The sequence below is a fragment of the Spirochaetota bacterium genome (assembly GCA_017999915.1).
Taxonomy (GTDB): Bacteria; Spirochaetota; UBA4802; order UBA4802; family UBA5550; genus RBG-16-49-21.
Map to the genome: position 1 here is coordinate 1 of JAGNKX010000008.1, position 57,252 is coordinate 57,252.

General features: G+C 56.8%; 56 protein-coding genes (1 of these 56 only partly in view). 43 read left to right on the forward strand and 13 right to left on the reverse strand.

Annotation, left to right across the window (positions count from 1 at the left end):
- Positions 1-257, forward strand: a 257-nt coding sequence (locus tag KA369_12465) for a hypothetical protein (protein ID MBP7736780.1), incomplete at its 5' end; no start/stop codon positions are given.
- A gap of 508 nt (positions 258-765) precedes the next feature.
- Here KA369_12465 and KA369_12470 read toward each other — a convergent pair.
- A complete protein-coding gene (locus tag KA369_12470) occupies positions 766-2,178 on the reverse strand; it encodes an alcohol dehydrogenase catalytic domain-containing protein (GenBank protein ID MBP7736781.1) in 1,413 nt (470 codons plus the stop codon).
- Between the two features lie 3 nt (positions 2,179-2,181).
- Positions 2,182-2,670: a hypothetical protein gene (locus KA369_12475; GenBank protein ID MBP7736782.1), complete on the reverse strand. Its 489-nt coding sequence runs from the start codon at positions 2,668-2,670 to the stop codon at positions 2,182-2,184.
- Positions 2,671-3,321: 651 nt separating this feature from the next.
- Here KA369_12475 and dnaE point away from each other — a divergent pair.
- Both dnaE and KA369_12485 read left to right on the forward strand, forming a co-directional pair.
- A complete protein-coding gene (gene dnaE, locus KA369_12480) occupies positions 3,322-6,765 on the forward strand; it encodes a DNA polymerase III subunit alpha (GenBank protein ID MBP7736783.1) in 3,444 nt (1,147 codons plus the stop codon).
- A 127-nt stretch (positions 6,766-6,892) separates the two neighbouring features.
- The gene (locus KA369_12485; protein MBP7736784.1) at positions 6,893-7,429 is read left to right on the forward strand and encodes a hypothetical protein; all 537 of its coding nucleotides are present in this window, start codon (positions 6,893-6,895) and stop codon (positions 7,427-7,429) included.
- Positions 7,430-7,628: 199 nt separating this feature from the next.
- Here the strand turns inward: KA369_12485 and KA369_12490 are convergent, their stop codons facing one another.
- Positions 7,629-8,069 carry a 3D domain-containing protein gene (locus KA369_12490; protein ID MBP7736785.1) on the reverse strand — a complete coding sequence of 147 codons (441 nt, stop codon included), beginning with the start codon at positions 8,067-8,069 and terminating at the stop codon, positions 7,629-7,631.
- A 340-nt stretch (positions 8,070-8,409) separates the two neighbouring features.
- On the opposite strand from KA369_12490, the gene KA369_12495 reads away from it, so the two are divergent.
- Positions 8,410-9,060, forward strand: a complete 651-nt coding sequence (locus KA369_12495; GenBank protein MBP7736786.1) for a cupin domain-containing protein — start codon at positions 8,410-8,412, stop codon at positions 9,058-9,060.
- A gap of 67 nt (positions 9,061-9,127) precedes the next feature.
- Here the strand turns inward: KA369_12495 and KA369_12500 are convergent, their stop codons facing one another.
- From KA369_12500 to KA369_12510, 3 genes are all read right to left on the reverse strand, one after another.
- On the reverse strand, positions 9,128-9,760 hold the full coding sequence (locus tag KA369_12500) for a class I SAM-dependent methyltransferase (GenBank protein MBP7736787.1): 633 nt from the start codon (positions 9,758-9,760) through the stop codon (positions 9,128-9,130).
- 43 nt (positions 9,761-9,803) lie between these two features.
- Entirely contained in the window at positions 9,804-10,100 is a 297-nt protein-coding gene (locus tag KA369_12505) for a hypothetical protein (protein ID MBP7736788.1), read from the reverse strand.
- 82 nt (positions 10,101-10,182) lie between these two features.
- Positions 10,183-10,365 (reverse strand): hypothetical protein, encoded by a 183-nt coding sequence (locus KA369_12510; GenBank protein MBP7736789.1) that lies wholly within the window; start codon positions 10,363-10,365, stop codon positions 10,183-10,185.
- 310 nt (positions 10,366-10,675) lie between these two features.
- On the opposite strand from KA369_12510, the gene KA369_12515 reads away from it, so the two are divergent.
- The 14 genes from KA369_12515 (at position 10,676) to KA369_12580 (ending at position 23,327) form a co-directional block, all read left to right on the forward strand.
- Positions 10,676-11,521: a class I SAM-dependent methyltransferase gene (locus KA369_12515; GenBank protein ID MBP7736790.1), complete on the forward strand. Its 846-nt coding sequence runs from the start codon at positions 10,676-10,678 to the stop codon at positions 11,519-11,521.
- 192 nt (positions 11,522-11,713) lie between these two features.
- On the forward strand, positions 11,714-12,583 hold the full coding sequence (locus KA369_12520) for a pantoate--beta-alanine ligase (protein MBP7736791.1): 870 nt from the start codon (positions 11,714-11,716) through the stop codon (positions 12,581-12,583).
- Positions 12,571-13,035 carry a hypothetical protein gene (locus KA369_12525; GenBank protein MBP7736792.1) on the forward strand — a complete coding sequence of 155 codons (465 nt, stop codon included), beginning with the start codon at positions 12,571-12,573 and terminating at the stop codon, positions 13,033-13,035. Before KA369_12520 ends, KA369_12525 begins: the two co-directional genes overlap by 13 nt.
- Positions 13,036-13,233: 198 nt before the next feature.
- Entirely contained in the window at positions 13,234-13,755 is a 522-nt protein-coding gene (locus tag KA369_12530) for a 3D domain-containing protein (GenBank protein ID MBP7736793.1), read from the forward strand.
- Positions 13,756-13,853: 98 nt separating this feature from the next.
- Positions 13,854-14,228 (forward strand): hypothetical protein, encoded by a 375-nt coding sequence (locus KA369_12535; GenBank protein MBP7736794.1) that lies wholly within the window; start codon positions 13,854-13,856, stop codon positions 14,226-14,228.
- 212 nt (positions 14,229-14,440) lie between these two features.
- Entirely contained in the window at positions 14,441-16,393 is a 1,953-nt protein-coding gene (locus KA369_12540) for an FAD-dependent oxidoreductase (protein MBP7736795.1), read from the forward strand.
- 269 nt (positions 16,394-16,662) lie between these two features.
- Positions 16,663-18,216 carry a glycosyltransferase family 39 protein gene (locus KA369_12545; protein MBP7736796.1) on the forward strand — a complete coding sequence of 518 codons (1,554 nt, stop codon included), beginning with the start codon at positions 16,663-16,665 and terminating at the stop codon, positions 18,214-18,216.
- Positions 18,217-18,399: 183 nt separating this feature from the next.
- Positions 18,400-19,686 (forward strand): PAS domain-containing protein, encoded by a 1,287-nt coding sequence (locus KA369_12550; GenBank protein ID MBP7736797.1) that lies wholly within the window; start codon positions 18,400-18,402, stop codon positions 19,684-19,686.
- Between the two features lie 246 nt (positions 19,687-19,932).
- Positions 19,933-20,322 carry an RNA-binding protein gene (locus KA369_12555; protein ID MBP7736798.1) on the forward strand — a complete coding sequence of 130 codons (390 nt, stop codon included), beginning with the start codon at positions 19,933-19,935 and terminating at the stop codon, positions 20,320-20,322.
- A 360-nt stretch (positions 20,323-20,682) separates the two neighbouring features.
- The gene (locus tag KA369_12560) at positions 20,683-20,931 is read left to right on the forward strand and encodes a hypothetical protein (protein ID MBP7736799.1); all 249 of its coding nucleotides are present in this window, start codon (positions 20,683-20,685) and stop codon (positions 20,929-20,931) included.
- Positions 20,928-21,686, forward strand: coding sequence for a hypothetical protein (locus KA369_12565; protein MBP7736800.1), 759 nt, complete (start codon positions 20,928-20,930; stop codon positions 21,684-21,686). The genes KA369_12560 and KA369_12565 overlap by 4 nt, the downstream gene beginning before the upstream one ends.
- A 152-nt stretch (positions 21,687-21,838) precedes the next feature.
- The gene (locus KA369_12570) at positions 21,839-22,324 is read left to right on the forward strand and encodes a MarR family transcriptional regulator (GenBank protein MBP7736801.1); all 486 of its coding nucleotides are present in this window, start codon (positions 21,839-21,841) and stop codon (positions 22,322-22,324) included.
- A gap of 88 nt (positions 22,325-22,412) precedes the next feature.
- Complete coding sequence (locus KA369_12575; GenBank protein ID MBP7736802.1) at positions 22,413-22,847, forward strand: PaaI family thioesterase; 435 nt, start codon at positions 22,413-22,415, stop codon at positions 22,845-22,847.
- A 51-nt stretch (positions 22,848-22,898) separates the two neighbouring features.
- The gene (locus KA369_12580; GenBank protein ID MBP7736803.1) at positions 22,899-23,327 is read left to right on the forward strand and encodes a PaaI family thioesterase; all 429 of its coding nucleotides are present in this window, start codon (positions 22,899-22,901) and stop codon (positions 23,325-23,327) included.
- A gap of 119 nt (positions 23,328-23,446) precedes the next feature.
- Here the strand turns inward: KA369_12580 and aroF are convergent, their stop codons facing one another.
- On the reverse strand, positions 23,447-24,403 hold the full coding sequence (gene aroF / locus KA369_12585) for a 3-deoxy-7-phosphoheptulonate synthase (GenBank protein MBP7736804.1): 957 nt from the start codon (positions 24,401-24,403) through the stop codon (positions 23,447-23,449).
- 387 nt (positions 24,404-24,790) lie between these two features.
- Between aroF and KA369_12590 the strand changes: the two genes are divergently transcribed.
- Positions 24,791-25,174 carry an SCP-2 sterol transfer family protein gene (locus tag KA369_12590; GenBank protein ID MBP7736805.1) on the forward strand — a complete coding sequence of 128 codons (384 nt, stop codon included), beginning with the start codon at positions 24,791-24,793 and terminating at the stop codon, positions 25,172-25,174.
- Here KA369_12590 and KA369_12595 read toward each other — a convergent pair whose 3' ends face one another.
- From KA369_12595 to KA369_12610, 4 genes are all read right to left on the reverse strand, one after another.
- Positions 25,175-25,384 (reverse strand): hypothetical protein, encoded by a 210-nt coding sequence (locus KA369_12595; protein ID MBP7736806.1) that lies wholly within the window; start codon positions 25,382-25,384, stop codon positions 25,175-25,177.
- 46 nt (positions 25,385-25,430) lie between these two features.
- Positions 25,431-25,682 (reverse strand): GlsB/YeaQ/YmgE family stress response membrane protein, encoded by a 252-nt coding sequence (locus KA369_12600; protein MBP7736807.1) that lies wholly within the window; start codon positions 25,680-25,682, stop codon positions 25,431-25,433.
- A 415-nt stretch (positions 25,683-26,097) separates the two neighbouring features.
- A complete protein-coding gene (locus KA369_12605; GenBank protein MBP7736808.1) occupies positions 26,098-26,949 on the reverse strand; it encodes a tetratricopeptide repeat protein in 852 nt (283 codons plus the stop codon).
- 94 nt (positions 26,950-27,043) lie between these two features.
- Complete coding sequence (locus tag KA369_12610) at positions 27,044-27,397, reverse strand: hypothetical protein (GenBank protein ID MBP7736809.1); 354 nt, start codon at positions 27,395-27,397, stop codon at positions 27,044-27,046.
- Between the two features lie 39 nt (positions 27,398-27,436).
- On the opposite strand from KA369_12610, the gene KA369_12615 reads away from it, so the two are divergent.
- From KA369_12615 to KA369_12715, 21 genes are all read left to right on the forward strand, one after another.
- Positions 27,437-29,155, forward strand: coding sequence for an adenylate/guanylate cyclase domain-containing protein (locus KA369_12615; GenBank protein MBP7736810.1), 1,719 nt, complete (start codon positions 27,437-27,439; stop codon positions 29,153-29,155).
- Entirely contained in the window at positions 29,134-30,459 is a 1,326-nt protein-coding gene (locus KA369_12620; protein MBP7736811.1) for a hypothetical protein, read from the forward strand. Before KA369_12615 ends, KA369_12620 begins: the two co-directional genes overlap by 22 nt.
- Positions 30,460-30,503: 44 nt before the next feature.
- Positions 30,504-31,277, forward strand: coding sequence for an exodeoxyribonuclease III (gene xth, locus KA369_12625; GenBank protein ID MBP7736812.1), 774 nt, complete (start codon positions 30,504-30,506; stop codon positions 31,275-31,277).
- Positions 31,278-31,291: 14 nt separating this feature from the next.
- Positions 31,292-33,778: a SpoIIE family protein phosphatase gene (locus KA369_12630; protein MBP7736813.1), complete on the forward strand. Its 2,487-nt coding sequence runs from the start codon at positions 31,292-31,294 to the stop codon at positions 33,776-33,778.
- A complete protein-coding gene (locus KA369_12635; GenBank protein ID MBP7736814.1) occupies positions 33,778-34,428 on the forward strand; it encodes a hypothetical protein in 651 nt (216 codons plus the stop codon). Before KA369_12630 ends, KA369_12635 begins: the two co-directional genes overlap by 1 nt.
- 13 nt (positions 34,429-34,441) lie before the next feature.
- Complete coding sequence (locus tag KA369_12640) at positions 34,442-34,789, forward strand: DUF1330 domain-containing protein (GenBank protein MBP7736815.1); 348 nt, start codon at positions 34,442-34,444, stop codon at positions 34,787-34,789.
- A 63-nt stretch (positions 34,790-34,852) separates the two neighbouring features.
- Positions 34,853-35,578 carry a hypothetical protein gene (locus tag KA369_12645; protein ID MBP7736816.1) on the forward strand — a complete coding sequence of 242 codons (726 nt, stop codon included), beginning with the start codon at positions 34,853-34,855 and terminating at the stop codon, positions 35,576-35,578.
- A 75-nt stretch (positions 35,579-35,653) separates the two neighbouring features.
- A complete protein-coding gene (locus tag KA369_12650) occupies positions 35,654-37,441 on the forward strand; it encodes a PAS domain S-box protein (protein MBP7736817.1) in 1,788 nt (595 codons plus the stop codon).
- A complete protein-coding gene (locus KA369_12655; GenBank protein ID MBP7736818.1) occupies positions 37,417-38,076 on the forward strand; it encodes a response regulator transcription factor in 660 nt (219 codons plus the stop codon). Before KA369_12650 ends, KA369_12655 begins: the two co-directional genes overlap by 25 nt.
- A 181-nt stretch (positions 38,077-38,257) precedes the next feature.
- Positions 38,258-38,806, forward strand: a complete 549-nt coding sequence (locus tag KA369_12660; protein ID MBP7736819.1) for a cysteine hydrolase — start codon at positions 38,258-38,260, stop codon at positions 38,804-38,806.
- 171 nt (positions 38,807-38,977) lie between these two features.
- Positions 38,978-40,339, forward strand: coding sequence for a 4-hydroxybutyrate CoA-transferase (locus tag KA369_12665; GenBank protein ID MBP7736820.1), 1,362 nt, complete (start codon positions 38,978-38,980; stop codon positions 40,337-40,339).
- A gap of 428 nt (positions 40,340-40,767) precedes the next feature.
- Positions 40,768-41,004: a hypothetical protein gene (locus KA369_12670; protein ID MBP7736821.1), complete on the forward strand. Its 237-nt coding sequence runs from the start codon at positions 40,768-40,770 to the stop codon at positions 41,002-41,004.
- A 252-nt stretch (positions 41,005-41,256) separates the two neighbouring features.
- Positions 41,257-42,090: a 30S ribosomal protein S2 gene (gene rpsB / locus KA369_12675; GenBank protein MBP7736822.1), complete on the forward strand. Its 834-nt coding sequence runs from the start codon at positions 41,257-41,259 to the stop codon at positions 42,088-42,090.
- A gap of 77 nt (positions 42,091-42,167) precedes the next feature.
- On the forward strand, positions 42,168-42,764 hold the full coding sequence (gene tsf / locus KA369_12680) for a translation elongation factor Ts (GenBank protein ID MBP7736823.1): 597 nt from the start codon (positions 42,168-42,170) through the stop codon (positions 42,762-42,764).
- A 1-nt stretch (position 42,765) separates the two neighbouring features.
- Positions 42,766-43,497, forward strand: coding sequence for a UMP kinase (locus KA369_12685; GenBank protein ID MBP7736824.1), 732 nt, complete (start codon positions 42,766-42,768; stop codon positions 43,495-43,497).
- A gap of 13 nt (positions 43,498-43,510) precedes the next feature.
- Positions 43,511-44,068: a ribosome recycling factor gene (gene frr / locus KA369_12690; protein ID MBP7736825.1), complete on the forward strand. Its 558-nt coding sequence runs from the start codon at positions 43,511-43,513 to the stop codon at positions 44,066-44,068.
- A 101-nt stretch (positions 44,069-44,169) separates the two neighbouring features.
- The gene (uppS, locus tag KA369_12695; protein ID MBP7736826.1) at positions 44,170-44,886 is read left to right on the forward strand and encodes a di-trans,poly-cis-decaprenylcistransferase; all 717 of its coding nucleotides are present in this window, start codon (positions 44,170-44,172) and stop codon (positions 44,884-44,886) included.
- The gene (locus KA369_12700) at positions 44,883-45,770 is read left to right on the forward strand and encodes a phosphatidate cytidylyltransferase (protein MBP7736827.1); all 888 of its coding nucleotides are present in this window, start codon (positions 44,883-44,885) and stop codon (positions 45,768-45,770) included. The genes uppS and KA369_12700 overlap by 4 nt, the downstream gene beginning before the upstream one ends.
- Positions 45,771-45,784: 14 nt before the next feature.
- On the forward strand, positions 45,785-46,963 hold the full coding sequence (locus KA369_12705; GenBank protein ID MBP7736828.1) for a 1-deoxy-D-xylulose-5-phosphate reductoisomerase: 1,179 nt from the start codon (positions 45,785-45,787) through the stop codon (positions 46,961-46,963).
- A 37-nt stretch (positions 46,964-47,000) separates the two neighbouring features.
- Positions 47,001-48,563 carry a site-2 protease family protein gene (locus KA369_12710; protein MBP7736829.1) on the forward strand — a complete coding sequence of 521 codons (1,563 nt, stop codon included), beginning with the start codon at positions 47,001-47,003 and terminating at the stop codon, positions 48,561-48,563.
- Between the two features lie 212 nt (positions 48,564-48,775).
- Positions 48,776-49,807, forward strand: coding sequence for an adenylate/guanylate cyclase domain-containing protein (locus tag KA369_12715; GenBank protein MBP7736830.1), 1,032 nt, complete (start codon positions 48,776-48,778; stop codon positions 49,805-49,807).
- A 30-nt stretch (positions 49,808-49,837) separates the two neighbouring features.
- On the opposite strand, the gene KA369_12720 is transcribed toward KA369_12715, so the two are convergent.
- Positions 49,838-51,820 (reverse strand): SpoIIE family protein phosphatase, encoded by a 1,983-nt coding sequence (locus KA369_12720; GenBank protein MBP7736831.1) that lies wholly within the window; start codon positions 51,818-51,820, stop codon positions 49,838-49,840.
- A 381-nt stretch (positions 51,821-52,201) separates the two neighbouring features.
- Complete coding sequence (locus tag KA369_12725; GenBank protein MBP7736832.1) at positions 52,202-52,588, reverse strand: HU family DNA-binding protein; 387 nt, start codon at positions 52,586-52,588, stop codon at positions 52,202-52,204.
- Positions 52,589-53,005: 417 nt separating this feature from the next.
- Between KA369_12725 and KA369_12730 the strand changes: the two genes are divergently transcribed.
- The 3 genes from KA369_12730 to KA369_12740 form a co-directional block, all read left to right on the forward strand.
- Positions 53,006-53,272 (forward strand): RNA-binding protein, encoded by a 267-nt coding sequence (locus tag KA369_12730; GenBank protein ID MBP7736833.1) that lies wholly within the window; start codon positions 53,006-53,008, stop codon positions 53,270-53,272.
- A gap of 392 nt (positions 53,273-53,664) precedes the next feature.
- Positions 53,665-55,731 (forward strand): HAMP domain-containing protein, encoded by a 2,067-nt coding sequence (locus KA369_12735; GenBank protein MBP7736834.1) that lies wholly within the window; start codon positions 53,665-53,667, stop codon positions 55,729-55,731.
- A 279-nt stretch (positions 55,732-56,010) separates the two neighbouring features.
- Positions 56,011-57,252 carry the 5' portion of a hypothetical protein gene (locus tag KA369_12740; GenBank protein ID MBP7736835.1) on the forward strand. The gene runs 96 nt beyond the window's last position, so only the first 1,242 of its 1,338 coding nucleotides appear in the window; the start codon lies at positions 56,011-56,013; its stop codon lies beyond the right edge, outside the window.

The following is a 57,252-nucleotide window of genomic DNA, read 5'->3' on the forward strand; positions in this document are numbered from 1 at the left end:
CTGTCCACTATTTCTGGAATGTATTTCTTTACACGGCGTATAATCCGGTGCGGAGCAAGTATGTCAGTGATCCCCGGAAGTACGCCTATGGAGGATTCAGGGCCTATGTTGACAGGGAGTATATACCGCCGGTGCCGATAACATATTCCGAGTATTTCCTGAAACTCGGAAACACCTATGAGGAGCGGCTGAAAAAGCTTCTTGAATATGAAGATTTGTATCGGAAAAGAATATTTCCCAGGGAGATATTTGAGTAAAAAATTTTATTTAGTATTATTACATGAAGAATTAGATGTGATATCTGATTAAAATTCATACGAGTCAGAATGAATATGATCAGATTTTATTCGAGGTCGATCTATTATTAATGATAAATCATGTATGTTTAGTTAATATCGCTCATATTGACAGGACTTGACCAGTCGCATTGAGAGCATTTATACCCGCTATACTTCATCGTGCCTGTTTTTTGCTTTTCCAGTTTGGCCATTACTAAAGATTCACACTCTGGACAATGCTTTGCGATAAGTTCGTAATCTTCTCGTAGTTCCTTATTCATTTTATTCCCCTATGATTTCGCTTGAAATGCGAATTAAAATAAAAAGTTAATGCATAATTAACATATCGTCAATAGTGTCAATAAAAAAAGTGAATAATTTCAAAAAATGTCATATTTTATAATTTATTTATGGTGTCAGAGTAGATTATTATAAAAAAAAGGGCAGAGTAATAAATTTAATAATATTGATAAAATAGGGGTCAGAGTCAGGAATCTTTATGATGAATGATCACCTTTATTGCGTCATCACCCCTTGCCGTATCAAAGGCATCGGCAAGTTGTGATACGGGAAATTCATGGGTAATAATATTTTTTTCCATTGATGTAAGGATACCAATGTCTTTCTTTATGCAATTTATTGCCTCCTTGAAATTACCGCATCGACTCGTTCTTATTCGTTTGCCAGAATTGATGAAATTCAGTAGAGGATTAGCTTTCCCGGAGCCCTTAAAAAGAATTGCGCCGCGAGGCTTCACCAAAGATTGTTCGTTATTCGATGACGGTCTTATGCATAGGTCTATTTCTTCCGCAGATGAAGCTATTGCTATATCAAAACGTGGTATGCGGTTGTAAAAATCTTTTCCTTTTAAATATGATTCTGCTGATGATATGACATCATGGTATTGTTTAAAACGATTGGGAATATCCACAGACCCGCAACCTGGTGCAATATATACCCATTTATTGATATTGTCATTTTTTGACCAGAGATAGTCCAGGTTTTCTGTAGAAAAGGTGAGCAGTGAGAGCTCATCAACCACGAGTTCGGTTAAATGCTTTATGCCGTGATATTCCCTCCCGTGGGTTGATTTAAGATGAACTTCCCTGCGAGAGATGGCCAGGGCCAGGTCCAGACCCTCCGGCGTACCTGATGCATCGAAGACAGTGTCAAAATGGCCGCGGAGTTTATGGGGGGTGTCAGAGTAAACAACAATTACATCATCCGCGCCAAGAACACGGGCGCGATCAAGATTTCCGCTGTTAACATCAAGGACGGTGATGGCAAAGTGATACCCGCCGACTTGCCTCTGGGCAGCAAGGGCGGCGACAATAAGCAGTCCCAGCCTTCCGGCTCCTACGACGGCTACTGAGTCGCCGCTGCAAGGAGGGGATACGGTAACTGCATGGAGGGCCGCCGCAAAGGGCTCTATAAGGACCGCTGATCGCGGCGGCAGATCATCGATCGGGATTGCCGCGTACTCTGGCACCAGTATCCACGGGGCGAACCCCCCCGGAAGACGATCTATGCCAAGGACCATCCTTCCGGGGCAGTGAGTGGGAAGGCCGCTTTTACAGAAGATCTCAGGGGAGACGTCACCCCTGGAAACGCAGGTATCGTTTATCTCGACGATGTAATTGCGTCCCTCCTCGTCCCGCGCCACTGCTTCGTGGCCAATTATCTGGGGAAGGGGAAAGGGCATGTATCTTCTGGCAAGATCGGTGGAACAGATACCGCAGTAGAGCGTTCGCAGTAAACGGTATCCCCTGCCCAGAGTAAGATGTGCCCTACCGTTTCGTGTTATCGTCCATCCGCTCTCAGTGCTTCCTGAAAAGCGGTATTCACCTTGAACAAAGGTATCCTCCGAGGTATATTCCAGCGCCTCAAAGATTACCTCCATATATTATTTTTCTCCCTGGTATATATTATCCTTCCAGACGCCTTTTTGCACCCTTCCGTCGGCATAGGTCATCGTTCCCTGGCCGTTTCTCTTATCATCCTTGAACTCGCCGACATACTTGTCGCCCGATTTCCAGGTGTAGGTTCCCTGGCCGTTCATTTTTCCGTCTTTGAATTCCCCTTCATATTTATCGCCTGATAGCCATGTGTAGGTCCCCTTACCGTCTTTAACGCTGCTGCTGTAAATCCCTTTGTAGGTTTCACCGCTGGCCCACGTGTAGAGTCCCTCACCGTGGCGCTTGCCCGCCCTGTAGGGGCCGACATACTTGTCGCCGGATTTCCACTGGTATTCACCTTCACCGTCTCTCACCTTGTCCTTTGCGGCGCCGACATATTTGTCGCCGGAAGGGTAATCTATGGTGGTTTTACAACCCGGTATTGCCGCTACGCAAGCTGCCACAATTACAATTGCGAAAAAATATTTAATGTTCATTATAACCCTCCATTTGATTGATAATAATAAATAACGATTTTTTGTAGATATGTCAAGAGATATTAAGATTTCCCTGCAAAGACAGGGTTATTTGATAGGTGTATAATTGTAAGCTGTTAGATCATATAACATTGTATGACTAGCAGTTTGCTGAAAAACAGCAAACTGCTAAACGATTCATGGATGTATCGCCATTTTTCGAGGCTCTAGCCGAGAAAAATGTGAGGTTTTACGAATTCACTTCGTAAAACCGACATGTGCAGGACAGTATGTCCGAATGCCGACGCAGCGCAGGATGTGCTAAAAAGCGTCGGCAAAAACTCCAAGGAGGGAGTTTTTCAGGAAACTGCCAGTAGATAAATTTCGATTGGGGTATATCCTTCTGGTTCTACGAGTTTATAAATGTAAAAACTTTTTGTGATAATAAAGTTGATCTACATGCGATTTTTTATTTCAAGGATTAACGGTGTCAGAGTAATATAATATTTTACCGATTGTTATCGGTAGATTTGGCACTTTTTGGGAATTGTCCATAAACTATTATATAGAAGAAATAGAAATAATTGTTCCGGTCACTGGAAAATTATCTTTTTGGATAGGCCCGCCAATTAATTGCTTGAAATTATGTCCCATCCTGAAAAGGATAGGGCCATGGATTTTGTGCATCTCCACAATCATACCGACTACTCGATCCTGGACGGCGCCATAACAGTTGACAAGCTGGTAAAAAAAGCGGCAGAGCTGGGCATGAAGGCCGTGGCCCTGACTGATCATGGCAACATGTTCGGCGCCATCGATTTTTACCAGGCGGCGCGCAAGGCCGGCATCAAGCCGATCATCGGCGAGGAGTTCTACATGGCGCCGGGACCGCGCACCGTGAAGGAATCGAGCCGGAACAACGGGGAGGAGAAGGCGTACCACCTCATCCTCCTGGCCCGCAGCGCCAAGGGCTACCGCAACCTCATGAAGCTCTCCTCCATCGGCTACGTCGAGGGCTTCTACTACAAGCCACGTATCGATTTCGAGGTGCTCGAGCGCCACAGCGAGGGCCTGGTCTGCTCGTCGGCGTGCCTGGGGGGGCAGATACCGTCCCTGATCCTCAGGGGAAAGGACCGGGAGGCGCGGGAGCTGGCGGGCCGCTTCAGGGAGATATTCGGGAAGGATAATTTTTACCTGGAGCTGCAGTACCACAACATCGCCGAGCAGGAAACCGTGAACAGGGAGCTGGTGAAGATGGGCGTCGACATGGACATCCCCCTCATCGCCACCAATGATGCCCATTACGTGAACAGGGAGGATGCCCGCTCCCACGAGGTCCTCCTCTGCGTCCAGACCGGGAAGCTCATGAAGGATACTGACCGCATGAAGTTCCCCTCCGACGAATTCTACTTGAAGTCGGCCGATGAAATGCGCTCCCTCTTCCCTGACTATCCCGACGCCATGTTCAACACCCTGAAGATTGCGGAGATGGTCGAGGTGGAGCTGGAGCTGGGCAAGCCGATCCTGCCGCATTTCGAGGTGCCCGACGGCTTCAACCTGGACACCTACCTGAGGCATCTGGTGGAGAAAGGGGCCGCGGTCCGGTACGGCGGCAGTGTTCCCGACGAGGTTCGCAAGCGTATCGATTACGAGCTTTCGGTTATCATTAACATGAAATTCTCCGGCTATTTCCTCGTGGTGTGGGACGTCATTAACTACGCGCGCCAGCAGGGTGTGCCGGTGGGACCGGGACGCGGCTCCGCCGCCGGTTCCATGGTCTCCTACTGCCTGGGCATAACGGCCCTTGACCCGCTCCGGTACGACCTCCTCTTCGAGCGCTTCCTGAACCCGGAGCGGAACGAGATGCCTGATATGGACCTCGACTTCTGCGCGGACCGGCGCGGCGAGGTCATCGATTATGTCCGGGCCAAGTACGGCGACGACCACGTGAGCCAGATCATCACCTTCAATACCATGTCGGCGAAGGCCGTGATCAAGGACGTGGCCCGGGCCATGGACATTCCCTTCACGAAGGCCAACGAGATCAGCAAGCTCATCGAGGAAAAGGAGCTGGCCAAGTCCCTGGCAAAGTCGAAGGAATTCCAGGCCCTGCACAGGGACCGCGAGTACGGCAAGGACCTCATCGACACGTCCCTCAGGCTCGAGGGCCTGGTCAGGTCCGCCGGACGCCACGCCGCCGGCATCGTCATATCTCGGGGGCCCCTCACCGACTACGTGCCGCTCTACATGGACAAGGACGGCGCCATATCCTCGCAATACGAGAAGAACGCCCTGGAAAAAGCGGGCCTGGTGAAGATGGACTTCCTGGGCCTGAAGAACCTCACCATCATCGATAAATGCCTGAAACTCATCAGGGAAACGAAGGGCGAGACCGTGGACATCGACGCGATCCCCCTCGACGATAAAAAGTCGTACGATCTCCTCAAGAAGGCGGACACCAAGGGCGTGTTCCAGCTTGAAAGCGGCGGCATGCAGACCCTGCTCCGCCGCCTGGGGCCCACCTGCTTCGAGGACATCATCGCCATCGTGGCGCTCTACCGCCCCGGCCCCCTGAACTCCGGCATGGCCGACGACTTCATCAAGCGGAAGCGGAACCCGAAGCTCGTCGACTATCCCCACAGGAGCCTGGAGGCGATCCTGAAAGACACCCTCGGCGTGGTCGTCTACCAGGAGCAGGTCATGCGGATCTCCCAGATCATCGCCGGTTTCACCATGCCGGAAGCGGACAAGCTGCGCAAGGCCATGGGTAAAAAGAACATGGACATCATCAACGCCCTGGAGGATAAGTTCCTGAAGGGGGCGCAGAAGAACGGCATCGACAAGAACCTTGCCGAGAATCTCTATAACATGATCAAGAAGTTCGGCGAGTACGGCTTCAACAAGTCCCACTCGGCCGCCTACGCCCTGGTGGCCTACCAGACAGCTTTCCTGAAGGCGCACTATCCCCTGCAGTACATGACCTCCCTCCTGTCGGCCCAGCCGGACCGCCAGGACGACGTGATCCAGTACATCAACGACTGCCGCGCCAACGGCATCGACGTGCTGCCGCCGTCGGTGAACCGGAGCGACTACGACTTCACCATCGAGGGGAAGTCGATCCGCTTCGGCCTCTCCGCGATCAAGGGCGTGGGCTCAAAGGCCATCGAGTCGATCGTGGCTGCCCGGAAGCGGGCGGGGAACTTCGACTCCCTCAAGGACTTCCTCGAGAACATCGACTCCCTCACGGTGAACAAGGGCGTGCTGGAATCCCTCATCAAGGCCGGCGCCATGGACTGTCTCCACGAGAACCGGGCCCAGCTTTTCGCCTCTATCGACATCCTCCTCGAGGCGGGTCGCCGCCTCCAGGAGGACCGGGCCTCCGGCCAGGGTAACCTTTTCGGCGGAGAGCAGGCCGCCGCCGCGGGAGCCGGCGTCCACGTGGATCTCCTCTCCATACCGGAATGGCACGACAACGAGAAGCTCTCCCATGAAAAGGAGGTCCTGGGGCTCTACATATCGAGCCATCCCCTGGCGAAGTTCGAGAAGGAGATACGAATGTTTTCCTCTGTCTCCCTGTCGAATCTCTCCGAGGAGCACAACGGCAGGAGCGTCTCCGTCGTGGGTATCCTCACGAACCTCCAGGTGAAGCGGGCCCAGAAGACCGGGAAGCGCTACGCCCTTGCGGAGCTGGAGGACATGGACAGCTCCGTCGAGGTCATCATCTTCGAGAAGGTGCTCTCCAGGCACGAGCAGCTCGTCATGAGCGGCGCGCCCCTCATGGTCACCGGCACCATCGAGGCGGAGAGCGACACCCTGATGAAGCTCATCGCCACTGCCGTGAAGTCGTTGAAGGAGGTGCGGCAGGAGTCGATATCGGCCCTGCATATTCGCCTCGACGCCATCGGCGTGGACGACGATATTCTCAAGACCATGGAAGCGATCTTCACCCGCCACAAGGGGGACTGCCCCATCTTCTTCCACGTCAACGCCCGGGAAGGGGAGAAGATCATCAAGGCCCATGCGACCTTCAACGTGAAGCCCACGGACGGCCTGGTGAAGGACCTGTCGCAGATCGTCGGTCAGGACTCCCTCGGCTTTTCCATCAGCCACCATTAGGGGGGCCTGACAGTTCGACAGGCTCACTGCAACGCTTCGCTCGATAAACGGGCGGTTCCCGAACGAAACCGGGGGCTGCAACCTCACTTTAATATTTATAATAGCTTTTCAATACCAGGAAGTAAAAATGAAGATAGCACTGTCTTGTATCTGCCTGCTGGCCGCGGCTATCGCCGCGCACTCCATCGAAGAAGTGAAGGGAGCTCTCCCCGTTCCCGACGCCTACATTCAGGCGAGGGAGAGGATTTTCTCGGAGGTTTCCATAACGCTGAGCGATAATATCGAGGATAACGGCCTGGTCCATGTCCTGATGGAGCAATGGCGTGGCGATGCCCTGGTTCTGCTGGTCGTCAAAATGGACGGTACCGCCCGTCTGATCGACAGCGCCGGGAGGAATATCACCCCTTCGGGCAGGAAGGGAAAGCTGAGAGATAAATGCTCCTCGTGCTTTAAAGATGCGGAAAAGGCCATGATCCCTACAATAAAAACCAGCCAGAGACCGATCCCTGGAAAAGGCTGCGCCATGTTCTATTTTTTTACCGTGAACAGGCAGTACCGTTACGGCACTTGTGAAGAATCTCTGCCAATGGGGAAAGAGGGCAAGTCCACGCTGTATAAATCCTCGCAGGAGTGCCTGGCTGAGGTTTTAAAAGCTGAAAAATAGAAGGCTGAGGAAGCCGCCGGCTCCTTAATGAAATACCCCGCAACAAGCTACGGGGTATTGTGTCGCATAATGTTTAGCGCTCTCATCCCCGGAGCAGAGCTTCGGGGATTGGGCGCGCTGCGATCAATTGATTCGTCAGGCGGCGGAATTCTCCCGGTCTGATGCTTATAATAACACGAACGGTAATTCCGCGGTACCGCTACTTTTTATATGATATGGTTTGATTCTCCTTTTTTCCGAAGTCATAGACTTCCCTGTGGGATCCCAGGAGAATATTGATGGTGTTGCCTTTTATATTGCTTCCCGTGTCCGCGACAAGGTAATTCTTCCCGTTGTAGGTCACCGTGGCTCCCATCGGTATCACCTTCGGGTCCGCCGCGCAGATGTTTTTCCCCTCAGCAAGGATCTTCTGCATCGTCTGCCCGGTGGCCACCATGCCCCTCCATGGGCGGGTATTGCATTTTGCGCAGGGGCAATAGGCATAGACCGTGACGGTCAGGGTTCCCTCTGACGGCAGCGACGCGGTATCGGAGGCGCCGTTTTTCCCTCCCTTGGAACATCCTGCCACACCGGCCGCTACCAGGACCAGTGCGGATAATAACGCCCCTGCGGCCATTGTAATCGTTCGTTCTTTGTTCATAGTGTTCTTCTCTCCATGGAATACATGTTCTTATAGAATGGAATAATCCACACCTGGATATACCCTACCATCGCGGGACTGATCAATTCTGTCAATTGTTAAACAGGGTGTCCGCCGGGAACGGAAGGATGGCGGTCCCAGCGCGTCCGCATTAATGGGTTCCGGGAGGGGCATAATCCTTGACAAATTCGGGGCTCGAAAGTTATAGTCTATATGCGTCCTACACACGGGCTCGTTGTGACGTTTTTGGCGGATCATCTCTGCTGTCCCCGGGCGGACATGCGATACCCGTGCGGTCCTTGACATGAGGGGAAAGAATTTACTCAAGCGAGAATGTAGTATGGACGTAATGTACGAAAGCAAGGAATACCGGGATTATTTCGAAGACGTGCAGAGCTTCTATCGGGAGCAGGAGAAAACCGAAGAAGTCATCCCCATCGCGCAACGCCTGAAAGACCTACGCGCCAGGCACCATCTCAGCCTGGAACAGCTCTCATGGATCTCCGACATCGACGTGGACAAGCTCGCGGCCATTGAAGACCGCCGGATACTGCCCGATGTCATCACCATCGTGAAGATAGCCAGGGCCTTCCGGATCGAAACGGGATTCCTCCTGGGAGAAGGCCCCGGGTCCGGCTATACGATAGTGCGCAACAAGGACCGCCTGAACATCGCGCGCCACGTCACCGGCACTCCGGAGCGGCCGAACTACCGCTACAAGTCCCTGGCAAGCGGCGTAACCGACCGTAACATGGAGATATTCCTCCTGACCCTCACGCCGGACGCCGGCAACGACGAGCTGTCGGTCCACGATGGCGAGGAGTTTCTCCTGGTCACCGAAGGCGCGGTCAGGGTGACCCTGGGCAACAGGCAGGAAACCCTGGAGGAGGGCGACAGCGTTTACTACAGGGCCAGTGTGCCCCACAACGTGATGAACCTGTCGAAACAGGAAAGGGCCGTCGTCATGGCGGTGATTTATATCGGCCGGTAAGCAGCGGCCCGGACAGGATGCTTCATATGCGCGGGGCCCCGGCGCCGTAAAGAATCGTTCTGCGGTTTTACGGCCTGGCGCCGGTGACAAGAAACACGGTGAAGCTCACCGCCTCGCCGGATTCATTCTTTTTCTCGACAACCGCTGCATCGGAGGATGCAACGTTGATGAGTCCCGCGTCCTTGAAATGGCCCATCATCTCGTCCCGGGCAAAGCCGCAGTGGAACACGCCGGTATTGTCATCATGAAACCCGCCGTTGTCGGGATCCAGGTCCGCCACGCACAATATTCCGCCCCTGTTCAGGAGGCCCGCGAGTCTCTTCACGAGGGAGGGGACGTCCCGGACATGGTGAAAGGTCATGGCGCTGGTGACCAGGTCGTAACTTCCTGTAAGCCCGTCACCGTCGTCGGAAGTGAGGTGAATGGTCGTTACCCCCGATAGGCCGGCGGCCCTGACCTTTGACGCCAGCACATCGAGCATTCCGGCGGAGCTGTCCGCGCAGGCGACGCCGCCGGTGCGCTCCAGCACTAGCAGCGACAGGAGGCCGGTGCCGCACCCGAAATCCATGGCATCCATGCCCCGCCTGATACCCACCGCCGCGTCAATGGACCGGAAGATATCCTTCGCCAGTTTTACTCTTTGGGGTTTTTCGTCCCAGGTGCCGGCGTCCCGGTCAAAGTCTCTTTTTTCCTTCTGCATGTTATGCTTCCTTGACAGTGCATGATTGGGATCACGGCTTCGCCTACAGGGCCTGCTCCCTGCTGTCTTTAGCCGTCTCCGGGTCCGCAAGATGGCTCACTATCGATCGGAGGACCTTTTTATCTTCTATATTGTGGATGGCCGTTACCATGATATTGCTGATGGATTCTTTTTCAATGTGTTCCAGCTTGTAGAGCAGCTGTTTCGGCCTTTTTCTGTAGCGTGAAATGATGGTGTTCTTTGAATGAAACACCAGGGAGCCGCTCCTTTTGTCACTGTCGCCATGGCACCTGCCGCAATACCTCCGGAACAATGTCTCTCCATTGTCATCGGTATTCATGGCTGAAAGCGAAAATAGCGATAAGAAAAATAATCCCGCCGCAGGGACGCATTTTATCATGGCAGGCCGCTTATGCATTTTCTCATATGCCGAAGTGTTTCAATGCCTCGTAAACAAGGAAAGCGGGCCACACAATGGCTTTTAGAAAGCCCAGCACTCCCATCCAGAAGCCCGCTGAGTTTGAAATGAAGTAAACGGCCGCGCCGATAAATCCGAGAAAGTACACCGTTCCGCCGGAAGCGTTGTTGTTGATCCCTCTGCCCATAGTGTTCTCCATTTTTTGAAGATTGTCAGACAAGGGATAATATATCAATAATCGGCATGGATGGCAAGAATAAATAAGGGATTGGGAAACAGGGTGCGGAAAGGAGACACACGGGATCTATCCTCGATTAAAGGATCGAAGTATCGCGCTTCCCAATAAATTCTTCTTGCAATTATAGGCGAGGGGTGAGATAATTTTCTAAATCCGGGGCGGAAGAATTAGCAGTGACGCCCCTGATGCTTGCCGTCGCAATACAATATGGTATGATTTAACAACTTGTCCAGGATGGTTCAACAGGATCATATCGGCCATGGAAACCGTCAAGTGCATCATATGCGGCAGCGCCGAGGGTAAACCGCGGTACGAGAAGGCTTCCCGCGGCGGAACGCCCTTTACCCTGGTGAAGTGTCCGAAGTGCGGCCTTGAATACGTCTCCCCCCGTCCCGGCCCGGAAGAGATAGGCGCCTTCTACGGCGAGTCGTACTTCGCCACGAGGACCGACAGGGGCTATGACAATTATTTTTCCGACGAGACCCGGCGTGAGATCGAGCGCGTCATCAGCCTCAACCTGAAGGACCTCGGGTTCTTCGAGTTCGAGATGCGCCTCGGTGAGGAGAAAAGGGTCCTCGACATAGGGTGCGCCGCCGGCTATTTCCTCTCCTACATGCACGACCGCGGATGGGAGACCACCGGGGTCGACATATCCCGGGCCTGCGTGGAGTTCGCCCGCGGCGCGGGCCTTGCCGTGTACGAGGATGATTACCTGGAGATCGATTTTGCCAGGCCCTTCGACCTTATCACCCTCTGGGCATCCATCGAGCACCTCCACTACCCGGACCGGTTCCTGGAAAAGGCCCACTTCGAGCTGAAAAGGGGAGGGCGTCTCTACATCTCGACCTGCCGCTCCGGCGGACTTAACTTCATGCGCCTCTTCGGCAAGGAGTGGCGCTTCTACAATTTCCCGGAGCACCTCTACTTTTTTTCCATCACGGGCATTGAAAAATTGCTTGAGCGGAAAGGCTTCCGGATCGTAGAGTGCGCTACCTACGGCAGCGGCTTCGGAAAGTCGGGGTCGCTTCCGCGGAAGATCGCCGATGCCATGGCCAAGCGGCTCCGCATGGGCGACATGATGCTCATCGCCGCGGAGAAACATTAGACCCCCACGTCCCCCTGAGGGGGCATGCGTGAATGTGCCTTTATATAATAAATTCCGATGAGCAACTGCAAGCTGATCTTTTTTTGAAAAAAATTGAATGAGAAAAATATTTTTGTTGCTTCACTGGCTGAATCTTGTAATGGAATAAAATAATATTCCGCGCCCCCTCAGGGGGACAGGGGGGTCATAACAATGCAGGTCGTACACACCATACAGGAAGTCCGCGAACATGTGGCGCGGGCTCGCTCCGGGGGAAAGAGGATCGGCTTTGTTCCCACCATGGGCTACCTGCACCGGGGGCACCTGTCCCTGGTGGAGGAATCGAAGAAGCACAGCCAGTACCAGGTCATGAGCATCTTCGTGAACCGGATCCAGTTCAACGATCCAAAGGATTTCGACAGCTATCCGGTGGACCTGGAGCGGGACTTCGACCTCGCCCGGGGCGCCGGCGCGGACCTGATCTTCGTCCCCGGCGAAGGGGAAATGTACCGGGACAACCTGACCTTCGTCGACGTGGAGGTCCTGCCGAAAAACCTGTGCGGCGCCCACCGGCCGGGCCACTTTCGCGGCGTCTATACCGTGGTGAGCAAGCTCTTCAACATCGTCCAGCCCGACGTTTCCGTCTTCGGTCAGAAGGACATCCAGCAGGCGGTGAGCATCGAGAAGATGACCGCCGACCTGAACTTCCCGGTGCGCATCATCATAGCGCCCACGGTGCGGGAGGACGACGGCCTCGCCATGAGCTCCCGCAACAAGCGCCTTTCCCCCGACGAGCGGACAAGGGCCGTGGCCATCAGCCGCGCACTGAAAAGAGCCGAGGAGCTGATGAAGTCCGGGGAGCGTTCCGCGCGGGCCCTCACGAAGGCCATGACGGCCGTCATAGACGAATCGAGCCCGACGAAGATCGATTACATCTCCGTCGTTCGCTACCGCGACCTGGAGCTCGTCGACGCCGTCGCGGAAAAATCGGTCATCGCCGCCGCGGTCTTTTACGGAGAAACCAGGCTTATCGACAATATGATCATCGAGTTCGAGGGGGGGGTGACGCGATGCGTCTACTGAGATTGCTCCCGGTTTTCCTGGTTCCGCTGATCGCCCTCCTGTCGTGCGCGCCCCGGGCCGCCCTCACTCCCCAGGCGGCCTTCCACGATCTGAAGGAGGCTTTCGGGAAATCGGACGCGGCAGGCCTCGAGGGCCAGCTCTCCGCGGGAAGCAAAAAAAAGATACGCACCATGACGGCTCTTTTCTCCCGCATGGAGGAGCGGCAGCTGGAGGCCCTTTCTGAAAAATTCAACGTGCCGGCGGAGCGGCTGAAGAAATTATCGGTCCGCGATTACTGCGCCCTGACCCTGGCCCTGGAAAAGGACAAGAATGTCATCGGCGCCGCCACGAAGCGCGCCATTGTCGGCATCGACCGGCGGGGCCCCCGTACGGTCATCCGCGTCGACAACGGCATGGAGCTGCCCTTTGTCAAGGAGGGCCCCTACTGGAAATTCGACATGACCGGGTTTTAATCGCAGCGCTTCCAATCTCCGGAGCGGCATCGGACCCGGATGCGGCGCGGGATGAGCCGGTTTTTTCATGGAAATCAGGAAAATATTCCCATTAACCATTGACAAATTCCGGGCCGGTCGTTTTTTTTAATCTACGGACCCCTGTCCCGTGATAGGGTGGGCCGCGATTCCTATCATGATTGTTTTCAGAGAGTTCCTATGATCACCTCGACCCGGGATAAAAAAGGCATTTTTCTTGCTGTTTCAATAATCGCTGTTTTCTTCTCCATCATAATAATGCTGCAATCGATAGCGTTGAGGATCATGGTCCCGCCGAAGGCGCTGGTGGGCGCCGCCGGTATTATTGGAGGCATTGACGTATACGGTTTCACCGTCACGGCCTACTGCCCCGGCAGCTGCTGCAACGGGATCTGGGCCGGCCTCACCGCCACGGGCAGGCCCATCGATTACTACAGGTCGCTAAAGATCAACATCGCCGCCGTGGACCCGGCGGTGATCCCGATGGGGACCCTCTTCGCCTACGGAGGGAAGGAATACCTCGCCGTGGATATCGGCGGGAAGATCCGCGGCAGGAAGATAGACCTGCTGATGCCGACTCACCCGGAGACCTGCATCTTCGGCGTGAAGAAGGACCAATCCATCCGCATCATTTCCAGAAAGGCCCTGGAAACGTCCCTGCGCCGCGCGGGACCTGCGGAATCCGCGAGCATCGCCGATTAGCGCGGCAGGCCCCTCCGGCTGGAAGGCATGGCGCGCCTGGAAGCTGAATGATATCGTGAACCTTGAAAGATTTATCGCTGTTACGAAAAGGAGGCCCCATGACTCGTGCAGGCAAATCAATTTTTTATTTCGGATTCTGGGTGCTGGCCTGCGGGATATCCCTCATGTTCTTCCCGCAGTTCAGCCTGGGCATAGCCGGGATGAGCCTCAATGACTACCTCATGGTGAGGCTTTTCGGCATGATCCTCATCTACCTGGGGGTATACTATTTTGTGGCGGGCACACACCCGGCCTTCCGGCCCCTGTACCGCGCCACGGTGTTCACGCGCTCACTGGCGCTCCTCATCATGATCGCCTTTGTTCTCCTGGGCATGGCGAAGCCGATAGTTATCGGCTTCACCGCCGTCGACGCCCTGGGGGCGCTCTGGACGGCCCTGGCGCTGCGGGCCGATGGGAAGGATGCCCGGGCCTGATATACGTGGCTTTATCGAATTATATGGCTGCGTCCCTCACCCCCTTCCCCCTCTCCCATTATAAAATGAAGAAAGGAGAGGGGGAGAATGGATAAAGGCTGTTCACTAGGAAACCATCTCCTTTTTTCCAAGCTTAATGGGAGAGGGTGCCACAGAGTGGCAGGTGAGGGGATTAGGGCTATCACAGTTAAGGATCTATTGGAGGATTACCAATGAAAAAACTTTCGACGCTGTTCAGTCCCCTCATGATCGGGACGATGGAGATAAAGAACCGCATAGCCATGGCGCCCATGGCGACCGATTTCGCCGAGGGCGACGGCACGGTGTCGCAGCGCCTCATCGACTACTACGAGGCCCGGGCCCGGGGCGGCGTCGGCCTCATCATCCTCGAGGTGTGCACCATTGACGGGATGTCGCCCTACATCCCCCGCACCGTCGGTCTCTGGGACGATTCCTTCGTGCCGGGGCTCAAGCGCCTCACCGACGCCGTCCACTCCCACGGCGCGCGCGTCATCCCCCAGATCGCCCATCCCGGCCCCGAATCTCTGGCGCCCCTTTTCAACGGCACGGCCGCGGTGGGTCCCTCGGCCGGGATCGTGAACAACCTGACCAGGATGAAATGCCGGGAGCTCTCGGCTAAGGAGATAGACGGTATCATCGAACAGTTCGGCGAAGCCGCGCGCCGCGCCCGGGAGGCGGGGTTCGACGGCCTGGAGTTCCACGCGGCCCACAGCTACATGCTGGCCGGTTCCTTCCTCTCTGCCCTGAGGAACCGCCGCGTCGACTCTTACGGCGGCGGCCTGGAGGGGCGACTCCGGTTCCCCCTGGAAGCGATCAACGCGATGAAGGAAAAGGCGGGAAAAGATTTTCCCATTACCATGCGCCTCTCCGCCGAGGAGCAGGTCGCCGGCGGGAGGGAGATCCGCGAGACCGAGTACATCGCCTCCCTCTTCGCCGAGGCCGGCGTGAGCGGCTTCCACATGTCAAGCGGCGTGTACCCCGACCTGTCGTGGCGCGTGATCCCGCCCACCGGCACGCCCTTCGGCCTCAATGTCAAGGGCGCGGCTGAAATCAGGAAGGCGGTCCCTGTCCCGGTGATGGTGGTGGGAAGGATCGTCGAACCCGGCATGGCGGAGGACATCGTGCGCCGCGGCGACGCCGACATGGTGGTGCTGGGACGGGCATTGCTGGCGGACCCGGCCTGGCCCGCCAAGGCTGCGGCCGGTGACTGGGACGACATCGCCCCCTGCATCGGCTGCGGCCTCGGGTGCGTGCGCAACCGCGAGAGCGGCGGCGACATGACCTGCATCGTGAATCCCGCCCTGGGCCGCGAGGCGGAGATGGAGATCCGGCGCGCCCCGCACGGGAAAAAGGTCATGATAGCCGGAGCCGGACCGGCAGGCCTGGAGGCGGCCCGCGTGGCCGCCCTGGCGGGCCATGACGTGCACTGTTACGAGAAAGAAGCCGTGCCGGGGGGGCAGTTCATCCTGGCCGCGGTTCCGCCGGGGAAGCAGGAGCTCTGCAAGGTTACGCAATACCTCGCCTCCCGGGCGGAGAAGGCCGGGGCCTCCATCATCCTGGGCGTTGAAGTAACCCCGGAGCTTGTCGCCCGGGAGAAGCCCGACGCCCTGGTGGTGGCAACCGGGGCCCGTGCCCGCAGGCCGGCCATCGCCGGCGCCGACGGGGCCAACGTTTTTACCGCCCACGAGATCCTCGCCGGGACCGTGGACCTCGCCCCGGGAAAGGCGCTGATCATCGGCGGCGGCATGGTGGGATGCGAGGCCGCCTCCTTTCTTGCCAATACCGGCGACAACATCACCATCGGCAGGACCGAGGTGACCATCGTGGAAATGACCGACGCCGTGGGAGCGGATATGTTCAGCGAGGGAAGGGAGCTCCTCATGGAAAAGCTCCGCCGCAAGGAGGTCCGGATCGTCACCGGCGCGACCGTGCGGGAGATCACCGCCGACGGCGCCCTCTTCGAAGGCCGTGAGGCGATTTCGGGCATGGATTACATCGTCCTTGCCATGGGCGCGGAGCCCGTCAATGACCTGTCGGCGTCATCGGCCGCCGTAGCCGAGGTCCATGTCATCGGCGACGCCGTTGAGGCGCGCCAGGTCCTTGAGGCGATCAGGGAAGGGTCCGAGGCGGGGCGGAAGCTGTGATGATTTGTAATTGCCATTGACGCTGAAAGCTGTCTCCATGTCCGGGAGCGGTGAACAGAGGCGTTCAATTCCGGATTGCCATAAGGGAACCTGGGAAAAGCAAATGTGGATGTTCCATGCGGGCACGTTCGATGTAAAAAGCCAGAATTATTCAATGTTGTAATATTGAAAATTCTGATTTTTTGAGGTGCCCGTAATACTGTCGATACAATGCCGGGCCAGGCCGCATAATGCCTGGATGCGTCACACCATGGGGGAGGTCATACTGAATGCTGGAAAACGTCATTAAAAAGATCAATTCGCTTTCAACGGTCAAGCTTGTCGCCATGATAACGGTCATTCTTTCTCTCTTTTTTATCATGGCCCTGCTGCGGCTGATAGATGGCGATGAGGGGTTTTATATCCTGGCGTCCCATCTTGCGGCCAGCGGGAAGAAACCCTATCTGGATTTCTTTTATCCCCAGACGCCCCTGCTCCCCTACGTGTACGGTTTCTGGATGAAGATTTTCGGATACTCGTGGTATTCGGCCAGGGCGCTATCAGCTCTGTCCGGGGTCGCCATAGGGTTTTTATTGTATTTTCATGTTGAAGGCATGACAAAAAAGAAAGCCGCCGGGCTGATGGCGGTCATCATATACGCCCTGTCCAGCTTTTCTTTCGGGTGGTATACGACAGTAAAAACTTACGGCATCTCCATTTTCTTTCTTTTTTCATCATATGCACTGTTGTTTGCCAGAGACGGGTCCTTGGGTGTAGCGAGGTCCTTCCTGAGTGGAATGCTCCTCGGGATATCGGTGGGCACCAGGCTTTTTTTTGTCGCGGCCGTTCCGGCCTTTCTGATCGGCATTCTTTTCGCCGAAAAAGAGCCGAAGCGCAGGTATGCGTATCTCGGGCTTTACCTGCTTGGCTTCGCCGTCGCCATGATTCCCATAGCCGCCTTCTTCATTATATCTCCGGACAATTTCATGTTCAACAACCTCGGTTATCACAGGATACGGCTGGACACGACCATTGTTGAGAGTATCGGGCAAAAAGTAAAGATTGCCTTTGAGCTCGTCGGCTTCAACAGGGTGGAAGGGGCCGCCAGTCTGCAGTTCTTTCTTCTGCTGGTGGCGTCAATAATGTTCTTCAGGTGGAAGACCATGGCAAAAAGCCCGGCCATGATCACTTCAACGGGCATAATGCTTGTTATCGGCATCACCAATTTCCTGCCGACACCCACTTATGTTCAATACTTCTCGGCATTGATGCCTTTTTTCGCCGTCATCATCACCGGCATGGTCAACGCGTTCTATGAAGACTCCCGGTCCGGGCCGAGCCAGACCGGACAGGTCGGCACGATGCTGGCCGTTATGGGCATTATCTATGCCATCGCTTCCTTCAGCGAGATGTACCGTTTCACCTATGGGGGGCAGTACGTTCAGGGCATCGTCACCCATGAAAATGCGCCGAACTGGTCCATCCCCACTGTCAGGAAAATAACCTCGGACATGGAGAGACTGTCGGAAGGGGACAGGGCCGTCATCAGCTGGTGGCCCGGCTATTTCATTTCCTCCTCATGCATGCCGATGGAGGGAATGGAAAACCATTTCGGGCTGGATGTGGAAAAGCGCCTGCCCCGCGAAAAGCTGATCAAGTATCACCTTGTTTCCAGCGAGATCATCGACGAGAGGATTCGCAAGGGTGACATCAGGGTCGTCGTCCTCGGCAACTGGGCCTGGGACGACCGGAAGCTCCATTACAGGGATCTGCTGAAAAAAAACGGATATGAACGCGCGGAGACCGTTTATGACGCGGAGCTGTTTGTTCTCAAGAAGAAGTAGGTGCTGAACGCGCTCGGGGGCGCACGACGTTTGAAGTATGCTTTACGGTCGTTGCACATCACGCCGGCCAGTCCTGCGGTCCCACCGGAGGGTGGCGGATCTTCCAGGAGAATGCCAGGGCGTAGTGGCTCGGCCCCTTCATTAATGGTTGATTTCTTTAGCCCGTAGTATACTGATAACCCCATGAACATCATCTCGCTCCTGGCAAACATCGCCTTCGTGGTCTATCTCTACCTGGGCCTCCACGTCCTCCTGGTGAATAAAAAACACGCGGTGAACAGGATTTTTTTCCTGGTCTGCCTCGCCATGGCCCTCTGGACGCTCGGCGCGGTCTTCGCTTTTTCCTCCGACACGAAAAGCGAGTTCCTGTTCTGGTTCAGGCTGGGGAGCCTGCCCAACATCATTTTTTATCCGATGACCATCCACTTCTGCCTGGCCCTCACAGGGCTTGTCAGGCTCGGGCCCATGGTCTATGGCATTATCTACCTGCCGGCCATCCCCATCTATTACCGCTCCCTCACGGGCTATATCCTTTTTAAGGATTTCGTTAAGGTGGGCGATTACTGGGAATTCCTGCCCGATTACGGCTCGCCCTGGCTCCTCTATATTGCCGCGTACTACTTTATCTGCATGGCGTCGGGGGCGGTCTGCTTTTTTATCTGGAGCAGACGGGCGACAACCAACAAGGAGCGGAGCCAGGGAAGGATTATTTTCTTTTCAATGATGGCCTCCATCATAATAGTCACCATCGACGAGATCTTTCTTTCAAAGCTCGAATGGTATAATACAAAGGCCCTGTCTCCTATTTTATATCTCTTCTGGATGGGGGGGATATGGTTCGCCATCGTGAAGTACCAGTTTTTGAAAATATCACCGGCCGTGGTGAGCGAATGCATCGTGTCCACCATCGATGAATCCTTTATACTCCTCGACAACGATTTCAACATCGTCAGGATCAACAGGGCGACGGAGGAGCTCCTCAACGTTGACCGGAAATCCCTCGCCAACAGGCCCTTTCCCGATATCATCGAGGAAAACCTCGACCTTGTCCGCGAGATGGACCGGATGCGGAGCGGCGCCTTTGAGAGCTTTTCCAGCCGGATGCACTACAGGGTCGCGGGCGGCTCCCCCGTTCTTATCGATACGAAGCTCAAAATAGTCAGGGACCCCCACCGGGACATCATAGGCGTCCTCATCATCGGCAAGGAAGTGAAGGGATTGAGCCGCTTCAGGGAGCGGTACCGCCTGTCTCCGCGCGAGGCCGATGTCATCAATCTCATCGTCCAGGGCAACTCGCGGAGGGATATTGCCCGTTTGCTGAAGCTGTCCAACGAAACGGTGAAGACCCACTGCACGTCCGCCTATAACAAGCTTGGCGTTGATAATAAAATCCAGCTCATAAACCTTCTGAAAGAGTACAACCTCATATCGGAACAGCAGGCCGACGCCACCGTGGTGCTGTTAAAATAATACCCGCCTCTGATCGCAAAACATTATTCGACAAAATACCCCGTAGTCCCGATCTATCGGGACAGGGCATTTTATGCGAAACGAGCAACCATTATAGAGGCCCCATTTTTTTCAGGGCCTCACCCTTTTGGGGGATGTTTTGAAACCGACCTCTCATTATATTCCAAAAATGCAGCCTGAGAAGGGCATGCATGACCCATGACTTATTTTTTATAAGTCATATCAAAATTATTACGAGGTTATACAATGAAAAAGTTCTCTGGCAGAATCATTATGGCGATCGGCATCGGCCTGATCTGTTGCGCGGCGGCGTTTGCCTACAAGGTTAATGACAAGGTGAAGGTGGAATGGAAGGGGGCCTTGTATCCCGCGACGATTCTTAAAATCGATAATAACAAATATTTGATCCATTATGATGATTACGCGTCGAGCTGGGACGAATGGGTGTCCGAGAACAGGATAAAAAGCAACACCGCCCCTGAATATAATGTCGGCGATTCGGTGCGGGTAAGTTGGAAGGGGAGCTGGTACCCCGCCACGGTGTTGAAAGTGAATAACAACAAGTACCTGATACATTATAACGGGTATGGATCGAACTGGGACGAATGGGTCGGCTCGGGACGGATAAAAAGGTAACCGCTTAACGGCCGGCACTGACACATCCGGCCATCGGGACGGCTGGTACCTTCCCGGCGCAGTATATTCCCATCGAAGATATGATAATTCTGGAGGGGGCTTGCATGGCAAGCCCTCTCTTTGCGTGTGGCACCCAGTGGAATGATGTCATCAAATGATGTCGCGACCTGTAGGGGTTTTCCCTGTACGTGAACATGGATAAATCCCTTAATACCTCGGTATATCATACTACATGAAATTAGTTAATTCCGTTATATTCAAATGGGTATGCATGGCTTATACTTGAAGTATCAAGCTTCAAAAATTTCCTGATGATCAAATCCAGGAGAGATGACCATCCGGCAATAAGAGGATACGACAATGAATGAAAAAGCAGAAACCCTAATGGAGCTCAAGGCCAGGCTGGAGAGGATAACGAGCGAGCTGGACCAGTACAACAAAATCGCCCTTTTCCTCGCCGTCGCGGAACACGCCCACGAGCTGGTCAGCGCCCGCCAGAACCTGGAAAAGCTTGTCGAATGCATCAATACGATTTTTCACTTTGATGAAGAAGAAAAGAGCGATAATCTTCCGGTGATTGTTTCGAACACCACGGAGACCCTTCAGTGAATCGGTCCGGCGCTGTGGAGACAGGGCAGCTCATGGATTCATACATGATGCTGTTCGACATGAGCAGGTTCCCCAGCCTGGAGAACCTGACCGCGAACGTTCTGAAAAAGACCTACCGGAAAAAAATATTCCAGAACCATCCTGACCGCGCCGTTGTGCTGGGCGTGGACAGGTCGATACTTGACGAGCGGTCCAAGGAGATCACGTTCGCCTACGATATGCTCCTCCAGTACGTTGAGGCAAAGCGCAGACCGGCCAGGAAACACGCCGGCCGCGGGAATGTCCGGACCGGGGCCACAAAAGGCGGACCCTGGGTGAAAAAAACCATTGACGAGACTCTATTCTCATCGATGAATAAATATCAGATGCCGCCGGTGGCCATCAGCCTCATCCATTATCTTTATTACCTCGATGTCATTGATTTCAAGATTGTCGTGGAGTCCCTCACCTGGCAAAAAAACGAGCGGCCGTACCTCGGCAAGCTTGCCCGGGAAATGAATTTCCTTTCCGATGACGACACCGCCCTCATTGTGAGAAGCCGGAGAAGAAAAGAGCTCTTCGGCGCATGCGCGATCAGGCTGGGACTGCTGACGTCCGGTCAGGTGTCGCTGCTTCTCGTTGAACAGGATGCGCGAACCCCCAGGATCGAGACCTATTTGCTCAGGCACGCTATTTTGAATGAGCGGGAACTGGAGTTCGTCATGGAAAAGCTCGATGACCATAACATGAGAGCCTCCGCAAGAAAATCTGCATAGCGCGGCATATCCGCATCGATACAACGAAATTGATCATAGCATCACACCGCGCCGGATTTGAAAAAATCGACGCGGAGTAAATATTTTGCTTGCCGATAATACGTATACGTATTATATTTATACATATGAAAAGCGGGAAACAGGGATTTGACATGCTGGACAGCGCGGAGTGCCCCTACTATCTCATCACCCGGGCCTCCCTGGCCATTACCGCGGGGCTGAAGAAGGCCTTCAACGATGCCGGAATCGGCCACGTCAAGCCGGCGTACCTGGGCGTGCTCATGAGCCTCTGGAAGGAGGAAGGCCTCGACGAGGTCCTGGGCAAGCTCGGCAGCCCCGGGGGCATCAAGATCGCCGACCTGGGGAGGCGCGCCGGACTGGAGCCATCCACCATGACCGGCCTCATCGACCGGATGGAGCGCGACGGCCTGGTGCGGCGCGAGAATGACCCGGAAGACCGGAGGGCCCTGATCATCCGCCTCACCGACGAGGGAGGCGGCGTCAGGAAGGCCGTGACCGCCGCGGTCGACGCGGCCCTCGGCGAGGCCTTTGAAGGCGTCGGGCCCGGGGCCGTTGAGGCCGTCAAGGTTGCGCTGCGGAAGGTGCTCGTTAATGCCGACAGGGGAAATGTTGAATGAATCCTTCGGGAACGAGGACCTGCCGATGCGTCCGGGCACTATTTGTGATCGCGAACGGTTTACGGTTGTGATAATGAGGAGTAAGGCCATGAAGAACGAAGAGCATTACCGTAAGCTCGAGAACATGATGCATTCCGCCCCGATCGTGAACCTTGTGGGGGCGAAAGCGGTGATCGGCGAGGGGCTGGCGGAAATCACCCTCCCCGTGAAAAGGGAGCTGTTCCACGCGGCCGGAGCGCTCCACGGGTCGATGTATTTTCTCGCCATGGACAACGCCGCGTTCTTCGCGGTGAATTCCCTGGTGGAGGACGTTTTCGTCCTGACCTCCACGTTCAACAGTTTTTTCCTGCGTCCCGTGTCCGGCGGCATTACGCGGGCCGTGGGCAGGGTCGTGAGCGCATCGGCGAACCAGTTCGTGGCCGAATCGGTGCTCTATGACGGGGAGGACCGGGAGATAGCCCGGGGCAGCGGCGTCTTTGTGAGAAGCAGGATCGCCCTGACGCCGGAAATCGGATACGCCTGATGCGGGGCGTCCGCGACAATCGAATCGGACCGCGCAGTGAGGAGGCATGACATGGAGAGCGCGCTGGAAAGCATAACCCTGGGCAACGGATTCACCTTCAAGTACGCGGACGTGACGGGGGGCACCTACATCGAACACAACGGTATCCGCCTGATGGAGCTCGAGAAAGGCCATGCCCGCGGCGAGATCGACATAAGGCCGGAGCTTCTCAATCCCAACAGGATTCTTCATGGCGGGGTTTTCGGAACGCTGGCCGATACCGTGGCGATATTCGGCTGCATTTTTGTGTACGAGGTTGCGTCCGTTACCACCGTGAATCTGGCCGTGTCGTACCTCAGGGCCGCGAAGTCAGGGAAGATTTCCGCGGCGGCCCGGATGCTGTCACAGGGGAAGAGCATTTCCCACTGGCAGGTCGACATGACGGACGGCGAGGGACGGCTCCTCGCGGTGGCTTCCGTGTCTTATTCAATAAAACGCTGACATCCTTGCGGCGCGATGAATAATTAAATTCATATGAAAACAATCAGCCCGAAGCGGGACAGGTGCTTCCAGTGACAGGCCATGGTACGCCTGTCTCGCCATCAATGGGGCGATCCGCCTTACCGCGCGGCGGGAATATCCCTGTCCATCAGCCTGACCATCTCGCCGATCCTGCCCATGAGATCGCTGAACTTGTCCGGCTTGAGGGACTGCATGCCGTCGGAAAGGGCGCTGTCCGGGTCCGGGTGCACCTCGATCATGAGCCCGTCGGCGCCGGCCGCCAGGGCCGCCAGGGAGAGCGGGTGAATGAGCTTCCATGTCCCGGCCGCGTGGGAGGGATCGACCACCACCGGAAGGTGTGACTTCTGCTGAAGCACCGGCACCGCCGATATGTCCAGGGTGTTCCGGGTCTCGGTCTCGAAGGTGCGGATACCACGCTCGCACAGGATCACGTTCATGTTCCCTTCCGCGAGGATGTACTCGGCGCTCATCAGGAGCTCCACCACGGTGGTCATCATGCCGCGCTTCAGGAGCACCGGCTTTGACGCCCTCCCCAGCTTTTTGAGGAGCGAGAAATTCTGGCAGTTCCGCGCGCCCACCTGGATGATGTCCGAAAACTCCGCTATGACCGGGAGGTCGTCGGCGTCCATGACCTCGGTGATGACCGGCATGTTGTAGGCGTCGCCGGCCGCGCGCAGCAGCTTGAGGCCCTCGGCCCCCATGCCCTGGAACGCGTAGGGAGAAGTCCTCGGCTTGTACGCGCCGCCCCTGAGAACGGTGGCGCCGGCTTTTTTGATATGGAAGGCCGTTTCCATTATCTGGTCGTACGACTCGATGGAGCAGGGCCCCGCGATGATGCAGATATCCTTCCCTCCGATCGTAACGCTGTCATTGATCCTCACGACCGTTCTTTCCCTGTTGTCCCTGCCGGCAAGCACGTAGGGAACGGACGGCTTAACGGGCTTTGCCTTTGTCGCTGCTGCTGCGTTCATATGGTTCCTCCATTTTTTGATCGAACATGAAAAAGGCCGCCTGGAGGTCCGGCGGCCTGGGATTATATGCGCGATAACACACATTAAAAAGCCGCCGGCTTTCCGCCCGCGGCTTGTACCAACATCAGTGTCCGTAAAGCTACGAGCGGCTTTTATAAAAATAAAAGTACCAAAAGTAGAAATAACGGCTGATGTTGCTGAGTGTTATCATGTTGAATAATTATAATAAATAATTATTGGCAGTTAAACGCACGGGACATATTTGTCAATAAAAATTTTTGCCTCAACCAGGCAAGTTTTTTGCGGTTAACCCGCACCGCCTTGCGTGAATCCCGGGATCGGGGATGCGTTGAAAATGATAAATTTTTGTTGCATATACCGGGCTTCTTGCGTATCAAATCATTGTTACTTTTTATCGATTTATTCCCATTCCCCTCGGGGGAACTGGCCATAATTTCCAAGGAGAGACCCATGCCGAAGTTTCTATCAGACGAATGGTTCGCGAAGGTTGACGAGATGACAAAGGCCGCCGCCAGCCTTGAGATACCGAAGGCCATGAAGGACGTGGTGGTGAACCTCACCGTGGAGAATGGCGGCGCCACGGTGGCCATGTGCATCGACGGTGGCATCATCCGGAAGGGCCATGTACCCAGGGCCGACGTGGACATGTCGATGCCGGCGGAGTACGCACTTTCCATCTTGGTCCGGGGCGACTGGTCCGTCGGCATGAAGGGATGGGTGGCGCGGAAGATCAAGCTGTCCGGGAACATGCGCAAGCTCATCCCCCTGCAGGTGTACAAGGAAACGGCCTCCCAGGAGGCGCTGCGAAAGCAGATAGAATCGATCACCGGCTGATCATTCATCGCCGCCTTCGTCCCGGTCATCGGAGTCGTCATACAATTGGGCCGCCCGCTCCAGTGGACAGTTCGACACGAAGACCGGGCCCCAGGGGGCCTCGAAAACATGGCGCGCCGTGGTCATGCCGCCGTGGCTGCAGAGGACCACTGAGCCGTAGTGTGTGAAGTGGAACCGGCATTCGCGGCAGTCATCCATGATGACGACCATGGCGATGCTCCCTCCGGTGAATGCGCCGCCGCGGCCGCCTTTTCCCCTATCGCCTTTTTATAAGGTTCACTATGGCAAGGAGAATCAGCGCGCCCACCAGGGCGGCGACTATCGACCCGATGATCCCGCCGAAGGAAATCCCAAGAAACCTGAACAGCCAGCCGCCGAGGAACGATCCCGCCACGCCGATGATGATGTTCCAGAGGAGGCCGAAGCCGCCGCCTTTCCAGATCACGCCGGCCAGCCATCCCGCCACGAGGCCGATCGCCAGAAGAATGAGAATGCTTGTCAATGTCATGGATTGCTCTCCTTGGGTTGGTATATGTCCGCATCATGCACCGGGGCCGGGAAAATTCAATAATAAAATATATTAGTGAAAATGGGTTCCGCGCCCTCAAAAATCTCACCCTGATCCAGGAGGGGAGGGAGGATTTTGACCGGATAAAAAATTTTTATTTTTTTATCCAGAACTTGACAATATTCTAAAATACTGTTATATTATATAATTAATCGAAGGAGGTACAAGACAATGAATTCTTCAGGCGGATTTTGCAGAGACAGCTCATGCAAGAATTACAGGTCCAATGAAATGATATTCAATGACAGGTCCCTGGCATCATCGAGAAACTTCTTCTCGTTTAAATATATCTCCTGGTAACATGAAAAACAGGAAGGCGGGGTCACGAGGCCCCGCCTTCCTGTAATGTATTTCTCTAGGCCAGTTTCTTCTTGTGCGACTGGATCAGCTTTTCGGCTTTTTTGTATTCGCCTTTGAAAATGTAAAGCATGCTCAGCTTCGTAAGATCCAGCACCTGGGCATCCCGCCGGGCCAGGTCATCCTCAAGCTCGGTGATGGCCGTTTCGATATCGCCGATTTCCTTCATCTTGTTTTCGAACGTCAGCTTGTCAAGATACTTCTTGAAGCGGGCATACTCGGGCCTGCATTCCAGGGCCTCGGTGAGGTAGGAAACGGCCTTGTCGTAGCTGCCGAGATAAAAATGACAGAAACCGTAGAACCGGTTGATGAAAGACTTGTCCTCGGCGAGGTCCCATACCCGGTCGAGGCACTCAATGGTTTTCCGGTATTGCTTCCGCTCATAGTAGATATGGGCGAGGAGAAAGTTGGCCTTCAGGTGGCGCCGGTCCATCGCGATAACCGCCTGGAGGTACTCCTCGGCCTTCTTGTATTCGTTCCTGGTGTAATGAACGAGGCCCGCGTAATAATTCCCTTCCAGGAAATAGGGCTCCTGCTTGATCGATTCCATGAAGTATTTCAGGGCCTGGTCGTAATTCTTGCGGTTGTAGTGTTCGACTCCCAGGTTGAGGAGCACACGGTAGTGCTTTTCGATTTTCAGCGCCTCGAGGTATGACAGTATCGCCTTTTCGGAATCGCCCATCCGCGTGTAGATCTCGCCGATATTGTTGTACGCGGCCACAAAGTCAGGATACGCGTCAATGGCGCGGCGGTATTCCCTGAGGGCCGCGTCCAGGTTGCCATGGTTGGAAAGCTCCAGGGCGTTGTTGTACATCGTTACGATTTCTCTCGGAACCGAGCTGCTTATCATAGTCGTCCCTCTTGCACGTAATTTTTTCGTGATACGGAGCTTAACCGGATACCGGCCCCCTGGTCGGAAAATATCAAACACAGGCCGCCGGTGATTATGCCGCATCAATATTCATATCGGCGCGGGGCCCTGTTTTTTTAAGTAAAAGTTGCTCTTCTTCAATCCGGACATTCAGGGTCATCGTCCCCCCCCAGCGCCATTTTGACCTCATCCCCCTGTCCCTTCTCCTTATTAAGGAGAAGGGGAGCAGTACTAAATTATTCTTTACTTCCCCCCTCTCCGCTGTGCGGAGAGGAGGCCGGGGTGTGAGGATGAAATGGAACGAGAGGAAGATAGTGCAATGAGGGAGTATGCGGCAAGCTATTATCGGGGCTGCAGAATAGCCGATACTCCAGGAGAAAAATATTAATCTTGACAAGTTACCATTAAACAGTAAATATCTTTTCATAAATTGCCGCCCGTGATTATTAACGAGAGAATGTGCTCTATGTTTGTCAAAAAAGTAAACAATACAAGGGTCTGGCCGGTAACTCTAAAGATCATCATAACCTTCAGCCTTTTCATACTCATATCAAATTTTTCCACCAATTACATCAATTTCGTATTCAACAGGTCCCAGCTCTTCAGCCAGATGAACCAGCTCCTCACCAAGGACCTGAAAACCATCTACACCTATTGCAACGACCAGTTCGAAATATACCAGTTCGACAAGAATCTCGAGGGCTCGGTGCTGAGCATGGAGAAGAAGGGAAAGCACGAGCTGGGCCTTACCCCGGAGAGCGGGCAGCGGGAGCTCCGCCACGATAAGGCCGTCTTCCTGGGCTTTGACGCGGAGGGGAAGGTTCTTTTCCAGGCCTCCAGCGATCAGGTCCCGCGGCACAAGGACTTCGGGGACGAGAAGTGCCTCAAGGAGCTGATGGCGGGCCTGGGAGCCGGAAAGGACGAGGGTCCCCTCTATTTCCGGTTCAACGGCATGGATTATTTCGGGATGTACAAGTACAACCCGAAGTGGAAGGCCTTCATCGTCCGCGCCGAGGAGCGCGAGGAGTTTTACGGGGAGACCCGGAAAAACATGATCATCATCAGCTCCGTCATCATCGTCATCACCATCGTGGTCGGCGGCATCGGCATCTTCATCCTCCGGTTCCTGCTCCGGTACATCGACATCATAACACGGTCCATCATGAGGATGATCAAGTCGCAGCAGCTTGACCTTATCGACCTTTCCGGCGCGACCAACGACGACATCACCTACCTGGGCGCGGCCTTCAACTCCCTCTCGGGCACGGTGGACAATCTCATCCATATCTTCCGCAAGTTCGCCAACCAGGACGTGGTGCTCAAGGCGTACCGGGAGCGGATGGTGAAGCTCGAGGGAACCAGGCAGGAGCTCACGATCCTTTTCTCCGACATCAAGAGCTTCACCTTCATCACCGAGACCCTTGGCACGGATATCATCAAGCTCCTGAACCTCCACTACGACCGGGCCATCAGGGAGATCGTGAACCTGGACGGGGTCATCGGCTCCATCATCGGCGACGCTCTCCTTGCCGTGTTCGGTGTCCTGGAAGGCTCGAAGAACAAGTCGTACCAGGCGGTCATGGCCGCGTACAAGCTCCACGAGGTGACACAGCTCCTGGGTCTCCGGATGACCGCCATCCGGGACGAGATAATTTTAAAGAAGGGGAAGCTCTCCGGCGACGAGGAAAAGATATACAAGGCGGTGCTTCTCGAGATCGGCGTGGGCATCGACGGGGGCGAGGTCTTTTACGGCACCCTGGGCTCCTACGTGCGGATGACCAACACGGTCATCGGGGACAACGTCAATTCGGCCTCGCGGATGGAGGGGCTCACGCGCGTGTACAAGGTCCCGGTCATCTGCTCCGAGTACGTCAAGAAGGACATCGAGGCCGCCATGGAGTCCCCCGGGCTCCATTTCGTGGAGCTGGACACCGTCATGGTCAAGGGAAAGACCATGGGACAGAAGATATACTGGCCGATCCTGGAAAGCGAATTCGACAAGGTTCTGGCCGAGCAGCTGTCCGCCTATGAGCTCGGCCTCGAGCTCTATTACCGCGGCGACTGGACCGCCGCCAACGCGAAGTTCAAGAAATGCAAGCTTCCGGTTGCCGAGATGTTCATCGAGCGGACCCAGGAACGGCCTCCGAAAGGGTGGAACGGAATATGGGAAATGAAAACGAAATAAAGGATATCGTCAAGGGGCAGTCGCTCTTTCTTCCTGATGAGATCTACGACCAGGAAGGGTTAACGAAGGTCTATGTCCTCGAGGAGGAGTACGCCCGGACCAGAAAGAACAAGAATTACAAGCTCTACCTCTTCATCCTTCTTTTTATCGGGGTCGTCGTCGGGGGCGTCATTCTCTTCAAGCTGTACCGGGACTGGCGGGACAGGATCATCAACGTGGACATCACCGAGTTCGAGGACCTGCGCCTGAAGGAGGTCATCGATTCGGCGCGGAAACGGGGGAGCAACATCGACGTGCTCCGCATCGAGATGCAGATCCTCGAGGTGGACATGCTCGGCGAGATGCTGAGGGTCAGGAAGGATATCTATGCCCGGGAGGCGGCGCTCCTCTCCCAGGGCCTGCCCGACGACGAGATGGACCGCCGGGTGTCCGCCCTCAGGAGCGAGGAGGAGTCCCGGATCAAGCGGACCAGGGCCTCGTACCAGGCGCAGATACGGCGCAAGAAGGCGGAGATAGGGGCCCTGCAGGACGCGCGGGAGAAGGAGGAAAAGGAGCTCGCCGCCAAGGGCGCGGAGACCAGGATCACCAACGCCGACCGCCTCTACAACCTGCAGATGAAGAGGCTCAAGGACAAGCAGGACACCGGCGTCGAGGCCCTGAAGAAATACTATGACAACTACATGGAGTACGTCACGTTGAGGTACAACCCGGTGCTGGACAGGCAGCCGGTGAGCGGCATCATCGGGGCGAAAAACGACGCCTCCCTGGTGCGGGGCGGCATTCTCAAGGAATACAACCCCCTCCTGGGAGAATGCGGTTTCAGCTCCGATGACTTTGGCGTGCTCCGGAAGCATATAAGCGACGAGGTGACCGTGCTCAAGAGGCTGATGAGGGTCCCCTACAAGAACTCGGTGCCGCCGGCGCTGAAGGCCATCGACGGCCTCTCCGGCTCCATCGTCCGCGATTACGAGAACCTCTGGAGCGCCCTCGCGCAGACGCTGAACGGCAGGAACCAGCAGATCAAGAAATACGATTATCTCTTCGACTTCGTCCTGAGCGCCAAGAAGGAGAACGGCCTGGTCCTCGACCCGCGGGATACCGGCGCCATCCTGGTGCGCATGAACCGGTCGCTGAAGATCGAGGATGGCCAGTCCGCGTCGGTCTATAACGGCGACCGCTTCGTCGCCAGGGTCAAGCTGTATCACGACGGCCAGGGCAATTACCGCGCCAGGGTCGTTTCCATGGCGAACAAGAAGGCGGTCATCCAGCCGACAAACCGCGTGATGCTTGACACGAAGAAATGAGCGGGGCCTGAGGCGGGGAGCGTTACCCGCTTGCTTGAGTATCCATGAAGATCGCCACATATAATGCCAATTCCATCAGGGCGCGGATGCCCCTGCTCGAGCGGTGGCTTGCCTCCGCCCGCCCCGACGTGCTGTGCCTGCAGGAGACCAAGGTCGTCGACGGCGAGTTTCCCGCGGCGGAGATCGAGGGCCTGGGATACCGGGCCGTATTTCGCGGCGAAAAATCGTACAATGGCGTCGCCATCCTGAGCCGCCACGGCTTCGAAGACGTCTCCTACGGGTTCGACGGGAGCGGAAGCGACGAGGGGACGAGGCTCGTCGCCGCGCGCGTGATGGGCGTGGACATCGTCAATACCTACGTGCCCCAGGGCACCGCGCCCGATTCGGAAAAGTTCCAGTACAAGCTCCGGTGGTTCGGCCGCCTCCTCGAGTATTTCAGCGGGCGCTTCCGGACGGGGGACCGCCTTGTCTGGCTCGGCGATTTCAACGTGGCGCCGGAGCCGATCGACGTCCATGACCCGAAACGCCTCCTCGGCCACGTGGGCTACCACCCGGACGAGCACCGGGCCCTGGCCGCGGTGAAGGACTGGGGTTTTGTCGACATCTTCCGGAAGCACCGGCCCGAGGCGGGCCACTATTCCTTCTGGGACTACCGGGTGCGGGACGGGGTCGCCCGCGGCCTGGGATGGCGCGTGGACCATATCTGGGGGACCGGGGCCATGGCCGCCCTGTCGACGGGCGCGGCGATCGACCGGGAGCCGCGGACCTGGGAAAAGCCCTCGGATCACACCCCGGTGATCGCGGAATTCTCCCTATGATGCCGGCGGCCGCCATGGACGGAATGAAGCGCCATCCCGGACTGCTCCTGCCCCTCTGCATAATCCTTGCGGTCATGCTGCCCCGGTCCGCCGGGGGAAAGACGGTGGAGCTCGACGATGATCTATCCAGGGTCAATCTCGGAAGGACCATGGAAATCCTCGAGGACCCGGCGGGGAAATGGGGCATCCAGGATGTGTCCGGCGCCGTTCTCTCGAAGTCATTCAGGCAATCCCAGGAAGAATATCCCGTGTTAGGGTTCACGCGCTCCGCCTACTGGGCGCGCTTTACCGTCTCCAACCGGGGCGATCGCGCCATCGAGTGGTGCCTTGAAGTGGCCCATCCGCAGATGGAGCGGATCAACCTCTACATGGTCGATGACGAGGGGAAGCTCATGGAAGAGCGCGCCTCGGGTGATATCCTCCCCTTCTCCTCTCGGGAGGTCCCCTTCGTCAACGCGGTATTCTCCTTCACGGAAACGGAGATGAGCAGCCGCACCTGCTATGTGCGCTGCCAGTCGCGGGGGCCCATGGACCTGTTTCTCACCATCTGGTCCCCCCGGGCGCTCAATGACCATGTCGCCAGGATGAACGTCATCTTCGCCATCTATTACGGCGCCATGATGGTCATGGTCATTTACAACCTGTTCCTTTTTCTCTCCCTCCGTGACCGGAGCTTCCTGTATTACGTGCTTTACTGCCTTGCCTTTATCGGGTTCCAGCTGTGCCTGAACGGCCTCGCCTTCCAGTACCTCTGGCCGGACCATCCCTGGTGGGCCAAGCAGAGCATCCCCTCCTGGGTGATCCTGACATCGATCTTCGCCATTCAATTCGTGAGGTACTACCTGGACACGATGCATTACGTTCCCGCCATCGACCGGGTGATGAAGGCGGCGCTGCTCCTCTACGCCGTGGTGATTCCGGTGACCTTTTTCGCGGATTACTCCGTAACCATCATCGCCCTGATCGGGCTGACCATGATACTGGCGGTCTTCCTCTATGTCGTTTCGATCAAGGTGCTGATGATGGGAAACCGGGCCGCACGCATGTACATCATCACCTGGGCGGCCTTCTGGATCGGGACCCTGGTCTATTCCCTGAAGCTCTTCGGGATCATCCCGGACAACTTCGTAACGCGGTGGCTTCTGCAGATATCGTCGCTGGCGCAGGTGATCCTGCTCTCACTTGCCCTGGCGGACAGGATCCGCTTCATGACCGAGAAGATGGAGGCCGCCAACGAGAACCTGGAGGGCAAGGTGAAGGAGCGTACCCGCGAGCTCAACCGGGCCCTCCTCCTCATGGAACGGAAGGACAACGAGATTCAGAAGGAGTTCGACCTGGCGGGCGATATCCAGCACGGCCTGCTCCCGGAGACGCCCTATTACCACGAGGGCGTCAAGGTGGTGGCCTACTACCAGTCGATGGGCAAGGTGGGCGGCGATTTTTACGACATCTTTATAATGAAGGGCGGCTACCTGGGTGTCCTCATAGCCGACGTATCGGGCCACGGCATGCCGGCCGCTTTCATCACGGCCCTGGCGAAGATCAGCTTCGCCGAGGCGATCCAGACGTCGCTCTTCCCTGCGGACATTTTCCGCCACGTCAACAACGAGCTGGTCAAGGCGATAAAGACCGATGATTTCGTCACCGCCTTTTTCGCGGTCATCAGCCCCACCCGGGACATCTTCTACTGCAACGCCTCGCACCAGATGGCGCTGGTCCTCCGGAAGGACAGCATGTCCGTCGAGAACTGGGACACCAACGGCCTCTTTATGGGGTATTCCCTCGAATCGAACGCCATGTACGTGGACGGGCAGAACCAGCTCGGGTACGGCGACCGGATACTTCTCTATACTGACGGCATCGTGATCGCCGTTGACAAAAGCGGCGATCCCTTCGGGGAACTGCGCCTGGAGCGGATCTTCACGGATACCGGGCCGCTTCCTCTGGAAGAGGCCCGGGACCGCATCATCCGGGAATGCCGGGAACACGCCGACGGCGTCCCCCAGACCGACGACATGACCATGGTGCTGATCGAGATCGACCCGGCATACCGCGACCTCGTGGAATTGCGCGAACGCGCCTTCAAGCTCATGTGGAGCCAGCATTACCAGGACGCGATCCCGCTCCTTTCGAAGGCGCTGGGGATCAACGCGGAGGACGAGCAGTCGCACCTCTTCATCGGCGAGTGCTATCTGAAGATCGGAGACTACACCAGGGCGGTGGAGCACCTGGAGCTGTATCTTGAGAACAACGAGTTCGACGCCAACGTGTGGTACAATCTCGCCTGGGCCCACTACTGCATGGATGATTTTGCCGGCACCATCAAGTACTCCTCCCGGGCCTCAAGCCTTAAAAGCAGCTTCATCGACGCCATGATGCTGACCGGCCTCTCCCTGAAAAAGACGGGCCAGCGGAGGGAGGCCCGTAAGGTCTTTGAAAAGATCCTCGCCATCGAGCCGGACAACGACATGGCGGAGATCGAGCTGAGGGAGATCAAGTGATGCGCGGCAGGGCCGCCATTCGCCGGTGCCTGGCCGCGGCCGCGGCCGCGGCCCTCCTCTGGGGAGGCCTGGGCGCGGAAGAAAAGAAATCCCCCTCCTCCGAAGGGCCCCGCTCTCCCAGGGACCCTGCGGCTCCCTCCGTGGATCTGCGCGACCGGAAGGACGCCGAAAGGGTATCGGATGTTCCCGTAACCATTGTAACGGCCCGGGGCGATTCCACGACCGGCTTCATCGATCTGCAGTCCGGCTTCATCGAGGTCCAGGCCGCGGAGGAGGGAACGTACAGCAAGAAGAACGTCGCCTTCGGGGATATCCAATCGATCGAGTTCACGCGATGGCGCGGCGCCGAGCGGAGAAAGAACGAGTTCGTCTTCCGGCATTGGGAGATGAGGATCGTTCTCATCGACAAGAAGGCGCTCCAGTGCAGGGGAAACATTCCCGCCCTGAACAGGATCGCCTTCAGGGACAGCCGGGGGGGCCGCGCGGTCTTTTCCTTTTACTATGATTACTGGAAGGACGGGGCCTGGAAGAATTCCGGCCGGACCGACAGGATTTATCCCGAAACCAATCCCCTCGGCGATACCCTGGTGAAGATTATCTTCATTAAAGAAGAAATGAAAAATCCCCTGGAAAAGCTGCTTAAGCGATGATAGGAGGCAATCCATGGATGATACCGGTCCCGTATACGCGTTGAACCTGTTCGATATAGCCGATGCCGATGAGTATGCCGCCTATTCGCGGCGGTCGGCGCAGGAGGTGGCGGCCCACGGAGGCAGGGTTATCGCTCTGGGGAAGTTCCGCGAGGCGGTAACCGGCGGCATTGAACCGAGGACGGTCCTCATCCTGGTCGAGTGGAAGTCCCGCGAGGCCTTCCAGAGCTATCGTGATGATCCCGCCCTGGCGGACCTCCATCCGCACCGGGAGCGGGGCGGCGGCAATTACATCTGGCATCTTTTCGACAGGCTTGATGACCTGCGGCCGATTTTAAAAGGGCCGCGGCAGGGAACCTGATATGGTCCTGTGGCGGTTCAACCGACGCCGCGCGGAGGTTGATCGATTGCAGGGAGAAATTATATGAAACGATTGATTTTCGCCATGGTCCTCCTGGCCGCTTCCGCGGGTTTCGCCGATGATCCGGCCTCCGGCTACATATCCAGTTTCGGATACGGATCGATCGTCGTGTCCGGCGCCGGGTATCCCCCCATGAACGTCTTTGACCGCGCCCTCTTCGAGTATGATCCGGTGAAGAAGGTCTTTTATCTGAAGCTGGGCAGGGACATGACCATAGACATGCGCCAGATCCTGCCGAAGGGCTTCTCCCTGGGGAAATGCCTTGATAGCGTCATCCAGGAGAAGGGCGGGAACCTGAAGTACAGGACCGCTGACGTCCAGTACTGGTCCATCTGGGCCTCCCATGACGCGGCCGGCAACAGGCTGGACGACGGCGCCCGGCCATGGCCGGCCGGGCCCGGCGATATACCGCTCTGGGACCCGATCGTCAACTGCTTCTGGACGCAGCAGGAGCGGTATCTTTCGGACAGCACCTCCGGGTTCAGGTGGGAATCCATCGGCCCTGACCCGTCGCGCCGGGACGCGCTGAAGGCCGCCCTGATGAAGCTCAGGCCGGGGCAGAGGCTCTACGTGATCTTCCGGATGGGTTATGCCTACGAGGTCCCCGCCGGTCTTGGGGAGGAACAGTGGGACCTTCAGACAAGGAAATGGGTGAGAAAGACCTCCACGGGCGCTGCGGGCTATGTCCTCTCGGACCCGATCAGCGCCTGCACCATCGAGCTGCGATAGGGGCCGGGGAGCCGGCACCGAAGCCCGCATAAAGGCGCGGTTTCGAAATCGCGCCCGCCCAAGAAGGAGAAAAAGATGGACCACCAGGGCAAGGACAACAGCCTGTACGACGCGGACCTCCAGAGCTCCGAGCGGAAGTACCGGACCATTTTCGAGAATACCGGCACCGCCACGATCCTCATCGAGGAGGATACCCTCATAGCGATGGTCAACACTGAATTCGAGAAGCTCTCCGGCGTATGCCGCGCCGACATCGAGGGGAAGATGAGCTGGCCCGCCTTCATCGTCGAGGAGGACCGCGACTTCATGATCGAATACCACCGGCAGAGGAGAAGGGACCCGGACGCGGCGCCGCGAAATTACATCTGCAGGCTGATGAACAGCGGCGGCGAGGTCAGGCAATGCTTCATGACCGTGGCCCTGATCCCCGGCACCAGGCAGAGCGTGGCGTCGCTCCTTGACATCACGGAGCGGATCAAGGCGGAGGAGGCCCTCCGGGAGAGCGAGGAGAAATACCGCCTCCTCGTGGAGACCATGAACGACGGCCTCGGCATCCAGGACAGGGACGGGAACATCACCTACGTGAACGAGCAGATCTGCCGGATGATGGGGTATTCCCGGGAGGAGATCGTCGGGAAGCCGGCCATCGACCTTCTGCAAGAGGCGTCCAGGGAAGTATGGCGCAGCCAGCAGTTCAGCAGAAAAAAGAACCGGTACGATCCCTACGAGGTGTCCTGGAAGAACAAGGAGGGCGAGATCATACACACCATCGTGTCTCCCCGGCCCATCTACGACGCGACGGGGGACTTCACCGGGAGCTTCGCGGTGTTCACCGATATCACGGCCCGCAAGAACGCGGAGGAGGCGCTGAGGCTCTCGGAGGACAAGTTCTCCAAGGCCTTCCGCTCGAGCCCCGACTCCATAACGATCAGCACCGTGGGCGAGGGGTGCTTCATCGACGTGAACGACAGCTTTCTCAAGATCACCGGGTACGCCAGGGACGAGGTGATAGGGCACACCGTTCTCGAGCTCTGGATATGGCCCGACGAGGAGTACCGGAAGGGACTGATCGCGCGCCTCCTCGGGGAGGGGCGGCTCCACAACCGGGAGGTGAATTTCCGGGTGAAATCGGGGGAGATGCGCATCGGGATCTACTCCGCGGAGATCATCGAGCTCCAGGGCGAGACCTGCCTCATCTCGGTCTTCGCGGACATCACGGAGCAGCGGCGCCTCGAAAGGGAGATCCTGGACATCAGCGAGGCGGAGCGGCGGAAGATAGGCCAGGACCTCCACGACGACCTGCAGCAGCACCTGATCGGCGTCGAGGCCCTGTCGACGCTCCTGGAAAAGCGGCTCCTGGAAAAGTCGAGCGCCGACGCGCCCCTCTGCGCCGAGATCGTGCAGCTCCTCCGGGAGTCGATCACCAAGACGCGGAGGATGGCCAAGGGCCTCTGCCCGGTCTACCTGAACGAGAACGCCCTGGCCGAATCCATCAGGGAGCTGGCCGGGAACATCGAGAGTGCCTTCGGCGTCGCCTGTACGGTCGAGACGGGCGACGGTGTCATGATCAGCGATAACACCACCGCGGCCCACCTCTACCATATCATCCAGGAGGCGACGACCAACGCCGTGCGCCACGGCAGGGCGACCGCCATCGCCATATCACTTGTTTCCGAAGGCGGGCTCCTGTCCCTCAGCGTCAGGGACAACGGCGTCGGCATACCGGAGGACGCAGCCCTCAAAAAAGGCCTGGGTCTCAACACCATGAGCTACCGGGCCCGGATGATAGGCGCCGGCTTTGACGTCCGCAGAGATCCATCTGGAGGTACCATCGTATCATGCTCGCTCAATCAAAAATTTTGATCGTGGACGACCACCCCATTTTTCGAAAGGGGCTGGCCCAGCTCATCAACGAGGAGAAGGACATGGCCGTATGCGGCGAGGCCGAGACGGTCTTTGACGCGCAGAAGCAGATCGGGAAGCTCGCGCCCGACATAGTGATCGTGGACATGACCCTGAAGGACATGAGCGGACTCGAGCTCATCAGGTATGTAAGGGAGCGCTATCCCGACCTCCCGGTCCTGGTCCTCTCCATGCACGACGAGTCGCTCTACGCGGAGCGGGTCCTCCGCGCCGGCGCCCGTGGCTATATCATGAAGCAGGAGATGACCGACCGCGTGATAACGGGTATACGCCAGGTCCTGGCCGGGAAGATATTCGTGAGCGAAGCCATGGCCGAGAGCCTCATCGGCAAGGCTACAAGCAAGAAAACACCGGCGCCGATGAGTCCCGTTGACGGCCTCTCCGACCGCGAGCTGGAGATATTCACCATGATCGGACGGGGCGTTTCCCGGGGCGAGATGGCCGAGAAGCTGAACCTGAGCGTCAAGACCGTGGGCACCTACCGGGAAAAGATCAAGGAAAAGCTCAACCTGAAGAATTCCGCGGAGCTGGTCAAGTGCGCGGTGGAGTGGGTCAAGGAGACGGGGGCGGAATGAGCAAGCTGTTGATGGAATCATCCGGTGATTCAATTTCTATTGATATCTGAATTTCGAGATCCATGCAGATCAGACATATCTGGATAACTGGATATCACAGATCGGACAGATTTTGAATGAATATCCCGTATTGATAAAAATGAAATAAGAACCATTTTTGATAAAATAAAGGTGTTTATTTATGAAAACAGCATTGTTGATTATTGACGTTCAAAATGACTATTTTCCCGAGGGGCGGATGGAACTGCATAACAGTGTTGATGCTTGCAGTAAAATCAAGGATCTGCTGGGGCATTTCAGAGATCATTCAATGCCGGTTATTTATATACAGCATGTTTCCATTAAGCCGGGGGCGACTTTTTTTCTGCCTGATACACACGGCGTTGAGATTCATGACAATGTTAAGCCCGGTCCCGGTGAAAAAGTGATTACAAAAAACTACCCGAACAGCTTTCGGAATACCGAACTGAATGATTATTTAAAGAACAATAATATTTCTAAGCTCGTTATAGTCGGGATGATGACGCATATGTGCATTGATACAAGCGTCAGGGCGGCTTTTGATCTGGGATATGAATGTATCGTTGTCGGCGATTGCTGCGCCACAAGGAATTTGACAATAAATGATAATGAAATATCGGCAGAGAACGTGCAAAATTCATTTTTGGCGGCTTTAAATGGAACTTTTTCGAAAGTAATAAGAAAAGAAGATGCGGTAAAAATATTGTGACGATATTAGCGCCTTCGCTCAAAGCATGGCCGCAATAACCCTATAGGCCTTTTACCTATGGCATAAAACGCGTACGACCTATGGCAAAATAGGCCCCCCGCTGATTCAATTTCTTCCGGAACCAGCTTATATTCCTACCATCATGCTGAATACTACCGGAGGAGGGGCCTTATGAATTACCTGGGAGAATATTCGAGAAAGCTGACATCGGCCGAGAACGCCGTCCGCGTTGTCCGGTCCGGCAACTGGGTCGACTACGGGCATTTCGCCTGCGCGCCGACCTTCCTGGACCGGTACCTGGCCAAGCGCGTGGACGACCTCAGGGACGTCAAGATACGGGCCGTATCCTTCCCGGGCCTTCCGGCCGTGGTCACCGCGGACCCGACCCGCGAGCGCTTCATCTACAACAACTGGCATTTCAGCGGGGCTGACCGCAAGCTCCACGACGGCGGCCTGTGCAATTACATACCCCTGAACTACCACGAGGGTCCGTTCCTCTACGATCATATAGAAACGGACGTCTTCATGGTGAAGGTCACTCCCATGGACAGGCACGGGTACTTCAACTTCGGACCGTCGAATTCCATCTCCAAGCGCATCGCCGACAGGGCGCGAATCGTCATTGTCGAGGTCAACGAAACCGTCCCCTGCTGCTACGGCGGCCACAACGAGGGGATACACATTTCGGAGGTGGATTACATCGTCGAATCCGACAACCGGCCCCTGATCTCCCTGCCGTCCCTGCAGCCCTCCGAGGTCGACAGGGCCATAGCGGAGCGCATCGTGGCGGAGATCGAGGACGGCTCCTGCATCCAGCTCGGCATAGGCGGCATGCCCAATGCCGTGGGAATGATGATAGCGCAGTCCGATATCAAGGACCTGGGGGTCCACACGGAGATGCTGGCTGACTCCTACGTCGACATGTACGAGTCAGGAAGGATAACCAACAGTAAAAAAGGCATTTACCCTGGACGCATGGCCTATACCTTCGCCCTGGGAAGCCAGAGGCTCTACGATTTTCTAGATCACAACCCGGCCTGCGCCTCCTATTCCGTGGACCTGACCAACAACCCGGAACTCATCGCACTGAATGACAGGATGGTGGCGATCAACAACGCGGTGGAGGTCGACCTGTACAGCCAGGTCTCGTCAGAGTCGATGGGGAAGCGGCAGATATCGGGGACCGGCGGCCAGTTCGATTACATCTTCGGGGCCTATCATTCGAACGGCGGCAAGGGCTTCATCTGCATCTCCTCCACCAAGGTGGACAAGAACGGGAACCGCAAATCGAGGATCAGGCCCTTCCTGGAGCCGGGCACGGTCGTGACGATCCCCCGGACCATCGTCCACTACGTGGTGACGGAATACGGGACCGCCATGCTCAAGGGAAAATCCACCTGGGAGCGGGCCGAGGCGCTTATCAATATCGCCCATCCGGATTTCAGGGACGAGCTGATCGCAGAGGCGGAAAAAATGGGCCTCTGGACCAGGAGCAACAAACTTGAAATGACCCAATCCCTCATGAGCGCGTAGCGCCGATACCGCTTGCTGAAAGCGTTTAATAGTTTGCCTGGGGGGCAGGATGCCGGCGGGGGGTCCTCCCCCCCTTTTTTTTCTTCCGGTAAGATTCCCTCACCCGCCCCTCCGGGGCACGCCGAGCGCTTTTTGGCCATCCTGGCCGCGCTGGGAGCGGTCAGGATGGCCGCCTGCAGACGCGGGACATGGATGTCCTGAATGCGTCTGCCACTGAAACGTCCTGTTCGGCGCCTCTCCCATTAAGTTTGGGAAAAAGGAGAGGGTTTCTATAAGAAAAATATCATGGGCATACCCCCCCTCTCCTTTCTTCAATTTTTAATGGGAGAGGGGCTGGGGGTGAGGGCATAAGTATCAGTTGATGAACGAAAATCTCTTGACAAAAACCCTCCATGGAAATCTATGTACAGGAGTTCCATTGGCGCCGTATGACATTCGAAAAAAACAACTTCGGATACCTGCTCACCTTCATGCTGGTGGGCGCGATACTGGGATCGGCGCTGGGAACGCTGGTGGCGGGATTTGTTCCCGCGCTGTCGGTCATCCAGAAAAGCCTGACCGGCCCCATCGGGTTTAACCTTGAGATCATCAGTTTCAGCATCAAGATAAACCTTTCCTCGATCATAGGCCTCGTCATCGGGGTGATTATCTTCAGGAAGGTTTAGGCCGCACCCGCGGCTATCAAGCAGCGCCTCCCGGCAGCGGGGGACGCGAAGAAAAAATCGGCGCAGGCCGGTTGCCTCCTTCACTCGTGAAAAGGCAATAGTCAATAACGGCGCACAAGGCGCTTTCCTGCGGGACGGGCGCTGATCATATATTTTTCCACCAGGCACCGGCGCGTGAGCGCGGGCCGCGTGAGGAAAGCAATGAACCGGGAGTTTCCCGTAATATCTTATTAATGACAGGGGGTACTATCATTGTCAGTAGTATCGATGAAAGCTTTGTTGGAATCGGGTGTTCATTTCGGCCATCAGACCAGGCGCTGGAACCCCAAGATGTCGCAGTTCATTTTCACTGCGAGGAACGGAATCCATATCATTGACCTGCAGAAGACCATGCAGCGCATCAAGATCGCCTACGCCGCGATGAAGGAAGTCGCCGAGAAAAACGGCAAGGTCCTTTTCGTGGGAACGAAGAAGCAGGCCCAGGCGGCCATCGTGGAATACGCGAAGAAGTGCGGCCAGTTCTACGTGTCCGAGCGGTGGCTGGGCGGCCTCCTGACCAATTTCAAGACCGTCAGCAACTCCATCAAGCGCCTCAAGGAGCTTGAGAAGATGAAGGAAACCGACAAGTGGGACGCGGAGACGAAGAAGGAGATCCTCGAGCTGAACCGCGAGCTCGAGAAGAAGGACAAGGTCCTCTCCGGCATCAAGGACATGACAAGGATGCCCGACGCGCTCTTCATCATCGACCCGAAGCGCGAATCGATCGCGGTCCAGGAAGCCAAGAAGATGGGGATCAAGATCTTCGCCGTAGTCGACACCAACTGCAACCCGGACGAGATCGATTTCCCGATACCGGGGAACGACGACGCCATCAGGGCCATTGCACTGTTCCTGGACGTCATGGCCCGGGCGGTGCTCGAAGGACAGTCGGGCGGCATGACCGAGGAGGCCCTGGTCGAGGAGGGCGGCGAGGAAGGCGCCGGCGGGGAACCCGCAGCGTCAGGTGAATCGGAAGTAAAAGCCCCGGCCGAGGGCTCATCCTACGAATATGAAGAGGATGACGAGATGTACGAGCCGCGCAAGTAGGCCCGGGCGGCGCGACGGATCGCGTCGCGCCGATAGCTGCAACAACGCGATTAGAAATTTTTTGAAGGAGAATTACAGTGGCTGAGATAACTGGCGACATGATAAAAGAGCTGAGGGAAAAGACCCAGGCGGGGATGCTCGACTGCAAAAAGGCCCTCGTTGAGACGAACGGCGACATGGACAAGGCCGTCGAGATGCTGAGGAAGAAAGGCCTGGCGTCGGCGGACAAGAAGATGGGCCGCGAGGTGACCCAGGGGATCGTTGCGTCCTACGTGCACAGCAACAACAAGATCGGCGTGCTCCTGGAGCTCCTGACCGTGACCGATTTCGTCGCCCGTAACGAGGGCTTCGGGGAGCTTGCCAAGGACATCTGCATGCAGATCGCGGCGGCCAATCCCCTCTACATCAGGATAGAGGACGTGCCCAAGGAAGTGGTCGAGAAGGAGCGGGAGATCTACCGCGAGCAGATGAAGGACTCCGGCAAGCCGGCGAACGTCATCGAGAAGATCATCGACGGCAAGCTCAACAAGTTCTACACCGACGTGTGCCTCCTGGAGCAGGAGTTCATAAAGGACTCCGCGGTCAAGATAAAGGACCTTATCAAGCAGAGGATCGCCACCTTCGGCGAAAACATAGAAGTCGGAAAGTTCACCCGCTACCAGATAGGCGGGTAGCATGGGCCCGGCCAGTCCCCAATCGGAGCCGCGCTTCCGGCGCCTGCTGCTGAAGCTTTCCGGCGAGGCCCTCGCCGGAAAGGCGAAGAGCGGCATCGACCCGGCTATCCTCTCCGGCATTGCCGGGGAGATCCGGGACGTGCAGCAGATGGGCGTGCAGGTGGCGGTGGTCATCGGGGCCGGGAACATATTCCGGGGAAAAATGGCCGACAGCCTGGGCCTGAAGAGGGTCACCGGCGATCACATGGGCATGCTCGCCACGGTGATGAATTCCCTGGCCCTGCAGAACGCCCTCGAGAGCATCGGCGTGAACGCCGTGGTGATGTGTCCCTTTTCCATGATGGAGATCGCCGAGCCGTACATCATCCGGGCGGCCCTCTCCCACCTTGACAGCGGCAGCGTGGTCATCGCCGCGGGCGGGACCGGCCAGCCCTTCTTCACCACCGATACCGCGGCGAGCCTGCGGGCGGTGGAGCTGGAGACGTCGGTGCTGCTGAAGGCCACCAGGGTCGACGGCGTCTATACCGGCGACCCGGAAAAGGACGCGAGCGCGAAAAAGATAGACGCCATATCCTACATTGACGTGCTGAAGGGGCAGCTGCGGATCATGGATTTCACGGCGGTCACCCTCTGCATGGAGAACAATCTGCCGATCATCGTGTTCAACCTGTTCAACCGGGGCTCGCTGAAAAGGATCGTCACCGGCGAACGGGTCGGCACTCTTATTTCCTGACGAGGAGGAGACCATGGTAGAAGATGTCATAACCGATGTTGAAGACCGGATGAAGAAGAGCATCGCGGCGCTGCAGAAGGATTTCGCCGCCATTCGCACCGGGAGGGCAAACCCGGCCATGTTTGACGGCATCAGGGTGAGCGTGTACGGCACCGAGATGCCCCTGAACCAGGTGGCGACGGTCTCCTGCCCGGAGCCGAAGCTCGTGGTCATACAGCCGTGGGACAAGGGAAACCTGGCCGAGGTGGAGAAGGCCATCCTCAAGTCGGATCTCTCCGTGAACCCGTCCAACGACGGGAACCTGATACGCATACAGATACCGGACCTCACCGAGGAGCGGCGCAAGGAATATGTGAAGCACGCCAAGCAGAAGGCCGAGGAGTGCCGTGTCGCGGTCCGCAACGTGCGCCGGGACGGCAACGACATGATCAAGGAGCTCGAGAAGGAAAAGGAGATATCGGAAGACGACTCCAAGAACGCCCTTGCCCGGATCCAGAAGGCCACGGATAAATTCATTGACGAAATACAGAAGCTGACGGATAATAAAGAAAAAGAGATTCTGAATATCTGATTCAGGCTGCCCTTGAAGACCCCCCCGGCCCCCCGAGGGGGCGCCGGAATCATGCCCCCTCAGGGGGTTAGGGGGGGATACGATACAGCCCCGAAAATTTAATGAAAAACTATTTATCCCTTATCAACAAAAAAAAGGTCCCCTCCCATGTCGCCATCATCATGGACGGCAACGGGCGGTGGGCGAAGAAAAAATCACTGCCCCGGTCCGAAGGCCACAGGCGCGGGGCGGAGATCATCGAGCCCCTCATGGACGCGGCCATCGGCATCGGCATAAAGGCCGTTTCCCTCTACGCCTTCTCCACGGAAAACTGGCGGCGTCCGCGGACCGAGGTCCTGAGCCTCTGGAAGCTCCTCGATTACTTCTTCAAGGAGAAGATCGGGGTGCTCAAGGAGAAAGGCATACGGGTCAGGCATTCCGGCCTCCGGGACCGCCTTCCGTCGTCATCCATCAAAACCATAGAGAACGCGGTGCGCGAGACGCGGGACAACCGCACCCTCACCCTGAATTTCTGCCTCAACTACGGCGGCCAGCAGGACATCGTGCAGGCGGTCAACGGCTGGCTGGACGACCGCGGCCCGCGGGACCGGCTGACCCCGAAGGAGGTTGAAAAGCGCCTCTTCACGGCCGGCATGCCTCCGGTGGACCTGATGATCCGCACCGGCGGAGAGTCCCGCATCAGCAATTTCCTGGTATGGCAGCTCGCCTACGCCGAGCTGATGTTCATGGAGGTGCTGTGGCCCGATTTCAGGCCCGCGCACCTCTACCGGGCGATATACGAATTTCAGCAACGAGAAAGGAGATTTGGCGGATTATGAGCGATGTCAAGAAGAACACCCTTATCCGAATATTGAGCGCCGTGGTGGCGCTCCCCGTTTACGTGTTTACGATCGTGACCGACCTGGCCCAGGCCATCCCCATCCTGGCATGCTCGCTTATCGTTTCCCTGGCGTGCCTGTACGAGTACTACTGCATCTCGGAGCGGGGGGAGGAGGGAAGCCCCTTCATGAAAACCGGCATGGCCTTTGCCGTCGTCATCAATATCGTCATGTACCTGTTCGCCTACGGCAGGCTCTACGGCTACAGCAGGTATATCCCGGTCTTCGACGCCCGGGTGGTCATGGGCGTCATGACGGTCTTCCTATCCGTCGTGCTGGCGCTGCAGCTCTTCACCAGGCCCCTGAAGGGCGCCGCCTATTCGGTGGGGACCACCCTCTTCGGACTGGTCTACATCGTGTTTTCCTTTTCGCATATCATTTTAATGAAGTCGCTCGTCAACGGCGTATATTATATCTTCATTCTGAACATCGTGGTCATGATCAATGACACCTTCGCCTATTTCGGCGGCGTCCTCTTCGGAAAGCACAAGACCGGCTTCCCGGTGTCGCCCAACAAGTCATGGGAGGGGTATTTCTCCGGCCTACTCTTCAGCGTCCTCGCCATGGTCATCACGAACCAGGTCTTCATATCGTTTTTCGACAGGAGCCTCTTCGGCATGATCGAGTCGGTCATCCTGGGGATCGTCCTGTCGGCGACCGGAAACCTGGGCGACCTGGTGGAATCGGCCTTCAAGCGCGACGGCTCCACCAAGGACTCCGGTTCCATCATCCCGGGCCATGGCGGCATGTGGGACGTCTTCGACGCCCTGATATTCTCCTATCCGCTCTTTTACTATTACCTGGTCCTGAAGGGGGTCGCCTGATATAATTCAGGCGTATGGGCAAATCGATATCCATACTCGGGTCCACGGGCTCGATCGGCGAATCGACGCTGCGGGTGCTGCGCTTCCTTAAAGAGGAGTTCCGCGTCCACGGCCTCGCCTGCGGGGGTAACATCGCCCTGCTGGAAAAGCAGATCCGGGAGTTCGAGCCCGCCGTGGTCGCCGTGGGGTCCGCCGACGCGCTGGCGGCCCCCGAATACCGGGACCTCCTGAAGAAGTTCCCCTCCGTGGAATTCCTCGAAGGGGAAGAGGGCACGATCGAGCTGGCCCGCCGGAGCGTCGACGTGCTGGTGTCGGCCATTGTCGGCGCCGCGGGACTCAAGCCCACCCTGGCGTCGCTGGGGGCGGCGAAGCGACTGGCCCTGGCGAACAAGGAGACCCTGGTCATGGCCGGGGACCTCGTGAAGAAGGGGCTGGCCGCAACCGGCACCGAGATGATACCGGTGGACAGCGAGCACAGCGCCGTGTTCTGCCTTACCAGGAACCTGGCGGCCCCGGATATCGAGCGGGTCATCCTCACCGCCTCCGGCGGGAGCCTCCGGGGGACGCCGGTGGAGGACCTTCCCCTGGTGACGCCGGAGCAGGCCCTGGCACACCCCACCTGGGACATGGGGAACAAGATCACCATCGATTCAGCCACCCTCATGAACAAGGGCCTGGAGGTGATCGAGGCGCACCACCTCTTCGACCTTCCCTATGACAGGATCGGCGTGATGGTGCACCCGGAGAGCGTGGTCCACTCCATGGTGGAGACCGTGGACGGCGCCCTGTACGCGCACATGGGGGTGACCGACATGGTGTTCCCTATCCTGAACGCCCTGACCTACCCGGAAAAGCGCGGCAACCCCTTCGGGAGGCTCGCCCTCGAGGAGGTGGGATCGCTCACCTTCGCGGCCTGGGACCCGGGCCGCTACCCGGCCCTCCAGCTCTGCTACGGCGCGGGGCGCCGGGGCGGTACCATGCCGGCCATTCTGAACGCCGCCAACGAGGCGGCGGTGGCGGCCTTTCTCGCGGGGAGGATCCGCTTCACGGATATCGTGAGGATCGTCGAGAACACCATGGCCAGGCAGAATGTTCTGGACAATCCGGGCCTGGTGGAGATTGTTGACGCAGACCGGGAGGCCCGTGAAATCGCCTCGGGTCTCATCGGAAAAATGTGTAACGAAAACTGCTGAGTTGAATCAGTTACTATAGGAAAGAGGGAGTCGTATAATGCAATATGTAATCTATATCGCGGCCGGGATCGTCCTCCTGGGCCTCTGTATCTTTATCCACGAGCTCGGGCATCTCCTGGGAGGCATGATGGTCGGCATCAAGGCCAAGACCTTTTCCATCGGCATGGGCAAGGGAATCGTCAAGAAAAAGATCGGCGACACCACCTTCCAGATCGCGCCGTTTCCCTTCGGAGGGTACTGCCAGTTCTACGGCGAGGACCCGTCCGAGGAGCGGACCGGGCAGGGCTTCGAGTTCCTGTCGGCCCATCCCCTGAAGAGGATCGTGACCGTGGCCATGGGGCCCCTTTTCAACCTCTTCTTCGGCATCATCATTTTCTTCGTCATGAACCTCGTCGGTTACTCGAAGGACACGAACCAGGTGTACATTCCCGAGCAGATGCAGTCGGGGAAGAACGTGTCCGCGGCCTACGCCGCGGGCCTGAGGAGCAATGACTGGATCGTGAAGATCGGCCCGGAGGACGTGCACAGCTTCGCCGATATTTCCGCCGCGGTCATGTTCAGCGAGGGGAAGAAGCTCGACGTCACGGTGAAGCGCGACGGAAAGGAGCTCGTCCTCCCGGTGACCCCGAAGAAGAACGAGGGGAGCGGCCGCTTCGAGATCGGCGTGATGCCCCACGGCTCACGCATCCTTATCGTCGAGCTGGTGGAGGACGGCGCGGCCAGGGCGGCGGGGCTCCGCGAGATGGACGAGATCGTGTCCATGGACGGGAAGCCAGTCGCGAGCGAGGCCGAATTCTCGAAGTACGTCAACGGCCATGCGGACAGGACGGTGCGCTTTAAAGTTGTGCGCAAGGGAAAAGAGTTCGAGAAGGATATCGTCCCCCGCCTGAACGACGTGGTGCGCTTCCGGCCCGTCGACGAAAAGGGGAACAAGGGCAAGACCATTTCCATCATGAAATCGAAGAACCTCCAGAAATACCTCGACAAGGGATCGATCATGATCAATGGCCGGAAGATCCTGACCTACGAGGGTCTCATCGGCACGGTAAAGGAAGTCGAGGGAAAGCAGATATCGTTCCAGATCGACAAGGAGCAGTACCGGGGCACCGCCGAAACCGACAAGGTCGGGCTCATCGGCATATTCCAGGCCGTGGCGCCGGACCAGGTGCATGTGCGGTACGGCATCAGCCAGGCCTTCGTGCAGTCCTTCGTCGAGCCCTATAAATGGATCGTGCTGAACCTGAAGGGCCTCGGCATGCTCTTCACCGGCAGGATGAACGTGCGGGAAAACCTCTCCGGTCCCATCAGGATCGTCCAGATCGCGGGCCAGGTGGCGTACTACAAGGGAATGTCGGACTTCATCCTCCTCATGGCGAAGATATCCATCATACTTATGGTGATGAACCTCCTTCCCATCCCCGTGGTGGACGGGAGCCATCTCATCTTCTTCACCATCGAGATGATCAGGAGAAAGCCGATGAGCCAGAAGGTGATGGAGCGGATCCAGACCGTGGGCATCGTCATCCTCGCCCTGATCATGGGCTTCGCCATCTTCAACGACATATCGATGCTGCCCTTCATCCAGAATTTCTTCAAGTAGGGCATAGACAAGAAATCGTAATCCAGCCTTTTCCCCCTCCCTTGATGGGAGGGGATAGGGGAGGGTGATCGTCATCTTTAAATTATCAGTATGTTCCACCCCCACCTGGCCTCCCCCATCAAGGGGGAGGGATTTGCTTTCCAATAATTAGTATTGACACCGTTTTTTTCCTGTGACACAGTCATGGATCCTGTTCGAAGCGCGAGGTGCTCATGAAGGTATCACGCTATCACGGCGTCAAGTTCGGCCTCCTGGTGGGACCCTCCCTGGCCGGGATCGTCCTCGGCGCGGCCATAGCGTTCTTCTTCGTGTCGAAGAACCCGACGAAATGGACGGCCGTCCAAGGCGGCCTCTGCGGCCTCCTCATCGGGTTCACCGCTTTTTACATGGAGTATTTCGTCTTTGACCGCATCAGGAAGCTTACGGTCATCCTGAGCGCCGTCCTCCGGTCGATCATCTTTTCAGTCGTCATCGTCATCTCCTACGTCATATCAGACCTCCTGGTGTTCGGCGCCGCCACGCTGGCCTACGACGTCAGGACCTTTATCATGCCGAGCTTCGGCCTTGCCATGACGTCCATCCTGGCGCTCATGCTCCTGATCAACATAAGCAGGCTCCTGGGCCAGAAGGCCCTGGTGCGGCTCCTGGTGGGCCTGTACCACAAGCCGATCATAAGGAAAAGGATATTCATGTTCATCGACCTGGCGTCGTCCACGGCCATCGCTGAGGAGATCGGCGACATACGGTTCCATTCCTTCCTGAACGACTTTTTCTTCGACGCGACGCGGCCCATCGTGGAATGCAAGGGAGAGATCTACAAGTACGTCGGCGACGAGATCATCGTCTCCTGGACCATGAAGGGCGGCCTCAAAGACCTCAACTGCATAGAGTGCTTCTTCCTGATAGAGGACGCCATCGAGGCGCTGCGCGGCCGGTACGAGCGGCAGTACGGCGCGTTCCCGCGATTTTCCGCCGGGATCCACTGCGGCGACGCCGTCATCGGCGAGATGGGGGATTACAAGCGCGAGGTGGCCTTTCTCGGCGACGTGGTCAATACCACGTCGCGTATCCAGTCCGAATGCAAGGCCCGGGGCCGGCGCCTCATCATTTCCGGTGACCTCTACGGCGAATTGTCCGGGGCGAGCCCCGGGTCTTACGGGTTCGAGAATCTCGGGTCCATCACGCTGCGGGGGAAGAAGAGGGAAGTGCCGCTGTACAGTGTCACCAGGAAGGCTTCCGCCTGAGGTGCGCCGTGTAATGCGCCGGGCGGCCTGTCATTTTACGTCGATGACGACCAGGGTGATGTCGTCCTGCGGCTCCCTGCCGGCCGGGATGAAGCCGTTCACCTCGCTGATGATCCTGTCTGCGAATTCCTCCAGTCCCAGGCCTCCGGTCTCATGGATCAGGTCGAGGAAGCGCCTGTCCCCGAAGAGCTCGCCGGAGACGCTGGCCGCCTCGACGATGCCGTCGGTGAAGATGACGATGCGGTCGCCCCGGGAGATGGCCCGCGTCTGCGTCACGTACTCGGCCGACGGGTTCATCCCCAGGAGGATCCCCCTCGGCTTCAGCTCGTCGACCCGCTCCCCGGCCCCGCTGCAATGAAGCACCGGCAGGTGCCCGGCGGAGGCATGGCGGAGAGTCATGCGCTCCCTGTCCACCATGACGTAACCCGCCGTTATGTAGTTGTTCCGGATCTTGTCGTAAAACATCGAGTTCAGGTTCTTCATCAGGAGGGCCGGATCAGCCAGGCGCTCGCGCTGGAAGGAGAAGGCGACCTTCATCATGGACGCGATGAGGGACGCGGGCACGCCGTGGCCGGTGACGTCGGCGATCAGGACCCCCAGGCCGCTCCCGTCCGGGATGACCTGGAAGTCGTAGAAATCGCCGCCGACGGCGCCCATGGGGATGTACCGCGCGGCGATCGCCAGTCCCGGGACGTCGGGCGTTTTTTCCGGAAGGATCGACAGCTGGATCTCCCGGGCGATGCGCAGCTCCTGCTGGATCGCGATGAGTTCGCTCCGCTCCCTGGCCGCCCGGACCGCCCCGTTGTAGAGATTGACGAAGCGGTCTCCCAGGGCCCCGGCGATGGCCAGGATAAAGGCGAGGAAGCCGTAATGGGCCATCCAGGGGACGGACACGTCGGTCATGCCGATCAGTATGTCCGCCGCGACCGTCGCCGCCACGATGATGAAGGCCCCCAGCATGATCCGCGCGTCGTTCCGCTTCCTCTGGCGGAAGAGGTACCAGAGGCTGTAGAGCATCGCGGCCAGATAGATCCAGTAGGTAACATAGTCGGAAAGATAGAAATACCTGGTAACGTCCGGGTAGCTCAGGGAAAGATACACGAGGCTCCCGCCGATCAGCGCGTCAAAGGCGATGGACGCGCGGTTGTAGAATCGCTCCTCGAAATAATAAACGAGGAAGTGGAGGAAGAGACCTATCAGGACGGCTTCGGCGCAGTATTCCGTGAATTTCAAGACCGCGAAATTATCGATGATGAAGTATTTTGTCTGGCTGCGGAGCAGGGTCACCAGGCCCACGGAGGCGGTGAAGAGGGCGAAGAAGAGGTTCTCGAAGGTCCTCGGGCGCCTGAAAAAAAGGAAGGCGTGGTAGAGCGCGACGATGAGGTAGAGGGCGCTCATGACGATGATGATATTCTCGGTCAGGTGGAAGCGGTCGACCAGGGACCGGTACGATCCGATGCGCTGGTCTCCCATGTAGATGCCGGCGGTATCGTAGTCCATGGAGTGTACGCGCACGGCCAGCACCGTGTCGCTTCCCGGCCGGAACAGGTCGCGGGGTACCGGATAGATCCTGGTGCGGTCGTAGGAATGGCGGCCGGCGCCGTAGCCTAGGTCCCCCGGGAACAGGCCGGTCCTGCCGATGAGCCGGCCGTTGCAGTACACCTCGTCCGCGTCGTCGATCCATCCGAGCTCGATGCCGGGCACGAGGGTTCCCGGCATTTCCGGCATGGCGATATGGAGACGGTACCAGCCGTAGCCATGGTGCTTTCTGCCGGGGGGCAGCCGGAACCAGTTCAGGGGAACCTCAATGGGTTCCCAGCCGGAGTCATCAAGGCCGCTGTCGCGGTACGAGGGATCGTCTCCCCGCCTGAAGAGCCAGGTCCCCTTCAGGCTTGCCGCGCGAATGTCTCCCCTGCCGTCGGGTATCCACCGGCTGATGGCGATGCGTCCTCCATCGTGCTGCCGGGACGGTTCCGCGTCACCGCAGCTTACTGAAAAAAAGGCGATTATCACCGCGGCTATCATTAACGGTATTGAACGCAGTTTCCCGATATGCGGGGATCTGATATGGTCGTGCGGGAGGTCCATTCCGGAGTATTGTCCTGTGGCGTATCCTTTTTATACATTCAGGAGCGGCGGCCGTGGCAGGTCAGCCATGACATGGAGGATCGGAATTCGCTTTTTTCCTGTCAACTCTTTTAGGGCGCTGCCGGCGTGGATCCGCGATGATCAGCGCGGGTGACTCGGTCGTGAGGGCCGGCCGGCGGCATATAATGCCCCGGGCTATTTTTCCGTATCAGGCTATGCAAAAAAGCCTCTTCCGCATCGTGGAAAGAGGCTTTCTCGCTCTATAACGGTTATGCCGTTACGGAAAGGGGCGGAGGATGCCGCCCGCTATTTTACCGTGGCCTTGAGGGCCGCTTCCTTGTAGGCCTTGCTGAAGGAGAACTTCGGCACCTTGGTCGCTTTTTTCGCCGCTATGGTGATCTCCTCGCCGGTGAGAGGATTCCTGCCGATGCGCGCTTTCGTCGCGGGTTTGACCTTGATGAAGAGCTTGCCGAATTTGCCAAGCGGCACCCTCTGGCCCTTCATGACGCCGGCGTTGATGACATCGAACAGATCGTCGATCATCTCCTGGGCCTTCGACCGTTGGAGGGTATGCTTTTCGGCGATGTATTTGGCTATTGTCTGGGCCGTGTATTTCTCCGGGTAGCTTACTTTTGTCTTCGCTGCTTCCTTGGGCGCTGCTTTCTTTGCGTTCTTGCTTGTTTTTGTGGCCATCATATCTCCTTATGTATGTTTATTGTTGTCAATCATGGAATATCCGCTACGATGGAGAAGATCCCTCCCGATGCCGGCTTCGGCACAATGGCGTATCCGTCATCCGGAAGATGAAAGGGTTATACCTACCCTGAATAGTACCCGTAACCGTTTCGGAAATTCCTTTGAATTGAAAATGATATCAGAAATCATTTTATAATTAATAACTGAGCGGCTTTTCCAATTAGTCAAGCATTTTTACGGTTATATCGACCATGGACCGCCACTGTTTTATTAATTAACTTGATAAAAAACAGGGTATGCTGATTAGTGACATCAATTGTTAATAATTAGTGGAGTTATGAAGTAGATCATACCTTGTCATCTATCTCTTAATAACGTCTATCGTTAACAAAATTCAGTCAATGGGAGAATGAGATGCAGGGAAGAACGCTCTATGTCGGGAATCTGAGTCTGTCTCTACGCAAGGAGAAATTGTTCGAGTTGTTTTCCGGGTACGGAAGCGTCCTCGATGTGAAGATTGTCGGGGACAACGCCTTCGGATTCATTGAAATGTCCAGCACGGATGAGGCGGAAAACGCCAAAAAATCCTTGAACGGTTACGATCTGGAAGGACTTAAATTGAAAGTCGATGAGGCCCGTCCTAAAAACTACAGAAAGACCGGCGGACCCCGGCAGTACTGATCCGCTCCGTCTCTTCATTTCACCCGGGGTCGGCCCATAGTGCGAGGTGCCCAGGTTTCCGTATCCTGAGGCGCCCCCGGCACGGCTGATATCTAACGCTGCGCCCTATCCCGGTCCCAGGCTGATAATAAAAAAAGCCATGTTCTTTTCGCGATATTGAAATCTTCGCCCGCCCCATCTATATTCCCGGCCCATGCCAGAACGGCTGTATAGGATCATCTCCCTGTAGGGGAAACCCCCTTTAAAAAATTAGTCGTTTTGACTACAGAATAATCGTTAAATCATTTGTTTGATATTTCTGAAAAATATATATTATTGTAACATGAATGGAAATAGTACCTGTCGCGGTGTGGTGCGCGGTTACGCATAATCTTTTACGAGGGATACATGATATGACAAAAATATCGATGAAAAGCCTGAAGGTGATAATTTCCCTTATTGCCATTGTCGTTATAACCGTCCTTACGGTTATTCTTGTGGTGACATCCTACAATGTGGCTTACAGCGCCATCGAGAAGGCTTACATGAACCAGGTCACGAATTTCAACAAGGAGATCGAGCGCAACCTGGTCGATTTCTATGAAACCGAGATCAAGAACGCCTCCTTCTTCGCGAAGTATCCGCCGGTCATAGACGCGGCTCGGGCCGGACGATACAATGAGATCCGTCCCCTCCTCGCACATTTTTTCAAGGAAAAGGGGATCTATGAGCAGATATTCGTCTCAACTGCGGAGCTTAATTCCCGCATCATGGTGTCGGCCGACGGAAAAGCCGATGGCATCAGGTGGGGGGAGATCCCGGTGTACGTTGAAAATGCCAGGAAAGCCCTCAAGGGCGAGATCCATGTGAGCGATATCGGCAAATCTCCTGCCACGGGACTGACGGTCCTGCTCATAACGGTGCCGATCATGGCGGACGGAAGAGTCGCCGGGATCCTGGGCCTGCCGGTGGACGTAGGCCCCTTCTCAAGGCGGCTGGTGAAGGAGGTGAAGATCGGGGACACCGGGTATCCGTTCATACTGAACTATTCCGGGATGACCATCGCCCACCCGAATGAGGATAATATTTTCAAACTTGACGCCAACAAGTACGACTGGGGACAGAAGATGATGAAATCCCCCAGCGGCTCCATTATTTACTACGCATGGGAGGGAAAGGACAAGTTCCTCACCTTCGTGAAAAACGAGAAATACAAGTTCTACATCGCCACTTCCATGTATCTTTCCGATATCAACGCAAACGCACGGTCCATGGCTCTCATCATGATCGTGCTGGGCCTCGCGGTCATCATCGCCAGCGCGGTGTTCATGTACCTGTTCATCGCCAAGCGCCTGGCGCCGCTGGACGAGTGCAAGGACGTCATGGCGTCCATGGCCCAGGGCGATCTCACCGTACGCTATCAGGGCGTTAACCGGGGCGACGAGATAGGCGACATATCGGACGCGATGAACAGGACGCTGGACCAGTTCGAGAAGGTCGTGTCGGAGATCATCGTGTCGTCCCAGAACCTCGCCCAGGCGGTGGAGCAGATCGCCAGCGGAAACCAGAACCTGTCGCAGCGCACCAGCGAGCAGGCGTCCGCCCTTGAGGAGATCGCGTCAACCCTCGAGGAGGCCACGGCGACCATCAACCAGAACGCTGAGAACGCCGACCGGGCGCAGGACCTCACCGACACGGGCGTGGCACAGTCCGTAGAGGGGAACCAGGTCGCCATGGAGGCGGTGAATTCCATCATCGACATGAACAATTCGAGCAAGAAGGTGGGCGAGATCATCGCCGTCATCAACGAGATCGCGTTCCAGACGAACCTGCTGGCCCTGAACGCCGCAGTCGAGGCGGCGCGGGCCGGAGAGCAGGGCCGGGGCTTCGCGGTCGTGGCCGGCGAGGTCCGCAACCTGGCGCAGCGCTCGGGCAACGCGGCCAAGGAGATCGAGGCGCTCATCAGGGACACGGTGAACAAGGTCGACAGAAGCACCGACCTGGTGAACAGGACCGGCGAGGCCCTGAGCAAGATCGCCGAAGCGAGCAAGCACACGGCGAAGATCATAACCGAGATCGCGGCGGCCAGCCAGGAACAGAAGCAGGGAATGAACCAGATCAACAACGCCATCACGGAAATGGACAGCGCCACCCAGCAGAACGCCTCCCTCGTCGAGGAGACGGCATCAGCCAGCGAGGAGATGGCCAACCAGGCGCAGGAGCTTCTGAACATGGTGGGCCGCTTCAGGATCGGCGATACCGTAACGGGCGAGGCCGAGAGCATGAAGCACCGCAATATCCATCTCTCCTTCGGAGGCAAGAAGGGGAAAGCGGCTGCCCCAAAGGCGGTTGCCGCGAAAAGATCCTCTGACGGAGACGGCAACGGCAGGGAAAAGACACCGGACGCGCCGTCCCCGGGGGCCGGCGACGAGGGCAAGCTCAAGACCATCCTGAAAAGCGAGGGCTTTGAGGAATTTTAGCATGCCCTGCGGACTATAATACTCCCATAGAAAACGCGGAAAAGGTTTTTCACATGACGGGCGGGCCCCCATAGGGCCCGCCCTTTCGTTGCGGCATGGGCGCGGGGACTCACTGCGGGGCAGGGGTAAGGAAAATTTCCCGACCGGATCGATAAAGATGGATGACAGGGGCGCATTTACCGTGTATATTGACCCCAGGGGGTCTGCCGCAGTTGACCTCCGCGGATGAGCCTGGACGGCGCGGAACGGGGCGCATTATCACTACCATGGGGGTAAGAGATGAAAAAACTATGGGCGGCTCTCTTCACGGCATCGCTCTTGTTCTACATGGCCTGTTCGGACAGCAACTCGGGCAATGCCAAAGATGATACGATAAAATACCTCACCTACGGCATCGTGTATTATTCGGCCATCTGGCAGAAGGTCACCGTTGCCGATGTTCCCGGTTTTTCCTTTACCAACACGGATGGCCAGAGCCTGACGCCCAGCTGCTCCTGCCCGCCGTCCTATGAGGCCACGAACAATAAGACAACGACCTACAATCCGGAGTTTGCCTTCTTCGTCAGGAGGGGATCGTCCAATAACCTGCTCATATTCTTCATGGGGGGCGGCGCCTGCTGGGACATCACCAACTGCGCGTACAATCACACTTACAGCGGCCAGCTCATCGAATCGAACCTGCTCCTGGGCATGGGCGCCACCGGCTCCCTCGGAGGGCAGGGAGTGGGGGGCATCGTGGACACGTCCAATGCGAATAATCCCTTCAAAGACTGGACCATGGTGTGGATACCCTACTGCACGGCCGACCTCGGCATGGGCCAGAAGGATTACACCTATCCCGAGGATTACGGCACGGCGTATCCCGGTGGTGTGACCATTCGCCACCGGGGCCTGGTGAACGTGAAGATGGTGCTCCAGTGGCTGCAGACCAATATAACGACCCCGCCGGACAAGCTCTTTGTCACCGGCTCCAGCGCCGGAAGCTACTCGGCCATGCTGGCATTCCCGCTGATACGGGATGTATTCAGTTCAACATCCACAAAGGCCTATGTGCTGGGGGACGCGGGAGAAGGCGTGGCTGGAGAATATGATCCCGATGGAGCCGGCGGTACGGCGGCTGTACCGTTCATGCAGGTTGTTGAAAATATATGGGGCCTGCAGTTAGACCGGATGGGAACCAAGTTCTCGGGTAAAACCGTGGCTACTTATAATTATAATTACAATGAAATAGTGAAGGCCATTGTTGATTTTTATCCCAACGACCGTTTTGCCCAGTACACGACCATGTGGGACAAAACACAGGTGTGGTTTTATTACATCCAGAAGGATAATAATATACATTCACCTGACCAATGGGGAGCGGAGGAAAATGCTGACCCTGGAGAGAGTATTTCAACAGAATGGAAAAACCTCATGCTGACTAACATTGATATTGCCGGTGACAACTACTGGTATTACATCGGCCCCGGTAAGGACCATACTATAGATCTTAGGCCGAGATTTTATACTGAAACATCACAG

What these genes read in the sequence shown, in the direction of transcription:
- KA369_12470 (MBP7736781.1), bottom strand. Translation starts at nt 2,178, where the DNA reads ATGGAGGTAATCTTTGAGGCGCTGGAATATACCTCGGAGGATACCTTT.
- KA369_12475 (MBP7736782.1), bottom strand. Translation starts at nt 2,670, where the DNA reads ATGAACATTAAATATTTTTTCGCAATTGTAATTGTGGCAGCTTGCGTA.
- dnaE (MBP7736783.1), top strand. Translation starts at nt 3,322, where the DNA reads ATGGATTTTGTGCATCTCCACAATCATACCGACTACTCGATCCTGGAC.
- KA369_12485 (MBP7736784.1), top strand. Translation starts at nt 6,893, where the DNA reads ATGAAGATAGCACTGTCTTGTATCTGCCTGCTGGCCGCGGCTATCGCC.
- KA369_12490 (MBP7736785.1), bottom strand. Translation starts at nt 8,069, where the DNA reads ATGAACAAAGAACGAACGATTACAATGGCCGCAGGGGCGTTATTATCC.
- KA369_12495 (MBP7736786.1), top strand. Translation starts at nt 8,410, where the DNA reads ATGGACGTAATGTACGAAAGCAAGGAATACCGGGATTATTTCGAAGAC.
- KA369_12500 (MBP7736787.1), bottom strand. Translation starts at nt 9,760, where the DNA reads ATGCAGAAGGAAAAAAGAGACTTTGACCGGGACGCCGGCACCTGGGAC.
- KA369_12505 (MBP7736788.1), bottom strand. Translation starts at nt 10,100, where the DNA reads ATGAATACCGATGACAATGGAGAGACATTGTTCCGGAGGTATTGCGGC.
- KA369_12510 (MBP7736789.1), bottom strand. Translation starts at nt 10,365, where the DNA reads ATGGGCAGAGGGATCAACAACAACGCTTCCGGCGGAACGGTGTACTTT.
- KA369_12515 (MBP7736790.1), top strand. Translation starts at nt 10,676, where the DNA reads ATGGAAACCGTCAAGTGCATCATATGCGGCAGCGCCGAGGGTAAACCG.
- KA369_12520 (MBP7736791.1), top strand. Translation starts at nt 11,714, where the DNA reads ATGCAGGTCGTACACACCATACAGGAAGTCCGCGAACATGTGGCGCGG.
- KA369_12525 (MBP7736792.1), top strand. Translation starts at nt 12,571, where the DNA reads ATGCGTCTACTGAGATTGCTCCCGGTTTTCCTGGTTCCGCTGATCGCC.
- KA369_12530 (MBP7736793.1), top strand. Translation starts at nt 13,234, where the DNA reads ATGATCACCTCGACCCGGGATAAAAAAGGCATTTTTCTTGCTGTTTCA.
- KA369_12535 (MBP7736794.1), top strand. Translation starts at nt 13,854, where the DNA reads ATGACTCGTGCAGGCAAATCAATTTTTTATTTCGGATTCTGGGTGCTG.
- KA369_12540 (MBP7736795.1), top strand. Translation starts at nt 14,441, where the DNA reads ATGAAAAAACTTTCGACGCTGTTCAGTCCCCTCATGATCGGGACGATG.
- KA369_12545 (MBP7736796.1), top strand. Translation starts at nt 16,663, where the DNA reads ATGCTGGAAAACGTCATTAAAAAGATCAATTCGCTTTCAACGGTCAAG.
- KA369_12550 (MBP7736797.1), top strand. Translation starts at nt 18,400, where the DNA reads ATGAACATCATCTCGCTCCTGGCAAACATCGCCTTCGTGGTCTATCTC.
- KA369_12555 (MBP7736798.1), top strand. Translation starts at nt 19,933, where the DNA reads ATGAAAAAGTTCTCTGGCAGAATCATTATGGCGATCGGCATCGGCCTG.
- KA369_12560 (MBP7736799.1), top strand. Translation starts at nt 20,683, where the DNA reads ATGAATGAAAAAGCAGAAACCCTAATGGAGCTCAAGGCCAGGCTGGAG.
- KA369_12570 (MBP7736801.1), top strand. Translation starts at nt 21,839, where the DNA reads ATGCTGGACAGCGCGGAGTGCCCCTACTATCTCATCACCCGGGCCTCC.
- KA369_12575 (MBP7736802.1), top strand. Translation starts at nt 22,413, where the DNA reads ATGAAGAACGAAGAGCATTACCGTAAGCTCGAGAACATGATGCATTCC.
- KA369_12580 (MBP7736803.1), top strand. Translation starts at nt 22,899, where the DNA reads ATGGAGAGCGCGCTGGAAAGCATAACCCTGGGCAACGGATTCACCTTC.
- aroF (MBP7736804.1), bottom strand. Translation starts at nt 24,403, where the DNA reads ATGTGTGTTATCGCGCATATAATCCCAGGCCGCCGGACCTCCAGGCGG.
- KA369_12590 (MBP7736805.1), top strand. Translation starts at nt 24,791, where the DNA reads ATGCCGAAGTTTCTATCAGACGAATGGTTCGCGAAGGTTGACGAGATG.
- KA369_12595 (MBP7736806.1), bottom strand. Translation starts at nt 25,384, where the DNA reads ATGGTCGTCATCATGGATGACTGCCGCGAATGCCGGTTCCACTTCACA.
- KA369_12600 (MBP7736807.1), bottom strand. Translation starts at nt 25,682, where the DNA reads ATGACATTGACAAGCATTCTCATTCTTCTGGCGATCGGCCTCGTGGCG.
- KA369_12605 (MBP7736808.1), bottom strand. Translation starts at nt 26,949, where the DNA reads ATGATAAGCAGCTCGGTTCCGAGAGAAATCGTAACGATGTACAACAAC.
- KA369_12610 (MBP7736809.1), bottom strand. Translation starts at nt 27,397, where the DNA reads ATGAAAAGATATTTACTGTTTAATGGTAACTTGTCAAGATTAATATTT.
- KA369_12615 (MBP7736810.1), top strand. Translation starts at nt 27,437, where the DNA reads ATGTTTGTCAAAAAAGTAAACAATACAAGGGTCTGGCCGGTAACTCTA.
- KA369_12620 (MBP7736811.1), top strand. Translation starts at nt 29,134, where the DNA reads ATGGGAAATGAAAACGAAATAAAGGATATCGTCAAGGGGCAGTCGCTC.
- xth (MBP7736812.1), top strand. Translation starts at nt 30,504, where the DNA reads ATGAAGATCGCCACATATAATGCCAATTCCATCAGGGCGCGGATGCCC.
- KA369_12630 (MBP7736813.1), top strand. Translation starts at nt 31,292, where the DNA reads ATGGACGGAATGAAGCGCCATCCCGGACTGCTCCTGCCCCTCTGCATA.
- KA369_12635 (MBP7736814.1), top strand. Translation starts at nt 33,778, where the DNA reads ATGCGCGGCAGGGCCGCCATTCGCCGGTGCCTGGCCGCGGCCGCGGCC.
- KA369_12640 (MBP7736815.1), top strand. Translation starts at nt 34,442, where the DNA reads ATGGATGATACCGGTCCCGTATACGCGTTGAACCTGTTCGATATAGCC.
- KA369_12645 (MBP7736816.1), top strand. Translation starts at nt 34,853, where the DNA reads ATGAAACGATTGATTTTCGCCATGGTCCTCCTGGCCGCTTCCGCGGGT.
- KA369_12650 (MBP7736817.1), top strand. Translation starts at nt 35,654, where the DNA reads ATGGACCACCAGGGCAAGGACAACAGCCTGTACGACGCGGACCTCCAG.
- KA369_12655 (MBP7736818.1), top strand. Translation starts at nt 37,417, where the DNA reads ATGCTCGCTCAATCAAAAATTTTGATCGTGGACGACCACCCCATTTTT.
- KA369_12660 (MBP7736819.1), top strand. Translation starts at nt 38,258, where the DNA reads ATGAAAACAGCATTGTTGATTATTGACGTTCAAAATGACTATTTTCCC.
- KA369_12665 (MBP7736820.1), top strand. Translation starts at nt 38,978, where the DNA reads ATGAATTACCTGGGAGAATATTCGAGAAAGCTGACATCGGCCGAGAAC.
- KA369_12670 (MBP7736821.1), top strand. Translation starts at nt 40,768, where the DNA reads ATGACATTCGAAAAAAACAACTTCGGATACCTGCTCACCTTCATGCTG.
- KA369_12685 (MBP7736824.1), top strand. Translation starts at nt 42,766, where the DNA reads ATGGGCCCGGCCAGTCCCCAATCGGAGCCGCGCTTCCGGCGCCTGCTG.
- frr (MBP7736825.1), top strand. Translation starts at nt 43,511, where the DNA reads ATGGTAGAAGATGTCATAACCGATGTTGAAGACCGGATGAAGAAGAGC.
- uppS (MBP7736826.1), top strand. Translation starts at nt 44,170, where the DNA reads ATGAAAAACTATTTATCCCTTATCAACAAAAAAAAGGTCCCCTCCCAT.
- KA369_12700 (MBP7736827.1), top strand. Translation starts at nt 44,883, where the DNA reads ATGAGCGATGTCAAGAAGAACACCCTTATCCGAATATTGAGCGCCGTG.
- KA369_12705 (MBP7736828.1), top strand. Translation starts at nt 45,785, where the DNA reads ATGGGCAAATCGATATCCATACTCGGGTCCACGGGCTCGATCGGCGAA.
- KA369_12710 (MBP7736829.1), top strand. Translation starts at nt 47,001, where the DNA reads ATGCAATATGTAATCTATATCGCGGCCGGGATCGTCCTCCTGGGCCTC.
- KA369_12715 (MBP7736830.1), top strand. Translation starts at nt 48,776, where the DNA reads ATGAAGGTATCACGCTATCACGGCGTCAAGTTCGGCCTCCTGGTGGGA.
- KA369_12725 (MBP7736832.1), bottom strand. Translation starts at nt 52,588, where the DNA reads ATGGCCACAAAAACAAGCAAGAACGCAAAGAAAGCAGCGCCCAAGGAA.
- KA369_12730 (MBP7736833.1), top strand. Translation starts at nt 53,006, where the DNA reads ATGCAGGGAAGAACGCTCTATGTCGGGAATCTGAGTCTGTCTCTACGC.
- KA369_12735 (MBP7736834.1), top strand. Translation starts at nt 53,665, where the DNA reads ATGACAAAAATATCGATGAAAAGCCTGAAGGTGATAATTTCCCTTATT.